The organism is Kribbella amoyensis, assembly GCF_007828865.1.
Lineage (GTDB): Bacteria > Actinomycetota > Actinomycetes > Propionibacteriales > Kribbellaceae > Kribbella > Kribbella amoyensis.
The window spans coordinates 3677758-3734698 of record NZ_VIVK01000001.1 but is presented as its reverse complement, the minus strand read 5'-3'; the positions used below and the strand labels follow the sequence as shown (position 1 = coordinate 3734698).

Genomic DNA, 56941 nt, shown 5'->3' with positions numbered 1-56941 from the left:
ACGTCACCGTGCAGGCGCAGGTACTGGCGGTGATGCGGCGGCTCCAGGAGGAGTTCGGGACCGCGATCATCCTGATCACGCACGACCTCGGCGTGGTCGCGGAGATGTCCGACGAGGTGATCGTGATGTACGCGGGCGCGGTGATGGAACGCGCCCCGCGCCGAGAGGTCTTCTACCGCAACCACCACCCGTACACGCGCGGGTTGCTGGCCTCGCTGCCGGCCCAGAGCGGGCACCGGCTGACCCCGATCCCGGGCAGTCCGCCGAGCCTGATCGACCCGCCGGCCGGCTGTCCGTTCGCGGCCCGGTGCCCGCACGTCTTCGACCGGTGCCGCGCGGAGACACCGCCGCTGACCGACGTGTACGGCGATCTTCGGCACCAGTCGGCGTGCTGGCTGGACCACAGCGGACGAGAGGCGGTGGCGTCATGACCGAACCGTTGCTCCGGATCGAGAACGTCCGCAAGGAGTTCCCGACCCAGCGCCGCGAGGTGATCCACGCGGTCGACGGGGTGTCGCTGGAGGTCGGCCGCGGCGAGACGCTCGGCCTGGTCGGCGAGACCGGCTGCGGCAAGTCCACGCTGGCCCGTTGCGTCGCCCGGTTGTACGACGTGACGTCGGGCTCGGTCTGGTTCGACGGCCGGGACATCACCGGCTTGTCGCGGCGGGAGCTGCGGCCGGTCCGCCGGGAGATCCAGGTGATCTTCCAGGACCCGTACAGCTCGCTGAACCCACGCCGCCGGGTCGGGTCGATCATCGGGGACCCGTTCGCGATCCACGGCATCGCCGGCGGGTCCGAGCGGAAGCAGAAGGTCCAGGAGCTGATGGAGCTGGTCGGGCTGAATCCCGAGCACTACAACCGGTTCCCGGCCGAGTTCTCCGGCGGACAGCGGCAACGGATCGGCGTGGCCCGGGCGCTCGCGCTCCGGCCGAAGCTGGTGATCTGCGACGAGCCGGTGTCCGCGCTGGACGTGTCGATCCAGGCCCAGATCATCAACCTGCTCGCCGACCTGCAACGCGAGTTCGACCTGACGTACGTGTTCATCACCCACGACCTGTCCGTCGTTCGGCACGTCAGCGACCGGATCGCGGTGATGTACCTGGGCAAGATCGTCGAGCTCGCTCCGACCGCGGACCTGTTCGGCGAGACCCGGCACCCGTACACGCGAGCGCTGCTGTCCGCCTTGCCGGTGGCCGATCCGGACACCGCCGACAGCCGCGAGCAGATCATCCTGGCGGGCGACATCCCCTCGGCCACGGCGCCGCCGTCGGGATGCCGGTTCCACACCCGGTGCCCGAAGGCGCGGCCCGACTGCGCCGCCGAGGAGCCGCCGCTCGAACCGGTCCTGGCCGACGGGCCGGAGCATCGGACCGCGTGCTTCTTCCCATTGACCGTCGGCGAGGACCTCGCGTCCGCCGTACCGGAGCCGGCGTCATGACCGCGGTCGCCGAAGCGGTGGAACCGGCCTCCCCGGCGATCCAGGGCCGCAGCCCGTTGATGCTGGCGCTGCGCCGGTTGCGTCGGGACAAGGTCGCGATGGTATCGCTCGGGGTGATCCTGCTGATCGTGTTGATGGCGGTGTTCGCGCCGGTCTTCGCGCACATCACCGGGCACCCGCCGAACGAGCAGTACCGCGACATCGGCCTCACCGCCGACGGGTTGCCGAAGGGCCCGAACAGTACGTTCTGGCTGGGCACCGACGACCTCGGCCGGGACATCCTGGTCCGGATCGCCTACGGCGCCAGGATCTCGCTGCTCGTCGGGGTGGTGGCGACCGCGATCACGGTGGCCATCGGCGTCGTCCTCGGGCTGGCGGCCGGCTTCCTCGGGGGTCTGGTGGACACCGTGCTGGCCCGGTTGGTCGACGTGGTGCTGTCGGTGCCGTTCCTGCTGGTCGCGATCGCGCTGGTGTCGGTGACCGGGCCGAGCCTGAGCATCACGGTGCTGGTGATCGGGTTCTTCAGCTGGGCCTCGGTGGCCCGGATCGTCCGCGGCCAGGTGCTGTCGCTGCGCGAACGCGAGTTCGTCGAGGCGGCCCGGTCGCTGGGGTCGAGCGACACCCGGATCATGTTCGTCGACATCCTGCCGAACGTGCTGGCGCCGGTGATCGTCTACACCACGCTGCTGGTCCCGGTGGTGATCGTGACCCAGGCGACGCTGTCGTTCCTCGGTCTCGGGCTGCCGCCGCCGACCGCGGACTGGGGCGGCATGATCAGCGCGTCGCAGAACTACTACACCACCGCCTGGTGGTTCATCTTCTTCCCCGGGCTGGCGCTGCTGGTGACCACGCTCGCGTTCAACCTCTTCGGCGACGGGGTCCGGGACGCCTTCGACCCGCGCGCCGACCGGCTCTGAGGAGGGTGACCGATGCTTGTCTTCCTGCTCCGCCGGCTCGGCCACGGGCTGCTGGTGCTCTGGCTGATCACGATGGCGGTGTTCGCCCTGTTCTTCGTCGCGCCCCGCAACGTCGCGCAGACGCTGGCCGGCCGGCAGGCGACCCCGGAGACCATCGCGCTGATCGAACACCGGCTCGGCCTCGACCTGCCGGTCTGGAAGCAGTACCTGAAGTTCGTCGAGAACGCCCTGCACGGCAACCTCGGCTACGACTACTACCACCAGGTGCCGGTCACGACGATCATCGGCCAGGCCCTGCCGATCACGCTCTCGCTCGCTCTCGGTGCCGCGGTCCTGTGGTTGCTGCTCGGCGTGTTCAACGGCGTGGTCTCGGCGATCCGGCCGCGCTCGCTGGCGGATCGCGGGCTGACGCTGTTCTCGTTGTTCTTCTACTCGTTCCCGTCGTTCCTGCTCGGCTTGTTGCTGCTGTACTTCTTGTACTTCCGGCTGACTCTGGCGGGGTACCAGTGGTTCCCGGCCGGTGGGTACTCGCCGCTCGCGCAAGGGTTCGGGCCGTGGTTCCAGCACTTGGTGTTGCCGTGGATCGCGCTCGCGTTGTTGCTTGCGGCAACGTATACGCGGTTGACGCGGGGGTCGATGCTGGACGTTCTCGGGGAGGACTACATCAGGACGGCGCGTTCCAAGGGGCTGCGGGAGAGCCGGGTGATCGTGCGACACGGTCTGCGGAGTGCGTTGACGCCGGTGGTGACGCAGTTCGGGATCGATCTGGGCCAGCTGATCGGTGGGGTGGTGGTGACCGAAACGGTCTTCAGCCTGCCGGGTCTGGGCCAGACCGCGGTCACCGCGATCAACCAGCAGGACCTCCCGGTCATCATCGGCATCGTCCTCTTCGCCTCGGCCGCGGTAGTCGTCGCCAACATCGCCGTCGACATCGTCTACGCCGTCCTAGACCCCCGAGTCCGCCTCCACTGACCCCAACCACCCCACCACCCACAACCACCACCCCACCTCCACGGCCAACCGCAGCCGCTGCCGGCCGGACCCGCTGTCGGCCGCACCCGCTGCCGCATCGTGGCCGACCGACTTTGAGCACCAACCAGCCATCTATGGCGCGGGCACCTGACCGGTACAGGCACAAGGTCAGCCTGGCCGAGGCAGGGGCAGTGGGCGAGGTGGCGATACGCCGTCGCTGGCGGGTTGTTTCGTCGCTGACGGGTTCTTTCACCGATGACGCGCTGCAACACGCCATTCATCGAACAACCCGCCAGCGACCCCAGGGACGAGGCGACTTTGAGCACCAGCCAGCCTGCTCCAGCGCGGGCAACTGACTGGTACGTGCACAAAGTCAGCCGGCCAAGCAGGCGCGGTGGGCGAGCACGGTGGGCGAGCGCGGAGGGCGAGCGCGGAGGGCGAGCGCGGAGGGCGAGCGCGGAGGGCGAGCGCGGAGGGCGAGCGCGGAGGGCGAGCGCGGAGGGCGAGCGCGGAGGGCGAGCGCGGAGGGCGGGCGCGGAGGGCGGGCGCGGAGGGCGAGCGCGGGGGGCGCGCCGTCGCTGGCGGGTTCATCGCTGACGGGGTTTCTTCATCGATGACGCGTTACAACGCGCTACTCATCAAACAACCCGCCAGCGGCCCCGAGATCGGCCGACTTTGGGCGCCGACCAGCCAGCTCCGACACGGCGACACGGCTGGTGCGTGCCCAAAGTCGGCTGGGGTGGGGTGCGGGATGTGCTGGGGTGCGGGATGTGCTGGGGTGCGGGATGTGCTGGGGTGGGCTGGGGGCGCGCGTAGGGTACGGGTGGTTGGGAGGTGGGTCGTGGCGGTGGTGGTTTATGGGGCCGGGGGGATCGGGTGTTATGTCGGGGGGCGGCTGGTTGCTTCCGGCATGGAGGTTGGGTTCGTCGGGCGGCCGCGGCTGGCTGGTGAGGTTGCGGAGTACGGGCTGACGCTGACCGACTACCTCGGTACCGAGTGGCGCGTGGACGACGTGCGGTACGCGACGACGCCGGATGCGGCTGCTTCGGCGGAGCTGGTGCTCGTCACGGTGAAGTCGGCGGCGACCGCGAGTGCGGCGGAGGAGCTGGCCGGCGTACTGCGGCCCGGGGTGGTCGTGGTGAGCTTTCAGAACGGGGTTCGCAACGCGGAGGTACTCCGGGAGCGGTTGCCGGAGCAGGTGGTGATCACCGGGATGGTGCCGTTCAACGTGCTGAATCGGGGCGGCGGCGTGTTCCACCAGGGCACGCAGGGTGGGCTCGACGTCGAGGATCACCCCGCGCTGGACGAGTACGAGGACGCGTTTCGCCGTGCTGGGCTGCCGCTCACCCGGCACGCGGACATGGTGGCCGTGCAGTGGGCGAAGCTGCTGCTCAATCTGAACAACCCGATCAACGCGTTGTCGGACCTGCCGTTGCGCGACGAGTTGTCCCAGCGGGCGTACCGGCGGTGCGTCGCGGCGGCGCAGGCGGAGGCGATCGACGTGCTCGCCGCGGCCGGGATCGAGCCCGCGCAACTGATGGCGGTCCCGGCCCGGCGGTTGCCGACGGTGCTGCGGTTGCCGGACTTCCTGTTCCGGCGGCTGGCTAGCAAGATGCTGGCGATCGATCCGCACGCGCGCAGTTCGCTGTGGGAGGACCTGCGGGCCAGGCGCCGCACCGAGATCGACTATCTGAACGGCGAGATCGTCCAGCTCGCGGCGACCGTCGGGCGGGAGGCCCCGGTGAACGCGAAGCTGGTCGAGCTGATCCGCGCGGCCGAATCAGGCTCCCGCAGACCGTGGACGGGCGACGCGTTGTACGCCGAACTGACCGGCCGCCGCGCCTGACTGCCGACAGCCGACCGCAACGGCCGCCGCAGCTGCTCAACCGAAAGCAACTGCCGACGCTGCTGATGAGCTGACCGCATCGGCCGCCGCGTCTGATCAGCTGCGGTCAGAGGCCGACTCGGGCAGCGGGCGGGAGCAGCGCGGGATCGGCTGTCGGCCAGTCGAGCGGGTCGGGGCCGAGGCGATCCAGTTCGGCCAGTTGCAGGAGGCACCACGGCGACAGGCCCGGCCGCCCCGCGACGTCCGCCCAGTCGACCCACTCGTACGCGGCGACCTCGGCCGGGTCCGGGACCGGATCGCCCGAGGTGCGTACCCGGTACACCGGGCACAGCTCGTTCTCGACGATCCCCTCCGGCATCTCGGCGCGGTAGCGGAACTCCGGAAGCACCAGGTCGACCTCCTCGGCGACCAGGCCGAGCTCGTCCGCCAACCGGCGACGGACCGCGGCCGCGACCGGTTCGCCCGGGAGTGGATGCCCACAGCAACTGTTGGTCCAGACGCCCGGCCAGGTGGACTTCGAGTGCGCGCGCTGGGTCAGCAGGACGCGGCCGCCCGGGTCGAGGACGTAGCTGGAGAAGGCCAGGTGCAACGGGGTGGCGGCGTGGTGCACGACCGCCTTGTCCTCGCTGCCGACCACCTGCCCGGTCTCGTCGAGCAGGACGACCTTCTCCGTGTTCATCGCTCAAGGTTAGTGCGGGGCACCAGATCCGCGCGCGAGCGGCGTCCGATCGCGGTGCTGGTAGCCTGATCCCGTGACCAAGCGTTGCGTGGTGTATCGACCGGCTCTGGGCGGAGCCGGGGTCTTGTAGTCCCCACGAACGCTGCACACCCAGAGCCTCCGAGGCGGGAACCAATCCGGTTCCTGCCTCTTTTGTTTGCCGGGAGGCTGCCGTGGGTGGGTGCCTCTCGCCCCTGTTGACGAGAGGAAGAGATGATCCAAGACGCCCAGGCCGTGATCGACCGGTTACGCCGCACCATCGACACCGTCATCGGGGCCGAGGACCTGCTCGACCGGCTGAGATCCGGCCGGCCGCTGCGGATCAAGTACGGCGTGGACTGCACCGCGCCCGAACTCCACCTCGGTCACGCGGTGAACCTGTGGATGATGCGCGGGCTGCAGGATCTCGGCCACAAGGTGGTGTTCCTGCTCGGCGACCTGACCACCCGGATCGGCGACCCGACCGGGCGCAGCGAGACCCGGCCGACGCTGTCGCCGGAGGAGATCGAGGTGAACGCGGCCGCGTTCCTGGACCAGGTGGCGCTGGTACTGCGGACCGACCCGGCCGTGTTCGAGGTCCGGCGCAACTCCGAGTGGTACGGCGGGATGGACGTGGCCACGTTGCTCGGGCTGTTCAGCCAGGTGACGCACGCGCAGCTGGTCGCGCGGGACATGTTCCGGGCCCGGATCGCGGCCGGGCGGGAGATCGCGCTGCACGAACTGACCTACCCGGTGCTGCAGGGGTACGACAGTTTCGCGATGAAGAGCGACCTCACCATCGTCGGGTCGGACCAGCTGTTCAACGAGCAACTCGGCCGGCACTTCCAGCAACGCCTGGGCGCCGCGCCGCAGGTCGTCGTCACCAGCACGATCACGCCCGGAATCGACGGTGGCCCGAAACAGTCGAAGTCGCTGCGGAACTACATCGCGCTGACGGACTCGCCGAAGGACAAGTTCGGCAAGCTGATGAGCCTGCCCGACGACCTGGTGGAGACGTACGCGCGGGTCTACACCGAGCTGCCGCTGTCCACGGTCGCCGCCCTTGGTGGTTCGGCGGCTGTCGGTGGTCCCGCGGCCCGGGACGCCAAGCTGCAGCTCGCGGCCGCGGTCGTCACGAGGTACCACGGCGCCGGTGCCGCCCGGGCCGAGCTGGACGCGTTCACCCGCGTCTTCTCGGAACGCGCCGAGCCGGAGGACATCCCGGCGGTCGTGGTGAGCACGGCGTCCCCGACCACGCTGCAACTCCTCCAAGCGGCGCGGCCGGACGACAGCAACTCCGAACTCCGTCGCCTGATCCGCCAAGGCGCCGTCACGATCGACGGCACCAAGTCCACCGACCCCGACGAGAAGCCCACTCTGCAACCCGACACCATCCTCCGCTCCGGCCGCCGCACCTGGCACCGCATTCGACTGAGGTGAAACGCCCGGACCTCCAGCACTCACGAACCGACCCCGATCTCCGCATCAACGGCCAGGCTGAGCGTGCAGTCGTGCGCGGAAGCCGGTGTCCGCGGAGTTGGTGAGTGCTGGAGGTCCGCTGACCAACGGTCTGGCAGGGTGGCGGTATGGGCCGGGTGCTGAAGGTTTGTCTGAACGGGGATCGCCGGCGGGCCGACCACGCGGCGGTGCCGATCACGCCGGTGGAGCTGGCCGACGACGCCTTTGCCGCCGTGGCTGCCGGGGCGCAGGTGATCCACCTACATCCGCGGGGAGCTGACGAGCGCGAGAGCCTGAGGTGGGACGACGTTCGCGCGGCCGTGGCCGCGGTGCGTACTCGGTGTCCCGGGTTCCCGGTCGGCGTTTCGACGCGGGAGGAGATCGTGTCCGCCCTGGCTGACCGGCTCGCCCTCTTGACCGACTGGCGTGGACCCGACGACGACGGACCCGACTTCGCCAGCGTGAACTGGCACGAGGACGGAGCCGAGCAGGTCGCCGAGGCCCTGCTCGGCCGCGGAATCGGTATCGAGGCCGGCCTGTTCACGCCTGCCAGTGCGCGCAAGTTCCGGGCGTGGGCCGGGCCGGTCGTCCGGGTCCTGGTCGAGGCGTTGCCCGGGATCTCACCGGGAACCGACGGGGTCACCGCGGCCCGCGACATCCTGGCCGAGGTCGACACCGTCCACGAGCTCGTCGTCCACGGCGAGAACGAGTGGACCTGGGACGTGCTGGACTGGGCACGGACCGAGGGGTACGGGCTGCGGGTGGGGCTCGAGGACGTACTCACGGCGCCGGGCGGAGCCACGGTCACGGGCAACGCCGAACTGGTCGAACTGATGAGGGGGCAACGATGACGGTACTGGTGACGGGCGCGACCGGGAACGCCGGCAGCGCGGTGGTCCGGGCACTCGCGGCGGCGGGGATCCCCGGTCGCGCGCTGGTCCGCAAGGAAGTGGAGCTGCCGACCGGGATCGAGCCGGTCATCGGTGACCTCAATCGGCCGGACACGTTCGCGTCCGGGCTCGCCGGGGTGACGGGGATGTTCCTGCTCAGCGGGTACGAGCGGGCCGAGGAGTTGCTGAAGAACGCGGCCGACGCCGGAGTCCGCCGGATCGCGCTGCTGTCCAGCAGTTCGGTGGTCGGGACGCGGACGGACAACGCGATCGCGGCGTACCACCTCGCGGCCGAGCAGGCGGTGACGAGTTCGGGGATGGCCTGGACCTTCCTCCGGCCGAACAGCTTCATGACGAACACGCTGCGCTGGCTCGACCAGCTCCGCGCCGGCGACGAGATCCGGGTCCAGTGGCCCGACGTCGCGGTCGCCACGATCCACCCGGACGACCTCGCGGAAGTCGCGGTCCGCGCCCTGACCGAGGACGGCCACGAGCGCACGGCGTACCGCCTGACCGGGCCGGTCGCGCTTCGTCCGGCCGAGCAGGTCCGCATCCTCGGCGAGGCACTCGGCCGGCCCCTGCGCGCGTACGAAATGGAGGACGCCGAGACGATCGCCGAGCTGCGCGCCACGATGCCCGAGCAGTACGCGTCCGCCTTCGAGAGCTTCTACGCCGACGGCATCATCGACGAAACCAGCGTCACCGACGACGTCCAACGCGTCACCGGCCACCCACCCCGGACCCTCGAGGCCTGGACCCAGGAGAACAAGGCGCTGTTCTCCTAGACCGAGATCACGCAGAACTCGTTGCCTTCGGTGTCCCGCAGGACGATGAAGTCGTGCTCGTCCGGATAGTCCCAGGAGTCCGGCCGGGTCGCGCCGAGGGCGACGAGGCGGTCGACGTGGCGATCACGGTCGCCGGTGTAGAGGTCGAGGTGGACCGGCGCGGGATCGTCCGGGATACGCCCGGCCCGCTGGAGCAGGACGTCGGGTCCGGTCCCGGCCGGGTCGCTCAGTTTGGCGAACTGGTCCCCGGCTCCGATCGGCCCCGGCCCGTCGTACCCGAGCGCCGCGGACCAGAACGCGGCGGCCCGGTCCATGTCGGTCGCGTTCACACAGATCGTGGCCAGGCGCAGATCCCCGACCTCGGCAGGACGAGCGGTCATGGTTTCCTCCAGAAGCCCAGGCGTGGGCCGGTGTGGTCGAAGGTGGCCGGCATCGGACCTGCCAAGGCCTGCCGGGTGGCGGGATCGAGGTCGAGGTCGTACTGCGCGATCAGGTGGCTGACCGCCGCGCTCGTGCTGAGCAGGACGACGTTGCGGCCCGGACAGACCGCCGGTCCGGCGCTGAACGGGATCAACGGCCAGTCGCCGTCCGAGCGACCGTCCAGCCAGATCCCCGGCTCGAACGAGTTCGCGTAGCCGAGGGCCTCGTCGTCGCGATGGAACACCGAACTGACGATCGCGAACTGCGTCCCGGCCGGCGCGGTCCCGCCGCTCCACCGCGTCTCGGCCCTGCTCTCGCGCAGGATCACCAGCGTCGTCGGCCAGAGCCGGAGCGACTCCTCGACCGCGGCACCCGCCTGCGCGAGCAAGGGCGACTCGTCCGGATGACGTGCCTCGGCGGCGATCCGCTCGCGGTCGTCGGGCCTCACCGCGAGGACGGCGAGCAACCGCCACACCGCGATCCCGGCGGCGTCGAACGCGAACAACCAGTGCGGCACCTGCCCGACCGGGTCGAGCCCGTCGGACGGGCCCTGCCGCAGCGCCTCGACGAGCGAGCCCGGCTCCGCCTTCTCGACGTACTCCGTGAGTCGTCCCTCGAACCGTCGGCGGGACGCCTGGTTCCGCGGCCGGAAGCCGGCCCAGTTCGCGCCACCGCGGAGCGAGTCGAGCAGGTCGGTGAGTTCGGTGTCGTCGCGAGCCGAGTCACCGAGCACGATCCGCCGGACCACCCGCGACCACACCGCCCGGAAGTCCTCCCAGCCCAGCGTTCCGCGGAGATCGCCGAGCTCCTCGGTGACGATCTCCTGCATCCGCTGCCCGTACCGGTGCACGGGTCGGTGGGCGTCCAGGACGTCCTCGTTGAGCTTGCGCCGAGGTGCGCGCAACGGCGGATCGGTGACGAGTACCGCGTGCGGCTGGAAGTGGCGGAGTGCGGCGACCTTCTCGGTGGTCGCGGCCGAGAACGGCTCCGGCGTCTCGTCGAGCAACCGCCAGACGTCCTTCGGCGCCAGCACCAACGCCAACGTCCGCCCCGGCACCCGCAGCACCAACGGGCCCGCGCCGTACCGAGCCCGCAGCTTGCGAATCCGGCGCAACGACCGATCGTCCGCCTGAACCCGATCAGCCAGCCGACTCCACGCCGGCCGCCGCAAGACGGCCCCCTGAGCCACCACGGGCAGCAGCACATCCCGCAGCACCCGACCGGTGTCGAGCAAGGAAGCAGTAGCCAAAGACCCCGACATCCCGCCCCGGTGCCCCTCGCCTCTGGCGAGCAAACAGGCCTTACGTGTTCGGGCCGAGGGCGGCTATGTATTCGGCGCCGGTGGTGACCGTGCCGAAGCGGGGGAAGATGCGGGTGACGGCGAAGTCGTGGGACGGGGCGTCGAGGCCGGTCATGGCGTCGGCCAGGTAGAGGGTGGCGTAGCCGTGGTCGTCGGCGCTGCGGCCGGTGGACTCGACGCCGAAGTTGGTGGCGATGCCGGCGAGGGCGACGGTGGTGATGTCGCGGGATCTGAGGGCGTCGTCGAGGCCGGTGTTGTGGAAGGCGCCGACGGTGCGCTTGACGATCTCCAGGTCCGCGGGTTGCGGGTCCAGCTCCGGGGCGAGTTCGCTGCCGTCGGGCTGGACGCCGACGCCGGGGCGTTCGACCCGGACATGGACGACCAGGCCACCCACCGACCGGGTCGCCTTGGCCAGGGCCACCGAGCGTTCGAGCACCTCACGACCGGTGAGCGGGGCGGTGTCGAGCGCGATGATCCGCGGCATCAGGTCGATCAGTACCAGCGCCGTCCGCCGCGGCTCCAAACTCAAAGTCGTCACTCATCGACCCTAGTTGGTCCGGGCCGCGCCCCGGCAAGGGGCGCGGCCCGGATGATCAGCCGAGGGACGCTGCCAACTGGTCGGCGAAGGCGGTGTCCCGGGCTTCGGCCGAGAAGCCGAGCCGGTACGTACCCCCGGCGTAGGTCCCCACGGGGAGAGGCCGGCCGCCGGGTTGCCAGAGCGGTTGCCACGCGACGGCGCCGTTGGGTGGGTCGTACCAGTGGTTGTCCTCCGACCAGGCCGAGCTCTTCCGGTACGCCGTGACGACGCTCAGCCCTGGACCGCTCGCCATCGACCATGTCGGCAGGCCCGCGACGTCCCCGTTCCGGTCGAATCCACCGGGATCGCCCTGGTCGGGCAGCGCCGAGTCGACGTTGAGCGCGGCCTCCCAGACCGACGCCGTGGTCTCGCCGTGAACCGTCCACGTCAGCCGCATGTCGAACGTCCGCGGACCGAACGCGAACGACCAGTCCGCCGTCACCGGTTCGTCGTTGAAGCTGATGCCCTTCAACGCCAGCGACTCCCGCCCCGCATCCACCCGGGCAGCCGGACCCGACGTGTCCGTTGCGCCGAAGGCACCGACCGCGAGGTACGGCGCCGTCGCACGGGACGACGAGTCGAGCGCCGGCCGGTACTGCGAGCGCCCGGCCGGATCCACGTCGAGCTGGGTCAGCGCGCTCCGTGGTGTGGTCTGGACGGTCGCGCGGTAGTACGGCGTACTGACGACGCGCCCCCTCGTCACCTGGAGCTTGCTGAAGTCCAACGGCGCGACGTACAGCCCGCCCTTGCCCCAACCGGCACCCGTGACCCACCAGTCCGCGCCGTCCTGCACGACCTCGGCAGCGTGCGCGGGGATCGTCCCGGCGAGCTGGTCGATCGTGAACCGCAGCGGGTCCTTGCTCTTGTAGACCTTCGTCACCTCGTACCCGCCGTCGCAACAGACGAACAGGTACCAGTCACTCCCGCGCTGCACCACGAACGGCGACTCCGTCGGACCACCGAACGTCCCCGTCGCCGGGTGCTCGAACGCGGTCCGCCGCTCGCTCCAGTGCCGCAGATCGGTACTGGTGCGGTAGGCAACGATGTGGTTGCCACCGGCCGGGGCCGAGTTCGCGGTGTAGTACATCACCCACTGGTCACCGACCCGGCGCACCATCGGGTCCCGCCCGTCGAACCCGTCGGTGAACAGTGGGTTCGCCCCGTCCCGGGTCCAGTGCACGAGGTCCGTCGACGTCGCCAGGTGCATCCGGTACGCCGTGTGGTCGGGCGTCCCGGCCGCGTAGTACATGTAGTACGTGCCCGCCTCGTACAGCACGTACGGCGCCCAGATGTGGTTCTCCCCCGCGGCCGGATCGGCGACCAGTGCGGGTGGTTGCTTGGTCCACGGCCCGTTCGGCGTCGGCGCGGTCGCGTGGCCGAAACTCTTCTCGTCGAGCGGGTTCGCCGGCTCTGCGTGGGTGATCGCGTACACGTGCCAGGTGCCGGTCCTGCGGTCCTGGACCAGCGTGTGGTCGTTGTAGTACCAGCGCTCCGTCTCGCCCACGCTCGGGTCGTACACCTTGACGAAGGGGCCTGCAGCAACCACCTTGCCGACCTGGACGAAGGGGACGCTCCGGACCCGGTCACCGGGACCGGTCGCCGTGGCCGGCAGGGCCGCCGTGCTCAGCACGGCGGCACCCACCAGGACGGCGAGGATTCGCCGCCAGCCCATCAGGTCAGCTCCAGGTCCAGCAGGTCGACGCCGACCAGGTAGTTGGTCGCCGCCGCGTTCTTGCCGGTCAAGGTGATCGTCAGCTGGTGCTTGCCGGCGGCGAGGTTCGCGGTACCGAGCTCGGCCCGCTGCGTACTCACCCCGGACGCCAGGTATCCGTCGAAGCTGGTCTTGTTGTTGCCGTCGACACTCAGCTCGGCGATCCCGTAGTCGGCCGCCTTGGTCAGCACCGAGGACAGCTTGTACGTCCCTGTCGTCGGCACGGCGAACTCCAGCACCACCTTGTCGCCGGCTTTCGACCCGTGGATCCACAGCTGGCTACCGCCGGACCAGCTCACCCCGCAGCAACTCCCCTGCGGATCCACCGGCACCGTCGCCGACACCGCCGGCAACAGCGACTCCGCCTCGACCCGCAACGTGCTGCCCGAGGTGCCGTCGGCCGCCGCCGACCGCGTGCTCTCCCGACCGGCCAGGTCGACCGCGGTGACCCGGTACTTCCAGGCCTCCTTCAACCCGAGCCCCTTGTGCAGGAACCCCGGGACCGTGCTGCTGCCGACCAGCTTCTCGGCCGCCCCGGCCTTGCTCCCGTACACGTTGTACTTGGCCACGCCGCTCTCGTCGGACGCCTCCGACCAGGTCAGCCCGATCGCGTTGTCGGTCCGGCCGGCGGCCTTCACGTTCTGCACCGTCGCGGGCGCCTTGTTGTCGGCGTATGGGCGCACCAGCGACTGGACGGCGTAAGCGGCGGCGGTCCAGGCCGGGCCGCTCGGCCGGAGTTCGACGGTGAGCTTCGTCCGGCCGGCGGACAACGCGGCCGGGACCTGGAAGTTGTCGTCCAGCCAGCGCTGCTTGTCGTTGCCGAGCGGCTGCAGCCAGGTCCCCGCGTCCTTGCCGTTGACAACCACCTTCGCGGACTGCCAGGCGGTCTTCTGGTCACTCGTCCGGCGCAACGTCACGCCCTGGTTGGCCGGATCGACCTTCACGGTGAACCGGATCGGGCTCGTCGCCGACCGGACCTGGTCGGTCAGCCCGGTGTCGTCGTGGTCGCCCTCGTAGACCGAGGTGAGGTCGGCCGTCTGCGCGTTGCTGTCGGTGTACCCGTGCGCCGACCGGCTCGCCGCGTCGCCCGTGTCGATCCGGTCGGTCTCCTTCGCCCCGAACCTGTCGGTGCTGTAGAGGTACGCGGTCGAGCCGTACATCGCGGCGTGGTCGTTCTGCTGGCCGTGCTCGATCCCGAAGGTGAGCTGGTTCTGGAAGTCGATCGCGTCGGTGATGTGCAACCGCCAGGCGCCGTCGCACTCGACCTTGCACGCCCCCGTCTTCACCTCGTGCCCGGAGTTCCCGTGGAACGGCGTCGAGTACGTGCCCTGGTTGAAGTACCAGCCGGACTCGTAGTAGTCCTCGGTGCCGGTGCCGTAGATCGCCGGGGTGCGTTCGCCGTCGACGTACACGCGCTCGTCACCCTCCAGGTACCCGCGGGTGTTGCCGTCCGGCTGCAGTCCCTCCATGGTCTGCGTCACGCCGACGAACTTGCCCCGCCCGGTGGTGTCGGCGATGGTCCAGTCCTGCCCCATCACCGGCTCGGCCCGGTGCGAGATCGCGGTGAAGTACCCGCTCTTCCCGGTGACCAGGTCGACCGCCTTGCTCGCGTCCCGGGCCGCCGTCACCTCGGCGGTCCCACCGCGCAGCGCGTACTGCGAGGTGTTCACCAGGGTGACCGTGGCCTTCGCGAGGTGCGGCATCGGCCACCACGAGGAGTACCAGCCGTCCGGGTCCATCCCGAAGAACAGGCTGCGAACCGGGTACTCGCCGAGGCCGGAGCCGAAGTACTCGCCGATCGGCGCGTCCACCCGCTTCTTGCCGTCCACGGTGACCTGGACCCGAACACCGGCCAGCAGCGCGTCGGACGGCTTCACCCGCTCGGCGTCCTCGGGCGTCGCGGCGTACGGCATCGAGTTGCGGCCGCTCCAGTTCTGCTGGGTGATCGCGTACCCGTGCGCCTGCTCGTCGGCCAGGTGCTCCGGGCCGAGGTCGAAGGTGTCGGTGCGCTTCGCGGTGCCGCCGACGATCGAGTCGGCCCAGTAGGTGAACTCGTTGAAGTCGAGGTCGGAGGAGACGAACTCGTTGCGGATCCGCAGCTCGGACCTGCCCGCGGTGACCGACGCCGGCAGCTCGACGACCTGGTCGTACCACTGCGCGCCCTCGGCCTTCAACGGCGCCCACTCACCGGCCTCGACCCCGTCGACGAGCACCTTGGCCCGCTGGTTGCCGATCTTCAGGTCCATCCGCCGGATCAGCTTCACCCCGGTGTTGGCCGGGTCGACCTTGACGGTGAACTCGCTGGTACCGACGTGCGCGCGGCCGTCGTCCGAGACCGACTTCAGGTCGAGCCCCTGGATGCTCGGCAGCTTGAGCCGCAACCCGCTGAGCTCGCCGGGTCCGTTCAGATCGGCCACCTTCACCTGCTGACCAGGGGCCAGGTCGACCGCCTTGCTGGTGGTCTTCGCGGCCGGGTTGGCCGGCTTCGGGTCTCTGGTCCCGGCTGCCTTGAGCAGGTCCACCACGTCCTGGGCCTTGTCGGCCGGATCGAAGGTGGTGACCCCGTTCGCGTCCGGGAACTCGCGGTACCCGACGTGGTAGAAGTACGGGTTCTTCTCGACCGTGACGCGCATCGACCGGCGGTACGGCATCGGGACGCGGATGTACACGCCGCCGCTGGTCTCCAGGGCGTTCGCGACCAGCGGGAACGTGAACGGCGCACCGAGCTTGCCGTCGACGACGTCCTGCAGGGAAGCGTCGACGACCTTGCGGCCGTCCAGCTCGACAGTGATCCTGCCGGTCGCGCGGACGTCGCCGCCGTCCCGGGTGAACCAGATGGTGCCGACCTCACCAGGGCCGGCGTCCTCGGCGATCACGCAGCCGGCCGAGGTGGTCTTCAGGCACGAGTACGTGCCCTCGAACCCGTCGTTGTTGGTGCCGTCGCGGCCGAAGCTGGAGAACTGCTTGGTCCGGACGCCGGTCTGGAGTTCGGGCAGCCGGTCGAGGTGGCGGTACACGTCCCACCCGACCGGTCCGTTGCTCCCCGAGGCCGTCGCGGCGGACCCGGAACCCGGGGTCGCGGAGGCCTGGGCCGGGGAGACGAGGGGAAGACAGAGCAGGGCACCGAGGGCCAGCGCGGCGAGTCGGCGGGTTCTGGTCATGGGCGGCCTTCCGATTCCGGGAAATCGATTTCTCCGGTTTCTACCATCGGGCCGTCGTGCTTGAGAAGAGTTCGAAGCCGTTTACTTCCTGCGCACGATCTGCTAATTCGCGCGGGCGTGCGCAGCAGGTGGAGAACCCGGCCGAGAAAGCGCTGTCCAAAGGCTGGCCCGGTGCGCCGGACCGGGCCGTCGCGGGACAGACTGGTCTGGCAATCCGACGTTCAGCACTCACCCGCAGGAGACTTTTCATGAGCTCTGCCCCAGCCCAGATCGGCGTCACCGGCCTCGCGGTGATGGGCCGCAACCTGGCCCGGAACCTGGCGCGCAACGGGTTCCGTGTCGCCGTTCACAACCGGTCCAAGGGCCGCACGGACGCCCTGGTCGAGGAGTTCGGCCACGAGGGTGAGTTCGTGCCCGCCGACGACCTGCCCGCGCTCGTCCAGGCGCTCGAGCAGCCGCGCAAGATCATCATCATGGTCAAGGCCGGCGAGCCGACCGACGCCGTCATCGACGAACTGGTCCCGCTGCTGGACCAGGGCGACATCGTCGTCGACGCCGGCAACGCGCACTTCGCCGACACCCGGCGCCGGGAGAACGCGCTGAAGGAGAAGGGCCTGCACTTCGTCGGCAGCGGCGTGTCCGGTGGCGAGGAGGGCGCGCTGAACGGCCCGAGCATCATGCCGGGCGGTTCGCCGGAGTCGTACGCCGCGCTCGAGCCGATGCTGACCAAGATCTCCGCGCACGTGAACGGCGAACCGTGTTGCGTGCACGTCGGCCCGGACGGCGCCGGCCACTTCGTCAAGATGCTGCACAACGGCATCGAGTACGCCGACATGCAGCTGATCGCGGAGTCGTACGACCTGCTCCGGCACGTCCTCGGCCTGAGTGCCGCCGAGACGGCCGACGTGTTCCGGGACTGGAACAGCGGCGACCTGGAGTCGTTCCTGATCGAGATCACCGCGGAGGTGCTGAGCCAGGTCGACGAGTCCACCGGGCAGCCGTTCGTCGACGTGGTGCTGGACCAGGCCGAGCAGAAGGGCACCGGCCGCTGGACCGTCCAGGTCGCGCTCGACCTCGGGATCCCGGTCAGCGGCATGGCCGAGGCCGTGTTCGGCCGTTCGCTGTCGGGTGACGTGGTCCGGCGCGAGGCGGCGGCCGGGGTACTGCCGGGGCCGGCCGACACGAAGGCCGATGTGGACCGGGCCGCGTTCATCGAGGACGTGCGGCACGCGCTGTACGCGTCGAAGCTGGTCGCGTACGCGCAGGGGTTCGACGCGATCCGGGCGGCCAGCGAGCAGTACGGCTGGGACATCGACCTCGGCGCGATGGCGAAGATCTGGCGCGGCGGCTGCATCATCCGGGCCGTCTTCCTGGACCGGATCAAGGAGGCGTACGACCGCGACCCGAACCTGCCGTCGCTGCTCGTCGACGACTACTTCAAGGAAGCCGTCGCGAACGGCCAGGAGGCCTGGCGCCGGGTCGTCGCCACCGCGGCCTCGGTCGGCGTCCCGGCCCCGGGCTTCTCGGCGGCGCTCTCGTACTACGACGGCCTGCGCGCCGAGCGGTTGCCGGCGGCCCTGATCCAGGGTCTGCGCGACCTCTTCGGGGCGCACACCTACCGGCGGGTGGACCGCGACGGCGCGTTCCACCTCGACTGGTCCGGCGATCGCAAGGAGCACAGCGCCTGACACGCTGAGCGACCACCGCGGTGGTCTTCGAGGCGCCGGCCGGGTTGGCGCTGGGGTCGAACGTATGTTCCAATAGACTCTCAGCGCCAGCCCGCTCCGGCGGGCTAAGTCACTTCGAAGGAGATCGCCGCACCGATGACCGTAGACACTCTGGCAGTAGAACCGCAGACCGACGGCACCGACACTCCCGAAGGCGCGATCACCAGTTCTCCGGCGACCGCCGAGACCACCGCGAGCGCGACCACCGCCGCGGCCGGTTCGGTGGCCGACGACGCCGCCGACTCCGCGCCGGCCGAGACGAAGCCGAAGAAGGCACCGGCCAAGAAGGCCGCCGCGAAGAAGACCAAGACCCTCGAGCTGACCCTCACCGTGACCGGCACCGCCGACGGCGAGTGGCATGCCGAGCTGAAGCAGGGCAGCAGCTATCTGGCCCGCAACCTCGCCGTCGCCGCGGCCGCCGTCTCCCGCGCCGCCAAGGAACTGCACGAGGATCTCTCCACCCCGATCGACGAGGTCATCGAAGCCGCCCGCGAACAGCAGGCCGCCAAGGTCGCCGCCCTCGAGGCCGAGCTGGAAGCCGCCCGCAAGGCGCTGGCCGACCTCGAAGACTGAAACCCCCACAATCCCCGCAGCCGGCGAGCGGCCTTCCCCCGCAACCCGGCGGCGGCGTCCTCGGGAAGCCAGGCGTCCGGCAACCCCAGGACCCCTGAGGAGCGCGCCGGGCCGACCATGTCGGCCCGGCGCGTCAGCATCCGCACCACCCCGGAAACCCCCAGCCCGGCGCCCCGCTCACCCGACCTCTCGCAGGAACAGCATGAGGCTGTGGGTTCGGTGGATTGGTGAGTTGGCGGGTGGGTTTGTTGTTACCTGGGTTCGCGGCGATCGGTCTTCCTGTGGTGCCTGGGAAAGAGCTGTGACGTATTCGGCACGCCGTTTTCGTGGGCAGGGGTGTGCAGACCGTCGTACGGTATTTGCTCTGGGCCGTCCTGGCGCGCCCTGGCCGCTCCGAGCCGAAGGGGTCAGATGAGCACCTTCCAAGACCTGGGATCTCTGTTGCTGGTTCGCGGTGCGGACGAGCTCGACCATGCGGGCGGCACGTTGTACGTGCACCTGCACCGCGTCGCCAAGCGGCTCACCACGCTCGGTGCCTCCGACCAGCTCGTCATCGCGGGGCTCGCGCACGCGGCGTACGGGACGGACGGGTTCCCGACGCACCTGTTCGACTGGCAGCAGGAGCGCCCGGTGCTGGAGGCCGTGATCGGGGCCGACGCCGAGCTGCTCGTCTACCGGTACGGGTCCTGCGAGCGGGAGACCACCTGGCGCGATCTCGCCGAGCACCGGACCGTGACGGACCGGTTCACCGGGACCTCCGAGGAGCTGTCCACCGAGGACCTGCGCGACTTCGTCGACCTCACCATCGTCAACGAGCTCGACGTCCTCGACCACGCCCCGGCGATGGCGCCGAAGCTCCGCCCGTTCCTCCAGGAACAGGTCCCGCGCTGGCAGTCGCTCGCCTCGCCGCAGGTCCTTGCCGACGCCCACCGCGTCCTCCAGCTCTGAGCTGCCCGGTCAGTCGGGTTCTTCGGCGAGTTCGCGCATCGTCGTGACGAGCAGGCCGAACAGCAAGGCCGTGAGCGCGACCGCGGTACACAACCAGATCGGCAGGCCGCTCACGAGGATCACCACGGCCCACACCACCGGACCCACGTGTGCGCCGGCCAGCCGGCGATGGCGGCGGAGCAGGCGCAGCAACCACGGGATCGGCATCCCCAGCGGCGCCAGCACCACGAACGTGACGACGGCGAGCTCCCAGCCGCGGACGTTCAGGACGAGCCCGGTGATCAGCAGCCAGCCGAACGGGGCAAAGACGAGCAGCCACCACGGTGGTTGCCAGGTGTCGAGCTGAGCGGCTTCGTCCGACACGGCAACTGCGCCTCCTCTGGAGTCGTCCCCGTGCATTACGAGTCTGGCAGGTCCGGGGTGCATTCCTGGAAAACGCCGTGCGGACGACGCATGATCGACCCATGGCCCAGTACGAAGTCATCGCCCGCGCCCGGCTCGACCGGCGGCTGACCTCCGCCGCCTACCTCGAACTCGCCCTCGACTCCCAGTCCCTCGACAAAGGCATGCGCTTCCAGCGGATCGACGAGCTGCCCGACGGCCGGGTCGCGATCGTCCTGCAGCGCAAGCTCAGTCCGCGCAAGCACGACGAGGCCGCGCTGATGGTGAACCGCAGCCTGGCCCAGCTCGGGATCCCGGCCGCCCGGGTGCAGCAGATCGACCTGATCCGGATGTCCCGCAAACGCGGCCGCACCCTGGTCCGTTCCTGGGTCGGCCCGGACGGATCAGGCGGCCCTGGTACCGCGGGCGATCGCGAACCGCGCTCTCCCAAGCCGGGCCCGCCGCACCTGTCCGAGTCGCTCGACCTCCCCACGGACTGACCACCCGGACCAAGCACGTCGTACCAGCCACCCGCCGCGCCGAAAGGGGTTACGGGGTGAAGACCTCGAACGGGGCGGCGAGCTTGGTGCCGAGCCGGGTGCCGGTGGCTCGGGCCAGGCCTTCGAGGAACTCCTCCGGGTCGAAGTCTGGCCAGTTCAGCCCGCGGATGTAGGCGTCGTGGGCCTTCAGCGACGCCACGCCCTGCGCGAACGTGTCGGTCGTGTCCGCGGCGTGCTTGCTGTTCGGTGATCCGGCCGCCCAGACCTCGCGGACACCGTTCCAGCGCTCGCCGGTCTCGGCGAAGATCCACCGATTCGCGGCGTCCCGGGTGGCGTCCAGGGTGGCCCGGCCGGTGTTGATGTGGTCGGCCTGGTTGAGCAGCACGTCACCGTCCCAGGTATCGCGGAAGTTGTTCGTGATGACGATCTCCGGCTGATGCCGGCGGATCACTTCGGCGATCACCTGGCGCAGCGCCACGCCGTACTCGATCGTGCCGTCCGGCTGGCCGAGGAACTCAACCTGCGAGACCCCGACGATCCGGGCCGACTCGATCTGCTCGGCCTCCCGCAGCGGGCCGCACTCGGCCGGCGCGAGGCCGTCGATCCCTGCCTCGCCCGAGGTGAGCAGGCAGTAGACGATCTCCTTGCCCTGCCCGGTCCAGCGGGCGATCGCGGCCGCGGCGCCGAACTCCAGGTCGTCCGGGTGTGCGACCACGGCGAGCGCCTTCTGCCAGTCCTCGGCGAGTGGTTCCAGCGGTGTGACAGTCATCTTCGCAGGCTAATCGGAACCGTCCCGGCTGGCGACGGTGAACCGGCAAGGTGCCTCAGGCGCCGAAGACCTGGCGGGTGTAGGCGTTCTCGAACGCGCGGTGCGGGTCGAGCCGGTGCCGGACCGCGAGGAAGTCGTCGAACCGCGGGTACCGCTCGCGCAACCGGTCCGCGGTGAGCGTGTGCAGCTTGCCCCAGTGCGGCCGCCCGCCCACCGCCGCGACGATCTGCTCGAACGCGGCGAAGTACCGGCTGTGGTCGAGCCGGTGGTACTGGTGGATCGCCACGTAGGCCGTGTCCCGCCCGTACGCCGTGGACAGCCAGATGTCGTCGGCAGCGGCCACCCGCACCTCGATCGGGAACGGGATCCGCTCCCCCGACCGGTCGATCCAGGCCCGCAACTGGTGCAGGACATCGACCACGCGCTCCCGCGGCAGGGCGTACTCGGACTCGCGGAACACCACGTTGCGCTCCGAGCAGAAGACCCGGTACGACGCGTCGACGTACTCGCGGGCCGACAACGCCCGGGACGCCACCTGGTTGATCCGCGGGACCAGGCCGGGCCGGCGGGCGGCGAGCCGGTTGGTCAGCTCGAACACCTTGTTCGACAGCAACTCGTCGTCGATCCAGCCGCGGACCGGGCCGACCGGGGACGCGCCGACGCCGGGCGCGACCCGGTTGTTCCGCTTCGTCAGCGCCAGGTCGGTGTGCGGGAACCAGTAGAACTCGAAGTGATCGTTGCTCTCGGCAAGCGCATCGAAGGTGCCGAGCACCTCGGCCAGCGGCAGCGGCATCTCCTGGGCCCGGAGCAGGAACGCCGGCACGCACTGCAGCGTGACCGAGGTGATCACGCCGAGCGCGCCGACCCCGACCCGGGCCGCGTGGAACACGTCCGCGTTCTCCTCGGCCGAACAGGTCAGTACCGACCCGTCGGCCGTGACCAGCTCCAGCCCGGCCACCTGGGTCGCGAGCCCGCCGAGCTTGGCGCCGGTGCCGTGGGTCCCGGTCGAGATGGCGCCGGAGATCGTCTGCTTGTCGATGTCGCCGAGGTTGGCCAGCGCGAGATCGAACGACGCGAGGCCTTCGTTCAGCTTGCGCAAGCCGGTCCCGGCGCCGACCGTGACCCGGCCGGTCGCCTGGTCCGCGGACACGATCGAGGCCAGCCCGTCGAGCCGGACCATCACCTGGTCAGGAACCGAGCAACCGGTGAACGAGTGGCCGGAGCCGACCGCCTTGAGCTTGCGGCCCCGCTCGGCCGCGCTCTTCACCAGGGCCGCGGTCTCGTCGGTGGACGTCGGGCGCAGCACCTCGACGCCGGTCGCGGACTCGGTACCGGCCCAGTTCCGCCAGGTGCTCATCCGAAGTTCTTCCCCTCGCCTCGGTAGCTGACCAGCTCGGTCACGGTCCCGCCGTCGATCGCGTGCAGCCGGTCGAACCGTTCCAGCATCTCGCCCGCCTTGGCGTACCGCATCCAGACGCGGTCCCCGATCTTCAGCCCGCGCGCGTGCTCACCCTGGACCGGCGTCTGCACCTCCCCCGCGCCTTCGGTCCCGAGCAGCTTGAGCCCGAGCGGCCAGCTCGGCAAGGGCAACCGCGACTTCTTCGCCGGCCCGGACGCGACATACCCGCCGCCGAACAGCGTCGCGATCCCCTGAGCCGGACGGCGGACCACGCCGAGCGCGAACGCGACCGCGGGCTCGGGCCGGAACACGTCGTACCGGTCGAAGAGCGTCGGCCCGTACAGGCCGGAGCCGGCGGTGACCTCGGTGACCGCGGGGTCGGCGCTGCTGACTTCGAGGCTGCCCGTCCCGCCGCTGTTCACGAGGCGGAGTGGGGCGAGTTGCTTCACCGCGTCCGCCACCGCGCCACGGCGCTCGGCCAGCTCGGCGGCCGAGCGGCGCTTGACCCAGCGGACCGCCGGCGAGGTGTCCGGCAGACCCGCGATCTGCGCTTCGTAGAACATCAGCCCGGCCAGGTCGAACGCGCCGTCGGCCGTGACCCGGCGAGCCAGGTCGACCACTTCCGCCGGAGTACGCAGCGGGGAACGCCGGACACCGAGATGGCGGCCGAGGACGCGGAGGGAGGCGTCCACGTCCAGGCAGACGCGGAGCCGCTCGCCCCCGCCGGTCACCGTCTTGAGGAACGCGAGGTGCTCGACGTCGTCGATCATCAGCGTGATCCGCGCGGCCGCCTCGGCGTCCTGGCTCAGCTCGCGGAGTGCGGCCCGGTGCACGGTCGGGTAGCCCATCAGGATGTCGTCGACACCGTTCCGCGCGAGCCACAGGGCCTCGGGCAACGAGTAGCTCATCACCCCGTGGAACCCGGGCACGGCCAGCGCCTCCGCGAGCAGGGCCCGGCACCGGACCGACTTGGACGCCACCCGGACCGGCGTACCGGCCGCGCGCCGGACCAGGTCGGCCGCGTTCCGCCGGAACGCGGCGAGGTCGACTACGGCGTACGGCGGATCCAGGTCCGCGGTGAGGCGCTCGTAGGTGGCGAAGTCACCCATGTCAGGAGTTTAAGCCGAACAAAAACTGAAAAGTAGTACATCTTTTATGCCGAATCGATCACAGCTTCCAGCTCTGGAGTCACGCTCCTTGTCCAGTCGGTGTCCGGCTCGGCTAATTGGGCCGCGACCAGCGCGATGGTGGATCCACGCACCACTGAGACCTCGGTGAACGACTCGGCGCCCGCGTACCGGCGTACGGCAGCCGCGGCCGACTTCTCCGACCACAGCTCCTCGACACCGAGCTGCGCGTCCTCAGGAGAACCGCACGCAGCCATGCGGGCCTGGTACCCGCTGTAATACGCCGATGCCTTCCCCGCATCACCGAAGCGCAGCAGCAACGCAGTAGCCGGCCCGTCATTCCCCGTCCGATACGAGGCTTGCAGTGCGTACTGCGGTACCGGCAGCGCCCCGGTCGGCAGCTTGTTCGCGCATCCCACGGGCAGCGCCTCGTACGCCGCCTGGTGCGCCTCCCGTTGCCGCGTCCACGTGTCGTTGCCGAGGAACCCGGCCTCGGCACCCCCGGGATCCGTGTACGTCTTCCAGCCGTTGCCGAGCTTGTCCGCGGGCGGGAGGTTCTTGCTGGAGACAGGTCCCGCCTCGGCCGGCGGCGGGACCGTCGCCTGCTCGGGCAATGCGGGCGGTACCGCGGCGTCGGTCGGCTTGGCCGTGTTCGGCGTCACTGTGGGCACGGGCACCGTCCCGCCCACCACACTCGGGATCGGCGTGGTGGGCTTGGTCGGCGCAGCGGCGGCCGGCTCGTCACCGGTGGCGGAGCTGCACCCCACCAGCAGTCCCGCCACGGCCGCGCTCGCCAGTACAGCTCTCCCCGTAGCGATGATCGGCCTGCTCACTTGGGCTCGAAGTGCTGGTAGTCGGGCTTGCTCCAGCGCGCGCCCCAGAAGTACCCCTGGGCGATCAGCGCCTTCGTCGGCGTGCTGCCGGTGAACAGCATGCCGGGGCGCACGGTCGACCGGTCGCGGTAAGCCAGGCCGTTCTTCGGGTACCAGACGTTGTTCGCCGCCAGGTACGGGTTCTCGACGGTGTTGATGTCGATCGCGTACCCGTAGGAGTGCGGCGAGAGCGCGTACGGGTTGCCGGTGACCTGGCGGCAGTTGAACACCGAGGTGTTGTCCGCCTCCATCGCGGTGACGTCGTTCCCGCCGTAGACGTCGACCCGCCACATCCGGCGGATCGGGAACTTCGCGCTGAACGACTGGGACCAGACGCTGATCATCTTCTGCACGGCCGCGTCCCGGACGATCAGTTCACCCTTGTGGACCAGGCCGTCGAGGCCCCAGTGGTTCATCGTCAGCAGGCGCAGCGACCCGGGCGCGACCGGGCAGCCGGCCCGGTACGTCTTCGGCACCATGCTCGGGGCGACCGCGTAGACCTTCGCGTTCAGGCCGGCCTTGATCACGATCCAGGCGGTCGGTGAGACCTCGACCTCGGGTGCCGGGACGCCCCGGCTGACCACCCGGACGGTCCGGCTGGACGGGAAGTTGTCCGGGACCGGCAGCCGGAAGTTGCCCTTGGCGTCCGCCTTGACGCTGGTCAGCCAGCGCCACTGGCCGCTGCCGAGCAGGTCCTGGAGGACCACCTCGCGGCCCGGTTCGGCCGGGACCGTGGCGCCGGTGACAGCGACGCCGGTGAGGGTGACGTACGACGCGGCCGGCTTGTTGACCACGATCCGCCGGTCCTGCGCGGTACCGATCCGGGCCGGCGAGATCGCGGGCGCACCGTAGAACTTCGGGCCGATCACGGTCCGGAACGTGGTGTGGATCGCGGTGGTCGGCGTGTACGTGATCCGGTACGCCCCGCCCGCCGTGGACTGCGTCGCGCCGCGCAGCACCCACCCGCTCGGCAAGGCCTGCCACAGCGAGATGTACCAGTTGGTGGCGCCGTTGCTCAGCTGACCGGTGAAGGTGAGCGGCCGGTCCTCCCACGTCGTCGCCGGCTGATCCAGCGAGATCGCCAAAGCAGCCGCGGTAGTCGGCTGCGCCGGCGTCGTCGGCCCGGGCGTCGTCGTCGACGGCTCCGTAGGCGTCGTCGGTTCCGCAGGGGTCGTCGGGTCCGCCGAGTCCGTCGGGTCAGCACCAGGCCGATCGGCCGAGGCGGACGCAGTCGGGTCGGAAGGACCGGCCGGGTCGGTGGGGCGGACCGGCGGCGTCGCACTCGACTCGGGCGTCGGTGACTGCGCACCTACCGGCGCGGTCGCGGTGTACGGAGCACTCGCCGGCGGTGTCGCGGTGTTCGGTGGTTGGTCGGCGGCGGCCGCACTGGGTTGGAGTGCGGCGGCCGTGGCCAGTAGTGCGGTGATCGCGAGTGCGCGTCGAAGCATCGTCTTCCTCCCCAGCAGAGCCCAAGCGGCTCCCTTCACCCCTTATAGAGGTCCCTCGCCCAGCAAGACGTCACACACGCACGAAAGGTTTGCTCATTCGTGCAACCTTTTCACGGCGGCGTCGACCCGCTCGTCGGTCCCGGTCAGCGCGACCCGGATGTTCCGCTCGCCCGCGGCGCCGTAGAACGCGCCCGGCGCGACCAGGATGCCGCGGTCCGCCAGCGCGCCGACCGACCCGTACGCGTCGTACTCTGGGTGCTCGGCCCACAGGTACAGTCCGCCCTCGGAGTGGGTGATCCGCCAGCCGGCCGCGGTGAGCGCGTCACGCAGGACGGTCCGGCGCCGGATGTACCGCTCGCGCTGCGCGTCCACGTGCGCGTCGTCCGCGAACGCGACCGCCATCGCGGCCTGGATCGGCGCCGGCACCATCAGCCCGGCGTGCTTGCGGACGGCAAGCAGTTCGGCGACGACCCGCTCGTCCCCGGCGACGAACCCGGCCCGGTACCCGGCCAGGTTGGACCGCTTGGACAGCGAGTGCACGGCCAGCAGGTTGTCGAACGAGGCACCGCACACGTCCGGGTGCAGGACCGACACCGGCTGCGCGTCCCAGCCGAACTCGAGGTAGCACTCGTCGTTCACCAGCAGGACGTCGTTCGCCCGGGCCCACTCGACCGCGGCGCGCAGGTCCTCGGCCGAGGTGATCTGCCCGGACGGGTTGCGCGGGGAGTTCAGGTAGGCGACCCGCACCGGCCCGTCGTACTGCGTGACGTCGGCGACCGGCACGCTCGTCGCCCGGGCGAGCGCGGCACCCGCCTCGTACGTCGGGTAGGCGAGGTCGGGGATGAGCACCGTGTCCCCCGCGCCGATGCCGAGCAGCGTCGGCAGCAGCATGATCAGCTCCTTGGTACCGATCACCGGCAGCACGCCGCTCTGCGGGTCCACCCCGGTCACGCCGAACCGCCGGGCCAGCCACTCGGCGGAGGCCTGCCGTGCCGTCGTCGTCCCGATCGTGGTCGGGTACGCCGGGGCGTCGGCCGCGTCCGCGAGCGCCCGCTGCACCAGGTCGGGGATCGGATCCACCGGGCTGCCGATGGACAGGTCCACGATCCCGTCCGGATGCGCACCCGCCTTCTGCTTGAACGGGGCGAGCTTGTCCCAGGGGAAGTCCGGCAGGCGACTGGAGGTGGAGTAGATCACCCCAGCATTCTCTCCTGCGGCTCCGGCGGCTCGCTGGCGGCCGCCCGATCGGCGGACAGGTGCCGATGCGCCGCCTCCGCCACCGCGGCGTCCCGCAGGATCCGCCGATGCCCGAGCCCGTCGGTCAGCTCGACCACGGCCCCCGGCCACACGGACGCCACCCGGACGCTGCCCTCGTAGTGCGTCTCGCGGTCGGAGCGGTCGTGGATCGCGAGCAGCGCCGGGAGCTCCCGCCGCCCGGCCAGGTCGCCGATCACCCCGGCCACCTCGAAGCTCTCCATCGGCCCGAACCGCCGGCTGAACCGGTACAAGAAGCTCGACCTGGTCCGCGGCCCGAACCGGAACACCCCCTGCAACTGGTCGAGCGTCTCGGCGAAATCGACCGCGGCCGCGACGAACACCACCCGCTCCGCCTGGCTCCCGCACTTCAGCGCATGCGTGATCGCGGCCGCACCGAGCGAATGCGCGATCACCCCGTACGCCGGTCCCTCGGCGTCGACCACAGCCTGGAAGGCGTCCGCGATCTCCAGCAGCGTGCTCCGGCCGGGTCCCTCCGGGCCGGGAGCGGAGTCACCGTGGCTGGGCGCGTCGTACGCGACCACGCGGAATCGGTCCGCGACCAGCGCCGGGACGAACGCGGCCAGCTGCAGTCCCCAGCCACCCCAGCCGTGTACGAGGTACACCGCCGGCCCTTCCCCGAACACCTGGCCGCGGATGGTGCCGCCGGCGAACTCCACCTCGATCGGGCGGCCGGGCGGCAGCTCGATCCGCGCCTGCCGGAGCTTCGCCGGGACCGCCGGCAGCCGGAACCAGGTCCGTGCAGCAACCGTGCGCCGAGCGGCGGCGCGACCTTCTCCAGCGTCGCGAACAGCACGATCAACGACCGAACGGTCGTGCTTTTCTTCACCGCCACAACCCCCACTTCGACAGACTTGCGAGCATCAGACGCGAGCCGCCCGGACGAGCGACTCGAAGGCCGCGCGGGCCCGTTGCTCGGCGTGCTCGTCACCGAGCAGCCGGCTGGCATGGTGGAACGACATCAGCACGCCCTGGATGTCGAACGCGTACTGCTCCGGATCGGCGTCCGGGCGGAACTGCCCCTCGGAGATCCCGGTCCGGAACACGGTCGCGATCGTCTCGACGTAGTCCTGGTACGCCTGCAGGAACCGGTCCCGGACCGGACCGGCGGGAGCGTCGTCCAGCTCCGCGGAGACGCTGTAGAAGAAGCAGCCTCCGGGCAGCGCGAGATCGCCGTGGTCCCAGCGCAGCTTGCGGTCGAACAGCACCCGCAACCGCTCCTCGCCGCGCGGCGCCTTGAGCGCCGGCCGGACCACCCGCTCGGCGAACAGCTCCGCGGTCCAGTCGATCACCGCGAGCTGCAACTGCTCCTTGGACCGGAAGTGGGCGAACAGGCCGGACTTCGACAGCTTCGCCTGGTCGGCGAGCAGCCCGATGGTCAGCCCACTCAGCCCGATCAGGCTGACCTGGCGCGCGGCAATGTCCAACACCGCCGCCCTGGTCGCCTCACCCTTGCTCACCCGCCCATAACAGCACGACCGTGCACTTCCGGGCAAGCCGGCCGAATGTGCTCGCCCAGGGAGCCGGGCGTGTGCTCAGATGTTCGGCATGAGCGGGGCTAGGGGGCGGGTGGTGTCGCCGGAGCTGGTCGGGCGGGACGACGAGCTGGCTCGGCTGGTTGCGGTGGTGTCCACCTCGCCGGCGGTGGCGGTGATCGAGGGTGAGGCCGGGATCGGCAAGACCCGGCTGGTGGCCGAGCTGGCGACGCGATCGACCGGCCAGGTTTTCGTGACCGGCTCCTGCCGTCAGATCCACGAGCCGTTCCCGCTCGGCCCCGTACTGGAGGCGCTCCGCGACGTCAGCACGAATCTGCGAAAGACGTCCCTCTCCCCGGTCGCCGGCGCCGTCCGGCCGTTCCTGCCCGAGCTGGCCACCGTATTACCCGCGCTCCCGGAGCCGCTGGACGACCGTGGCGCCGAGACGCATCGGCTGTTCCGCGGTCTCGCGGAGATCCTGGCCGCGCTCGGCCCGGCAGTCCTGGCGCTCGAAGACCTGCACTGGGCGGATGCGCAGACTCTGGAGTTCATCGACTACCTGGCCTCGGTTCGGCCCGCGGCGCTGTCGGTGGTCCTGACCTATCGGCGTGAGGATGCGTCGCCGCGACTGATGGCGGCGGCCGGTCGATGGTCCGGTGGACCCGGTCAGCTGGTCCTTCGGCTGACCCCACTGGATGCCGTCGCCACCGCGACGCTGGCGGCGACCATGCTCGATGCGGCCGAGGTCTCCGCCGAGTTCGGCCGGTACCTGTGTGAACGGACCTCTGGGCTGCCGTTCGCGATCGAGGAGCTGCTCGCGCTGTTGCAAGCCCGGGGATCGCTGGTCCGTCGTGCCGGTGGCTGGGAACGCCGGACGCTCGACGAGCTCGACGTGCCGGCCCGGATCCGCGACGCCGTACTGGAGCGGCTCGGGCGGCTCTCCCCCGCGGCTCGTGGTGTAGCGGACGCCGCCGCTGTCCTCCAAGTACCGGTGGCCGAGCAGGTGCTCACGGCAACCACACGGCTCGATCCCACCGAGGCCGTGAACGGGCTGATCGAGGCACTCGGGTCCGGGCTGCTCGGCGAGCAGCGGGACGCCAGGATCGGGTTCCGGCATCAGCTGGCGGCCCAGGCCGTCTACGAGGATCTTGCGGGACCAGCTCGGCGTGCCTTGCACGATCGTGCCGCCGACGCCCTTGCTGCGCTGGCCCCGCCGCCCCTCGGGCAGCTGGCCCACCACCTGCACGAGGCGGGCCGCCGGGACGAATGGGTGATTGCCGCGGAGCAGGCAGCGGACCAGGCCGTTGCCCTGCGCCACGATGTGGAGGCCGCCCGGCTGTACGAACAGGTCCTGCGGGAGACCAAGGGCGACGCCGTACTCCGCGGCCGGCTGGCCGTGAAACTCGGTCAGGCGGCCGTCGAGATGCTGCACGTCGCCCCGACCGTGGCGGCGCTGCTCACCGAGGTGCTGGAGGACGAGCTGCCGCCGGTCGTTCGCGGTGAGCTGCGGCTCCGGCTCGGCCTGCTGGCGCACGTGTCCGACGACAGTGACCCGGCGCGCGCGTCCGCGCTCTACCTGGCCGCGATCGACGACCTGGCGGAGCGGCCCGACCTCCAGGCCTGGGCGATGGTCGGACTCGGGCTGCCCGCGCCGGGCGACGATCCTGCCGAGCGGCGCGGCTGGCTCGAGCGGGCCCTGGTCACGCTGGAACGGGTGACCGATCCGGACTTCCCGGTCTTCCTGCTCGGCAAGATCGCGATGGTGATGCTGGCGCTCGGCGATCCGCTCTGGCGCCAGGTGACCGCGCAGATGATCGACCGGACGACCCCGGCCTCGTCGCACCGGATGGTGGCCAACGCCTATACGTCCGTCGGGCTGGAAGCCGTTTACGTCGGCCATTACCCCGATGCGGCCGCTCTGCTCGTGGAGGCCGAGCAGCGGGCGACCGCGGCGGGGAGCCCTCAGCTGGGACTGCGGGTGCGTGCCGCCGGGGCAGTCCTCGACTACTACCGCGGCCGGTGGGACGGACTCGGCGAACGCCTCCGCGCGCTGACCGACGAGTTGCACGAGTCTCCCAACTTCGGGATCGACGTCCAAGCGGTCGCGGCCTGCCTCGAAGCGGTGACCGGCGGGACCCAGGACGCCCTCGATCGGCTGGCCGCGGTCCTCGTCGATGCCGAGCAACGGCACGTCGTCGACCTGCTCGGGCGCCCGACGGCTGTCCTGGTGCGCTCGGCGCTCGACCGCCAGGCCGTGACAACAGCGACCAGGCTGGCCGATCACCTGATCGACCTGTACTCCTCCCACGAGCTGTGGTCGCTGCTGCCCGACGCGCTCCCCGCCCTGGTCCAGGCCTTGGCAGCCGACGCCCGCACCGACGACGCCGCCGAACTCGTGGACCGTTGCGAGCAGGAGTTCGAGCGGCTCGACCTGCCTCTCGCGAGTGCTGCGCTGGTACGGGCACGGGCCGAGCTCACTGGCTCTGTCAGCTTCCTTCTTGAGGCAGCAGAGGGGTACGCGCGGAGGTCGGCGCCGTACGACGAGGCGCTGGCTCGGGAGGCGCTTGCAGCTGTGCAACTGGAGTCCGGGGAGCCTGGTGGTGCGGAGAACCTGCTGGCCGCGCTGAGCTGTTACCGCGAGTTGGGTACCCGGCGGGACGACGACAGGGCCACCACGCTCGCTCGGAAACACGGGGTGGCGGTGCCGGGTCGGCATCGCGGCGGGCGGCGTGGGTACGGCGCCGCTCTGTCGCCGCGGGAGCAGCAGGTCGCGGAACTGGCCGCTACCGGCCGGACGAACAAGGAGATCGGGGCGGAGCTGTTCCTGTCCCACAAGACGGTCGACAAGCACCTCCGCAGCGCCCTGGCGAAGCTCGGTCTCCGCTCCCGCACAGCGCTCGCCCACCGGCTGACCGAAGCCGGCCCATAGCAAGGATGGGGCATTCGCCCACTGGTTACGGTTCGCGGCCTCGCCCACCCTGAACCGATGAACCACCCGCCCGAACCCCCCACCGAGCCCCGCTATCGGCCCGGACCGCGTCTCGGTGACGAACGCCTGGCCGAGGAACGCGCCACGCCAGAACTTCCCACCGACGCAGCGGAGACCACCACCGCTGCCGACTCGGAGGAGGCGGCTGCAGCCGCTGACCTCGCGACCGGCGAACCGGAATCCGTGCCGCACCCTCCGCGCCCTCTGCCCGGCCACGGCGGCTGGGTCCAGGTCTGAGTCGCACCCTGAGGAGACCTTGATGAGATCTGTCGAACCGCCCTCTCGGCACCGAGCGAACCGCTGGCTGACCGCCGGCGCCGGCCTGGCCCTGCTGGCCGGCCTCGTCACCCCGGCCGCCGCGTCCGCTTCCACCGGACCGCCGTCGGCCGCCGGGCCCGCCCCCGCCACCGCCGTACCATCCACCGCCGCGCCATCCACCGCCGCACCGTCCGCCCCCGGGGTCGTACCGGACGGTGAGCCGATCACGCTGATCACCGGGGACGTCGTCTCGACCGACGGTGGCGCGGTGACAGTGACGGCGGCGAAGCGCCGCGACGGGCGGGAGCCGAACTTCGCGATCAGCAGCCCGCCGGAGAAGGACCCGGCGAAGCGGCGCATTCTGGTGGTCCCCGACGACGCCGCCCCGCTGATCGCCTCCGGTGCGGTCGACGAGGGGCTGTTCGACATCACCCGCCTCCGCGCCGCCGGGTACGGAACCAAGGCCGCCCCGATTCAGGTCATCTCGACGTTCGCGAAGTCGGTTGCTAAGAGCAACCTTCGCGGCCAGGCGGACCAGCTGCGGGGCGCGGACGTGGTCCGGCCGCTCGCCTCGGTCCACGGCACCGCGTTGTCGGTACCGGTCGCGCAGGCGTCCTCGTTCTGGCAGGACCTGCGGAGCGGCGTCGCCACGACTCCGGCAAGGACGTTGAACCGAGGTGTCACCCGGCTGGTCCTGGACCGTCCGGTGAAGGCCCTGCTCGACAGGTCCGTGCCGCAGGTGCACGCGCCCGAGGCCTGGGCCGCCGGGTTCGACGGTACCGGCGTGAAGGTCGCCGTCCTGGACACCGGGATCGACGCGGACCACCCGGAACTGGCCGGCCAGGTGATCGACTCGAAGAGCTTCGTCGCCGGCCAGACCGTTGCCGACGGCCACGGCCACGGGACCCACGTCGCCTCGACCATCGCGGGTACGGGTGCGGGCCGCAACGGTCAGTACAAGGGCGTCGCCCCGGGCGCGAAACTGCTGGTCGGGAAGGTGCTCTCCGACCAGGGCAACGGCTCGGACTCCGAGGTGATCGCCGGGATCGAGTGGGCGGCCGCACAGGGCGCCCGGGTGATCAGCATGAGCCTGGGCGGCCCGGCGCCGGCTTCGGAAGCGCAGGACCTGCTCTCGCAGACGGTCGACCAGCTGAGCGCGAGCGGGACGTTGTTCGTGATCGCCGCCGGTAACTCGGGTCCGGACCAGAGCACGATCGGCAGTCCGGGTGTCGCCGCCTCCGCACTGACCGTCGCCGCCGTGGACGACGAAGACCAGGCTGCCGACTTCTCCTCGCGCGGCCCGCTTCCGCAGACGTACCAGCGCGTGCTCAAGCCCGACCTGGCCGCGCCGGGTGTCGACATCGCCGCGGCCCGCGCCGGCGGTACCACGATGGGTACACCGATCGACGACCTCTACACGCGGGCGTCCGGTACGTCGATGGCCACTCCGCACGTCGCCGGGGCCGCTGCGATCCTCGCTCAGCGGCATCCCGACTGGACCGGTGCCCAGTTGAAGGACGCCCTGGTCTCGACGACCGACGAGACCGACGGCAACCCGTTCGTCCGCGGCACCGGCCGGCTCAACGTCGCCACCGCGATCCAGGCCACGGTCACCACCAGGGGATCACTCGACCTCGGCCGGTCCGTCGAGACCGCGGCCGCGCCGATCACGAAGACCCTGACGTACGCCAACTCCGGCACCGTCCCGGTCGAGCTGACCCTGACTGCCGAGCTGAAGCAGGCGGGCGGCGCCGCGATTCCGGACGGCGTCCTGACGGCTCCCACCAAGGTGACCGTCCCGGCCGGTGGCCAGTACGACGCCGCGTTCACCCTCGACATCGGCAAGCTCGCGGTCGGCCAGTACGCCGGTTCGCTGGTGGCCACGGATGCCGCCGGCCACCAGGTACGGACCTCGATCGGCCACGTCCGCGCGTACGAGACCATGAAGCTGCTGCCGATGATCACCGGCCGCAACGGCGAGAAGTGCACCCCCGACGCGAGTATCCAGAGCTGCTCCTACACCGGCGTGACGGCGATGAACCTCGACGATCCGACCCTGTCGGTGAGTGTGCGGGACGCCAGTGAGCCGCTGCTGGTCAAGCCCGGCCGGTACTCGGTCTCGGCCAACGTGCACTTCACCGCCAACGGCACGACGAACGTTGCGGTCCTCACGGTGCCGGAACTGGTGGTCGCCAAGAACCTCGGCGGCTTCCAGATGGTGAACCTGAGCGTGGCCAAGGCCAAGCAGGTCAAGGTCAGTACCGAGCGGCCGCAGCACCTGTACGGCGGCACCCAGCTCTACCAGCGCCAGTCGGGCGAGTACTACTACCTCAACGGCTGGATCACCGGCTACAACGAGAGCGGGCTGTGGTCCATCCCGGCCGGCCAGGTGACGACCGGCTCGATGCTGCTCACCACCCAACTGGAGCTCGGTGCGGTCCCCGTCCAGGGCAAGACCACCGGCACCGACTCGCTGGCCCTGCACCCGCGCTACACGACGCACTCCGCGGCCGAGCCGAAGTTCGCCGCGACGGTGAAGAACGCGCCGCTGGTCGACGTCGGTCCCACCCTCGAACCGGAGGAGGCGGCGAAACTCCGCGGTGCGATCGCGCTCGCGATGCCGCCGTTCAACGTGTACACCGGGCAGTACGCGCCGGATCTGGAAGAGGAGCAGGAGGCCGCGCTCGCGGCAGCCGGGGCGATCGGCGTCCTGGTCTGGAACCCGGACCTGGCCTATCGCGTGCCGTACGCCGGCGGTTCCTTCGAGAGTCGCAAGCTCCCGGTCGCGGGGCTGCCCTGGGAAGAAGGTGACGAGCTCAGCCGGCGATCGAAGGCCGGCCCGGTCGGCGTGAACCTGACCAGCGTCACCCAGACCCCCTACCAGTACAGCCTCAAGTTCTACGAGCGCGACAGCATCGGGTCGCTGCAGTACTCGGTGAAGGATTCGCAGCTCGCTCAGCTGCCGCAGGAGTACCACACCAACGGTGCCGTGCAGGAGTACCAGTGGCGCTACACCCTCGGTAAGTGGGGACAGGCCGGCGAACTGCCGGACACGGCCGGGTCGGCCCTGCTCACGCTGGCACCTTCTGTCCTGCAGATCGCCCCGGCGAAGCTCACCCTGCTGGTCGGTCCGCTCCAGCCCGGACAGACCTGGACCCGCTGGAACCGGACCGACCACACCTGGCCGCCGGCAACGGGCGAGGACAGCAGCTTCTGGACCCAGGGCTACCGCAGTTCGACGCTGAAGCCCGGGACGAACCCGGTGGAGGCGTCCTTCGACGGACCGCAGGTACCGGGGGCGGCCGTGGACCACCCGCTGGTGAACCGGCTCTGCTCGACCTGCCGGCAAGGCGACACCTTGCTGGTCCGGCCGACGCTCACCCTGGCGGACCCGGCGGCCCTGACCGATCCGGACGCCGGGATCCTGCCGGGCACGTACCAGGACGGGACCCTGCCGTTCGCGGCCTGGCTCGACCCGCGGGACTCACTGAAGCTCTATGCCGGGAGCAACGAACTGCCGATGTACCAGACGAGCAGCCTGCGCTACGGCCTTTTCGACGTGCCGTCGACACCGGCGACCCTGAAGCTCGTCTACGAGCGGGACGGCTCCGATCGGCCGGAGTTCATGCGGTACGGCCGGGCGATCCGGACGGAGTGGACCTTCACCACCCGGCGGGCGACCACGGACACCACTGCCGGTACCTCGTGCCCGAAGCTCACCCCGGCGCCGGCCGGAGCCTGCGGGGTGCAGCCGCTGCTGCAGGTGCGGGTCAAGGCTGCCCTGAACCAGCGGAACCAGGCACCGCGCGCGGGGTCGGTGGTCGACCTGACCGCGTACCACGAGAGCAGCACCGTCACCGAGAAGCCGCTGACCTCGCTGACCGCGTGGTACAGCTTCGACGACGGCACCACCTGGAAGGCGGCCAAGGTCACCGGTCAGGGCAACGCCCGCAAGGCCTCGATCCCGCGGGCACCGGCCGGCGCGACCGCGGTGTCGCTGCGGATCGACGCCGTCGACCGAGCCGGCAGCCGTGTGTACCACGAGCTGCCGAGGGCGTTCGGCCTGACCGGCTGAGCGATCGCGCCGGCCGCGGACTCCCCCCGACCGCGGCCGGCGCACCCTGGTCGGGGTTCAGTGCAGAGACATCGGCCCGACCTCAGCCAGCCGCCCGGCTCAGCCGTCGGCGCGGCTCAGCCGTCGGCGCGGCTCAGCCGTCGGGCGCGGCTCAGAGGTAGAGGCCGGTCTGGCCGTCTTCGAGGCGGTTGGCGGCGACGGCGTGCAGGTCGCGTTCGCGGAGCAGGACGTAGTCGTCGCCGCGGACCTCGACCTCGGCGCGGTCCTCGGGGTCGAACAGCACCCGGTCGTCGACCTCGACGGTGCGGACGTTGGCGCCGATCGCGACCACCTTGGCCCAGGCGAGCCGGCGGCCCATCTGCGCGGTGGCCGGGATCAGGATGCCGGCCGAGGACTTCCGCTCGCCGGACTCCCGGTCGAGCTGGACCAGCACCCGGTCGTGCAGCATCCGGATCGGCAGCTTGTCGTCCGAGAGGCGTTTGCGAGGAGTCACTTGCGTCCCACCAGCCGGCGGATCAGCAGCAGGACGGTGACGACCCCGACGACGGCGCCGCCGATCGCGGCCAGCTTCTGCGTCCGGAGCTGCCCGGTCTCGTCGAAGACCTGCGACTTCGCCTGCTCGACCTGCCGCTTGGCGACGTTCTTCGGGTGCGCGCGGTCGACCAGCTCGTCCACGGTCGAGGCCAACCGCGCCCTGGTGGCGGCGATGTCCGCCTCGATCTGCTCGGCCGTCCGAGCCTGCGTGTCCGACACCTGTCGACGCTCCTTACCTCGTGTCACCTCGTGCTGCCCCGGGATGGCCGGGGCTGCCCTGGTCCCATCCTCGCAGGTCAGGCCCGCAGGTCCACGACCACCTTGATGTCGTCGGGCTCCTTGGTGAGCGCCGACGTCCAGTCCGACAGCGGGACCGTCCGGGTGATCAGCTGGTCCAGCCAGGCGGGGTCGGCGGCCAGGAGCACGCCCACCGCGTCCGCGTAATGCCGCTTCGCCGCGTTGACCGAACCGACGAGGGCCGCGTTCCGGGTCACCAGGTGCCGGTTCACCGCGTCCATCGGGACGTCGATCGGGTCCGGGCTCGGCGAGATCCCGGTCAGGCACATCACCCCGGCGGGCGCGAGCAGTTGCGCACTCTGCGCCACCACCCGGCCGGACCCGGTCGCCTCGATCACGACGTCGGGCTGGACCCCGAGCTGACCGAGATCGGTGATGAACTCGCCGCCGAGTGCGCGGACCAGCTTCGGCTTCGGTCCCTCGTCGCGCCGGTCCAGCAGATGCACGGTGTACCCGCGCTGCGCCGCGATCAGCGCGGCCAGCAGCCCGATCGGCCCGCCGCCGGTGACCAGGACGTGCTCGGGTGCGTACCAGGACCGCTCGCCGACCTGGTCGACCAGGTCCCACGCCTTCGCGAGGATGCTGGCCGGCTCCACCAGGACGCCGTACCGGCCGAGCTCCGGCGGTACCGGCACCGCGAAGTACGGGTCGATCCGCCAGCGCTCGGCGCCGTACCCGTGGGCTTCCTTGATGCCGCGTTCGGTGTAGCGGCCGTTGCGGCAGAAGTCCCACTCGCCGCGAGCACAGGCGGGGCACGGCTCGGGGTCGGGCCGGCGGACGATGCCCGCGACCAGGTCGCCCGGCGTCAACCCCGATCCGGGCGGCGCCTCGATCACCTGTCCGAGCGACTCGTGCCCCAGGACGAGCCGGTCGGACCCGGGCGGCCCGCTGCCGAATCCGCCGGAGACCAGCTCCACGTCCGTACCGCAGATCCCGGCCAGTACGCCCTCGACCAGGACCGCCCCGTCGGACGGCGGCGGCTCCTCCACCTCGCCGACCGCGGCGGAGTCCGCCCGGCCCGGCACGATCGTCATAGCCCGCATGGGTTCACTCCACTCCGCTCACCCACCGCAGGCAAGTCACCGCGCGGCGAACACCCCGGCGTACGGCAGAATGGCGAGCGACTGTCCGAGTCTTTCCGGGAGGGACCGCACCATGTCCGAGCGCCTGTCCGTCGGCGATGCCGCACCCGACTTCACCCTGCCCGACGCCGACGGCAACGAGGTGGCGCTGAAGGACCTGCGCGGCAAGAACGTCATCGTCTACTTCTACCCGGCCGCGATGACGCCGGGCTGCACCAAGCAGGCCTGCGACTTCCGCGACTCGCTCGACTCGCTGGCCGCCGCCGGGTACGCCGTGCTCGGCATCTCGCCGGACAAGCCGGCCAAGCTGCAGAAGTTCCGCGACCGCGACGGCGTCACCTTCCCGCTGCTCAGCGACCCGGACAAGGAGGTCCTGGGCGCGTACGGGGCGTTCGGCGAGAAGATGATGTACGGCAAGAAGGTGACCGGCGTGATCCGGTCCACCTTCGTGGTCGACCCGGACGGCCGGATCGCGGTCGCGCAGTACAACGTGAAGGCGACCGGTCACGTCGCCAAGTTGCGCCGCGACCTCGGGCTGTAAGGCTTTGTGCTGACCTGACCCGCAGGGAAACCCTCGACCGTTTCATGGCAGTGGTCCATCCAACGGTCGTTTGAGCAGTGGTTCGGCGTGATTTGGATCACACGCCAATCTCAGCGCATCGCAGCGGCCCGGCTACGGACGGTCAGATTTCACCCTTCCGCACGGATGCGGAGTCCTGGATAAGCATTCATCGTTGCGGTAACGGGCGGTTCCGGAACGAGGAACGGGCTCGTCGACCTTCGCTCTGACCAGTGCAAACCGGGTAATCTGCGCGCGCAGTCTGCCTCTGGGAGGGAGGGACCTGCCGCGATGGGAAAACATTCCTCTGCGGTGACACGAAGTAACAGCAACCGCCGGGCGGTCTATCTGACCGCAGTCGGTCTCCTGGTCATCTCGTTGGGCGCGTTCTTCGTGGTCCGCTCCTTCGGATCCGAAGCCGGCGCCGACGGGTTGCTCGGTGGTGGCTCGTGCGACGACCCCGTCCAGGTCAAGCTGAGCACCACGCCGGATCTCCAGCCGCAACTCGAGTCGGCGGCCAAGTCGCTGGCCGCGAAGGGCGGCGAGGACGGCACTCCGTGTCTGCAGTTCACCATCACCGGCGCGTCCTCCGCGAAGGTGGCCCAGGACCTGGCGTCCGGGTCCGACCAGCGTCCCGACCTGTGGGTCCCGGACTCCTCGCTGTGGGTGGCCCGCGCGGACGACGGGGAGTCGATCCCGTCGATCGCGGTGCCGTCCGTCGCGACGTCGCCGCTGGTCCTGGTCGGCCGCAGCGAGAACTTCGCGAACACCTCGTCGTGGCTCGGTTCCTTCGGCGGTACCCAGCCCGCGCTGCTCGACCCGCTCGGTACGTCCGAGGGCGCGCTGCCGCTGCTCGCGATCCAGGCGGAGCGGGCGAAGACCTCGGCCTCGAACACGCAGGTCGCGAGCGTGCTGGTCCCCCTCGCACAGCGGCTCGGCTCGATGGCCAAGCAGTACACCGAGGTGGACGGTCCGCTCAGCAAGGCGTCCGCCGACGGCAGCAACATCGTCGTCCCGGTCTCCGAGCACAGCTTCGTCAAGTACCAGGAGGACCACCCGGAGGCGCAGCTGAAGGCGATCGTGCCGGGCACCGGGACCCTGGTCCTGGACTACCCGGTCGTGGTCACCGCCCGGTCGAACGCCGAAGCCGTCAGCGAGGCCGGGAAGGCGCTGGCCCAGGAGATGCTGGGCGACGCGGGCGCACAGGCCCGCGACGACGCCGGCTTCCGGGACCACCTGATCAGCCCGCTCGGCGCCGGCCGCGGGGTCGGCGACATCAGCCAGCTGACCAAGCCGACCGCGGCCTCGGTCGACAAGACCCTGCAGAGCTGGGCGACGCTGTCGCTGTCGGCGCACTCGCTGGCCGTCATCGACGTGTCCGGCTCGATGGCCGAGAAGGTGGCCGGCAGCGCCAAGACGCGGATGCAGCTCACCATCGAGGCGGCCGAGAGCGGCCTCAAGCTGTTCCCGGACACCGCCGCGCTGGGCCTGTGGACCTTCTCCACCAAGATCGGCGACGACAGCGCCGACTACCGCAAGCTCGTCGGCATCAGCAAGCTGACCCCGGCGCACCGCGGCCAGATGTTGAGCCAGCTGAAGTCGCAGACCGCCCGCGTGGGCGGCGGCACCGGCCTGTACGACACCGCGATCGCGGCGGTCCGGGAGGTCCGGTCCAACTACGACTCCAGTGCGGTCAACACCGTGCTGCTGTTCACCGACGGCAAGAACGACGACCCGGGTTCGCCGAGTCTGGACAGCGCGATCCAGGCCCTGGGGCGCCTGCGTGACCCGGCCCGCCCGGTCCGGATCATCGCCCTGGGCATCGGTCCGGACGCGGACGCCACCGAGCTCAACCGGCTGGCCCAGGCCACCGGCGGCCGCAGCTACGTGGCCCGCAACCCCACCGACCTGCAGCAGGTCTTCATCGACGCCCTGCAGAGCCGCTGAGCGGACGTGCTCCCTAAGATGTTGGGGAGCACGTCCCCAGGCCAGAGTGGTGGAATGGCAGACACGCCGGCTTTAGGTGCCGGTGCCTTCGGGTGTGAGGGTTCGAGTCCCTCCTCTGGCACCCTTCGCCGAGTCATCGGCCGCGCTTGCGCGCGAGCAACCGGATCGGCCGCTCGAACCACTGGTACGACAGGTAGGCCGCCCCGGCAACCAACGGCACCGTGACCGCGAAGACGTCGACGCCGAAGCGGTGCCCGAGGACGGGGCGGACCAGGTTCGCGGCCAGCATGTGCATCAGGTAGACGCCGTACGAGATCGTGCCGAGCACGACCAGCGGACGCCAGGTGAGCAGTCGATGCAGGCCGGTGTCTTCGCGGACCACGCACGCCACCAACAGGTACGCGAGCAGCAGGAACACGAAGGCGTCCGGCAGCTCGACCTGGATCGCGGCGAGGGTGACTGCGGCGAGGACGGGTGCGGTCCACGGCGCGCCGAAGACTTCGGCCGAGCGTCGGTACCCGATCGGGTGGTGCAGGATCACGGCGGCCGCGGCGCCGAGGAGGATCGGGGCGGCGAGCGAGGCGAGGACGGTCCAGCCGTTCAGGTGGGCAGCGATGTCGAGCGCGAGGAGGCCGGCGAGGCTGATCAGCGGGAGATGCGCCCAGCTGGCCCACCGACCGCGCCCGAAAACCCAACCCAGCAACAGGATCAGCAGCGGTGGCCAGAAGAGATAGAACTGCTCCTCGGTGGCGAGCGACCAGGCGAAGTAGAACGTGACCGAGTCACCGCGCCCGACGAACCAGTTCGACGTGTACGTGGCGAACGCGGGCAGGTTGTGCAGGAACTCCTGCCCACTCCGCGTGTGCCGGGTCATGGCGAGCACCAGCACCGCGTACACCGCGAGCACGGCGTAGTAGATCGGGAAGATCCGCAGTGCCCGCCGCAGGTAGAAGTCGCGTAACGAGATCCGCCCGGTGGCCGCACGTTCGCGGAGCAGCAACGTGGTGATCAGGAATCCGCTGATCACGAAGAAGCAGTCCACCCCGAGGTACCCCCGGGCCGGCAGCCCGCGTCCGTCGTTGAACCCGGCCGTGTGTTGCCAGATCACCGCCAGCACGCTCACCGCCCGCAGACCGTCCAATGCGGAGAAGTGCTTCGTTGCTCGGTAGGTCTCGTAGTTCAGCTCGCCGGTCGTTTCCGGGCGTGCGTCAACCATGCGGTCGTCCCCCTCGATCCCCGAGCCCCCTCGGGATTGCCCCTACTGGGGACGATGCCGACGACGCGACGAAGGTTGCGAAGACCCTAGGCCTGGGTGGTGATGGTGAGTTCGTTGCCTTCGGGGTCGGCGAGCGTGCAGTTGCTGGGCGTACGGTCCAGGATGCTGCCGCCGGCGGCCACGGCTGCGTCGATGCGTACCTGGGCCTGGTCGGACGGGACGGCGAGACTGCAGTGGATGCGGTTGCGCTGCTTCCGCCGTTCTTCGTCCGCTGCGTCCAGGCTCTGGAACATGATGACGGGCCCGAGGCGGCGCGGGTCGTAGATGTCGGTCAGGTCCTGGCGGGGGTCGCGCTCGTAGCCGAGGACGGTCAGCCAGAACGCCTGGACCTCGGCAGTGTCGACCGCGTCGAAGCCCAGCTGGACGAACCGCAAGTTCGCGGGGTCGGCACGAAGCCCGAGTTCGCGAGCGGCCGCCTGGATCCGCCCGGCCAACTCGGCGAACGGGATAACGGCCTCGTACACGCCGTCCTCCCACCGGTCCTTGCCGCTGTCGATCGTCACGCCGGTCGGTCGAATGTCCACCAACAACGGCCACCCAGCGTCCTCGGCCAACTGGGCGACGGCCGTCGCGAGCCGGCTGGCCTGGATCGGCGAGGAGGTCGGGTAGAAGGTCATCGCACCGAACAGCGCCCGCCAGTCCTCGGTCAGCGCCTCCCCCGGAACCACGTCGGCCTCGTTGCCCTCGGCATCAGCCAGCGTGAGCTGGTACGCGCCGTACGGCTCCTGCCCGACCGCGGTCCGGGCCGCCTCCACCGCCTCGGCCGGGCGACCGATGTCGACGTGGATCCGATTGCGCAAAGGCCGCGGCTCGTCCAGCTGCTGGATGGCGAACACGGGATCGCGGCCTGCCGGATCCGCTAGTTCGGTGTCGCCGACCAGGTCGTACCCGAGCGCGGTCCGCCAGAACCCCAGCACCGGAGGTACGTCGCGGGCATCGATCACCACCCGAAACCCCTGCAGTACCGAGGGATCCGCCACCAGCCCAAGCTCCCGAGCCACCTCTGAGATCAGGCGGGCAAGCTCCACCTCATCGCGTTCGAGCACGCCGGGGCGGATCCGCAATCGGACCCCGCCGGCCCGCAGGTCGACGTCCGGAAGAGCCTCGCCCAGCTCCACGATCCGCGCAACCAACTTCGCCCCGGCTGCCAGGGACGGCGCCTCGAACCAGGCATAAGCCCCGCCCTCCAGCACCCGCCAGTCCTCATCGCCTGTCTCCACCCTCCGAGGATAGAGCGCAGGTGCCCCCTAGTGTCGCGTGTAGTTTGTTGATGTGCGCCAGGATGGGATGGCGAATCGACCTGCTGCAGCGTTGGCATTCGTGTGGGTGCTCGGGGCGGGCTGGTGCGGATGTCGCGGTCGTCGTCGAGTCGGGCAGGTCTGGCGCAGCCTGCGCGGATCGTGCTCTTGACGGGCGAGCGAGCGTCCGGCGCTGCAGGTAGTTGCAGTTTGGGAGGGTTGACATGAAGGAGCTTCCACCCGACGAGCAGGCGACAGTGGCGATAGACCTACCCATAGTCAAGGCTTGGATTGAACAGCACCCGGGCGCCAGGGCGCTCGTTCATGTCGACCGGGCGCCCTACGAATCCACCATGGGGCATGTACTTATCGTGGTGACGGTTCCGCGACGACAGGACGTCCGCTGGATTCAGGACGAGCTAACGCCCCTGCTGGAGCGAGCCGACAGACTAAGAGTCCGGCGTTTCCAGCGTTCGCTGGAGGACGCCGAGCGAGTCCAGGAATGGCTACATGCCACACAGCCGGAACCAGGAGGGGCAAGAACGGGGATCTCCTGGTCATACCCGGATCCGGAAAGCGGCCGGCTGCTAGTCGCCCTGGACCGTCGAGACCCTATCTATGCCGCCGAGTTGGAGGCAGCCTCCGGTGGCGTCATAGAAGTCAGACCAGATCCTGAGCAGGTCCATCCGCTGTAGCCATTTGGGCAGCAGTCAGCCAGGTATGGATTTCGGGGAGTTTGTTTGCCATCACCAGGTGCAACCGGTTGTCGGGGTAGGACTTGGCGATATCCGCACCAGGCGCTCCCGATCACCCACATGAAAGCCAACGCAGCTGCAGGTCCACTCGCCATCCCCATCCTGACGCTAACCAACTAACTTCAGGCGACACTAGAACGGGTCGATCGCCAAAGCTATGAAGCGCTGGGCGAGATCGTCGACCCAGGCCGGCGGCGTCCGATGATCCGGCAGCGGTACGCCGGCCTCGCTCCGCCAGAGCGCATCGCCGAGCATGGTGCGCAGATGCCAGGCCATCACCCGCTCGATCACCAGTTCACGGCCGGTGAGCTGCCGATAGTGGTGCAGAGTCGAAGTCAGCAGTTCGACGCCCGGCCCGGTCCCGGGAAACGCCCGCAGGTCGTACTCCGCCTCGGCAAGCCCCGCCGTCTCGAAATCGACAACCACCTGGAGCTTGCCGTCCGCCCAGACCTGGTTGCCACCATGAAGGTCGGCGTGCACCAACACCTGCGTACTCGGCGTCGCGAGCACCTCGTCGGCCCAGTCGCACCATCGCAGGACCGCAGGACGCTGATCGGGACGAACCCACCGAGGGAACTGGTCCCGCAGGACGTCGGTGGTCGCCGGTTGCAGCGACGCCGGGGGCAACTCACCGAGTACGGCCTCGGCCTGGCGCCTGGCCGCCGGAGCGTGCAAATCCCCCAGGAACCGAGCGAGCTGCCGTCCGACCAGGTCACGATCAAGCGAGTCCACGACCTCGAACAACGCCTCACCGGGAACCAGCCGCGTGACGAGGAGTACGGGATCGATGCTGCTAGCAACTACCTCCGGCAGATACGGAACGCCTCCGTCGGCCAAAGCATCCAGCACAGCAATCTCATGCACCACCCGCAAGGCCGCAGCACGAGACCACGCGAACTTCGCCACGTACCGCCCGCCGACCACCGCACTCCCCGCCCACCACAGCGGATCATCCTCACTTAAGCCCGCCCGAACCGAGATCGGCAAACCGGCCAACTCAGGAGCAACCACCCCCAAAGCCTCAGCCACCGCAGCAGGCGACCCCTCCTCGAGCCACCTCACCACAAGCCCGCCGGGAGGCACTGCGGCCTCCGCAGTAGATCGTCCATCCGAGAAGCCCTCATGCCCGCCGAGGCTACTAGTCGTCCAGCCACTCGGCATCCGAACCGTCGCGGTGGTACCCGGTGTTTCCCTTCGGGCCATCTGACGTCGGGCAACTTTGTGCGCGCACTAGTCGCGCTGGCTCGAATTTGTGCACGATTCAGTCGTTTGTGGTGAGTTGGGGTGGCGGATTCGTGCTCAAAGTCGGTGGTGGCGGGGCGGCGGTAGCCGCGTTGGTGGGGCTTGCTAAAGAGTGCTCAGGTACGCGATGCCGCGTGGGCTCAGTTGGTAGCCGACTTCGAGGCTTTGGGTCAGGCCCAGGTTCTTCAGTTTGCGGACGTCGATCTTGAAGCCGGCGGTGTCGCGGCCCAGGTCGGCGGCGAGGTCGGCGGCTCGGGTGGCGGGCTTGGATTCGATCAGGCGCAGGGTTTTCGTGGTCCACGGGCCGGTGCGGCTGAACTCGTCCAGGCGGGCCAGTTTCGCCTGGAGTTCGTCGAGATCCTCACCGCTGAGATCGGCGGTGGCAGCGAGCTCCTCGCGAGGGTCAGCGCCTTCGACCAGGTGGAAGCGGATCAGGAACGTCGGCAGGGATTCGTCACCGCGCAGCCGGCGCCGGACGTCCTTGGCGTTGCGGCGGTCGGCCAGGGTGAGATCGTCGTCGGTGTCGGCGATGAGGTCGGGGTTCACCTCTTTGATGCTCTCGATCTCGATCCGCCCGGCGTTGGTCCGGTACACCCGGCCCGCCACCACGCGCGGCTCGGCCCAGCGGCGGTACGCGACCGTGATCCGGCCCGCGGCGACGCCTTCCGTGTCGGTCCCGGCGAACAGCATCAGGCCCCCAATGCCTTCGCCACGATCGGCGCGATCGCGCGCAGCGCCTTGCCCCGGTGGCTGATCGCGTCCTTCTCCTCCACGGACAGCTCCGCCGTCGTCCGGTCGTACCCCTCGGCGACGAAGAGCACGTCGTACCCGAACCCGTTGCTGCCGCGGAGCTCGCGGCCGACCGAGCCGGGCATCTCGCCCACGACGATCTCGTCCTGGGCGCCGGGACGGCAGAACGCGACGGCGGCGACGAACGACGCCCCGCGGCGCTCGTCCGGGACGTCCTCGAGCTGGCCGAGCAGGAGCACGTTGTTCGCGTGGTTGTCCTTGGCCGGGCCGGACCAGCGGGCCGACAGGACGCCGGGCATCCCGTTCAGCGCCTCGACGCAGATCCCGCTGTCGTCCGCGATCGACGGCAGCCCGGTCGCCGCGACGGCCGCGCGGGCCTTCAGCAGCGCGTTGCCCTCGAACGTCGGCTCGGTCTCGGCCGGTTCCGGGTACGGCGCGACGTCGGCCAGGCCGAGCACCTCGATCCCGGGCACGATCGGGGCGAGGATGCGGCGCAGTTCGTCGAGCTTCTTCTGGTTGTTCGAGGCGAGCAGCACCTTGGTCATGCCAGCGCCTCCTGCTGCAGCCGGGTCAGCTCGGCGCAGCCCGCGGAGCCGAGCTCGAGCAGGCTGTCCAGCTCGCTCCGGTCGAACGGCGCGCCCTCGGCGGTGCCCTGGACCTCGATGAACTTGCCGTCGCCGGTGAGCACCAGGTTCATGTCGGTCTCGGCCCGGACGTCCTCCTCGTAGCAGAGGTCGAGCATCGGGGCGCCGTCGATGATGCCGACCGACACCGCGGCGACCGACCCGGTCAGCGGCTCGCCCTTCAGCGCCTTCTGGCCGCGCAGGTACGACACCGCGTCCGCCAGCGCGACGTACGCGCCGGTGATCGCGGCGGTCCGGGTGCCGCCGTCGGCCTGGAGGACGTCGCAGTCGAGCAGGATGGTGTTCTCGCCGAGCGCCTTGTAGTCGATCACGGCGCGCAGCGAGCGGCCGATCAGCCGGGAGATCTCGTGCGTCCGGCCGCCGATCCGGCCCTTCACCGACTCCCGGTCCGACCGGGTGTTGGTGGACCGCGGCAGCATCGCGTACTCCGCGCTAACCCAGCCGAGGCCGGACCCCTTTCGCCACCGCGGCACGCCCTCGGTGACGCTGGCCGCGCACAGCACCCGGGTCCGGCCGAACTCGACCAGGACCGACCCTTCGGCGTGGTCCAGCCACTTGCGGGTCAGGGTCACCGGCCGGAGCTGATCGGGTTGACGTCCATCGATACGTGCCATGGAGCCGACCCTATGCCTCGATCCGCCGGACCTCCGCATTGGCCGGGCCCCGGTACTGGGTCAGGATCATCCGGGCCGCCCACGGGGTGAGGTCGCCCGCCCGCCGACCGAGCCACGGAACGCCCTCCTTGACCAGCCAGACCGCGCCGAGCGCGGGCAGTTGGTCGGCGGCGACGATCGGGACGGTCGCGCCGCTGGTCGCGTGGTTGGAGAACGTCACACGGTGGGAGCTGCCCAGCGCGTCGGCGAGCAGGCTGGCCCAGCCTCGCCAGCCGTCGCCCGGGCGTGCACCGGCACCGGAAAGTTCGGTCGTGCTGCCGTTCAGCGGGTCCCCGACCCCTACCGTGGTCGAGTCGCCGAGTGCCACATAGTGGAGGCTCACGTTCCGTCATGGTGACGCCACCGAGCGAGTAGGCGGTGAGGTCCAGGTGACCGATCGGGCAGTTCCACGGATCAGACCGATGTTGAAGGCCGCAACTGTTCGGACATAGGCTTTTGCAAACATCTACGTGCAGGAGTAGCCAACGATGACAGATCTTCGGTTCGGTGTGGTCGGACTCGGCGCGCGCAGCTCGCTGGCGCAGCACGCGCACAAGCCGGGCGAGGGCGCCGAGATCGTCGCCGTCTGCGACCCGGTCGGCAAGCAGCGGCAGCAGGCGCTGGAGACGTACCCGGACGCCACCGCGTACGCCGACCACCGGGAACTGCTGGACCTCAAGCTGGACGGGGTCTTCCTGACCACGCCGGACGACCTGCACGAGGACCCCGCGATCGACTTCCTTCGCGCCGGAGTCGCGGTGTTCGTGGAGAAGCCGCTCGCGATCACGACCGAGGGCTGCGACCGGGTGCTGCAGGCGGCGTACGAGACCGGGACCCGGTTGTACGTCGGCCACAACATGCGGCACATGCCGGTGATCCAGCAGATGCGCGAGCTGATCCAGGCCGGCGCGATCGGCGAGGTGAAGGCGATCTGGTGCCGGCACTTCGTCGGGCACGGCGGCGACTTCTACTTCAAGGACTGGCACGCCGACCGCAGCCGGACCACCAGTCTCCTGCTGCAGAAGGGCGCGCACGACATCGACGTGATGCACTGGCTCGCCGGTGGGTACACCACCCGCGCGAACGCGATGGGCGGCCTGGTGCTGTACGGCGGGATCGAGGACCGCGAGGACCGGACCGGGCAGCGGTTCTCCGAGTTCGTCTCGAACGACAACTGGCCGCCGCTGGAGCAGAAGGGCCTGGCCCCGGTGATGGACGTCGAGGACCTCTCGATGGCCAATCTCAAGCTGGACAACGGGGTCTTCCTCACCTACGAGCAGTGCCACTTCACCCCGGACTACTGGCGCAACTACACCGTGATCGGCACGCACGGCCGGCTGGAGAACTTCGGTGACACGGCCGGCAGCGTGATCAAGGTCTGGAACAGCGGCCGCTCCGGGTACCGCGCGGACGCCGACCAGACCGTCGAGGTCAAGAGCGAGGACCGCTGGCACGGCGGCGCCGACCCGCTCCTCGTCGCGGAGTTCACCACCTTCGTCCGTGACGGCGGCGCGACCCTCACCTCCCCGGTCGCGGCCCGCGCCGCGGTCGCCGCAGGGCACGCGGCCACCACGTCGCTGCGCAACGACGGCGCCGCGGTCGACATCCCGGCCCTCCACCCCGAACTGGTCGCGTACTTCGACCGCGGCCAGACGCGAGCCTGAGCCCGACGCCGACCCGCGCCCGAACCCCGCGTCCGACCCACGCCTGACCCGCGCGCCCGAACCCCGCGCCTTAACCCGCGCGCCCGAACCCCGCCGCCGAGATCCCTGGTCGGGCGCGCCCCATTTGAGGGGTTAACCCCCGAAGTGGATGGTTGGCCCACCGAAATTCGGTGGGCCAACCCGTCAGCCGAGAGGTTAACCCCTCAAATGGGGACCAGGGCACGCCCAGGTTGAGCACCTCCGCTGCCGCGGGTCAGGCGAGGAGGCCACGGGTCAGGGGCTCGGGTCAGGGGCTCGGGTCAGGCGGTGCGGGCTCGGACCACCGGCGGCCGCGCGCTCGGCGTACCGGTCGTCCAGGTCTGTAGCCGGACGCTGTCGGACAGCCGGGTCACACCTCGAAGACGGCGCCCGGAGTGGCCGTGGAGACCTGGCCGGGGAACGTGCGGCGGGCGTGGTCGGTCTGGGTGTCGCGGTCGAACCACGGCGGCACGTGGGTGATGACGAGGTGCTTGACGCCGGCCCGTTTCGCCTGCGCACCCGCGTCGGCCGGGGTGAGGTGCAGGTCGGGCGGATTGCGCTGATCGTCGTCCTGCAAGGCCGCTTCGGACAACAGCAGGTCGGCACCGCGGGCCAGCTCGACCAGCGCGTCGGTCGGCCCGGTGTCGCCGGTGTAGACGAGCGACTTGCTGCCGTGCTCGACCCGGATCGCGTATGCCGGGACCGGGTGCACCATCTTCGCGGTACGGACCGTGAAGGGGCCGATCGTCTGGACGCCCAGCCAGGCGTGGAACTCCAGCTCCTCCTCCATCCCCGGGTCGAACGGCAGGTCGTACGCGGACGCCATCCGGGCCGCGGTCCCGGGCGGGCCGTAGACCGGGATCCGGGGAAACGGCGCGGCGGGCGAGTACTTGAGCGCGACGTACAGCCCGCACAGGTCCATGCAGTGGTCGGGATGCAGGTGCGACAACCCGATCGCGCCGATCTCCGGTACGTCGAGCGCCCGCTGCAGGGCACCGAGCGCACCGCTGCCGAGGTCCAGGACCAGGTGGAACCCGTCGGCGCTGACCAGATAGCTCGAGGCGGGCGAGTCGGGCCCGGGGACGGACCCGGAACAGCCGATCACGGTGAGCTTCATGCCGTGAACCATACCGGCGGGTTCGCCCGTCCGCAGGGCACGTTGGGGCGTCGGCGAGGCCTGGATCGGGTTACCTGCCGAGGATTCGCAGCAGTTCAGGGGCCGCCGACAACATCCACCGAGAGACCCGCCACCCGTGCGCTGCCCCGATCAGGCGACCACCCGTCAGCGGATCCAGGCGAACTGGTCGACCGTGTCGATCACCGGGCCGAGGAATCGGGACCCGATCGCGGCGAACTCGCCCGGGTTGCCGGTGGTGACGAAGCGGTGCCCTGGCTCCGGCAGGCTGTCGTCGCGCAGTACGCCGGCCTTGGTGAGCACGCCGTACACGTCCTTGGCGCCCTCCTCCGCGCTGCTCACCAGGGTGACCTCGTCGCCCATCACGTACGAGATCACGCCGGTCAGCAACGGGTAGTGCGTGCAGCCGAGGATCAACGTGTCCACGCCGGCGTCGACCAGGGGGTCCAGGTACTCGTGGGCCGCGGCGAGCAGCTCCGGGCCGGACGTGACACCGGATTCGACGAAGTCGACGAACTTCGGGCAGGCCTGCGTGGTCAGCTGGACCTGCGGGGCGGCGGCGAACGCGTCGTCGTACGCGAGCGAGGCCGCCGTCGAGCGGGTGCAGATCACGCCGACCCGCTGGTTCCTGGTGGCCGCGACGGCGCGGCGGGCGGCCGGCATGATCACCTCGACCACGGGCACGTCGTACCGTTCGCGGGCGTCGCGGAGCATCGCGGCGCTGGCCGAGTTGCAGGCAATGACGAGCGCCTTCACCCCGGCGTCGACGAGGTGGTCGAGACACTCCAGCGCGTACTCGCGGACCTCGGCGATCGTCTTCGACCCGTACGGCTGACGCGCGGTGTCGCCGAGGTACAGGATCGGCTCGTGCGGGAGCTGGTCGAGCACCGCCCGCGCCACGGTGAGTCCGCCGAAGCCGGAGTCGAAGATGCCGATCGGTGCGTCTGCCACGGATCGAACCCTAACCGCTGACGCCGACAGCGGGCTCGGCGCATCCACCGCCGGACCGCCGGACCGGGAACGGGCAGATGCCGAGGTGAGGGCTCCCTGAGCCCGGGGAACGACACGCCGGAGTTATCCACATCTTTACTCTCAGGAATTGCATTGTCACGTGACGCAGGCCACTCTGGAGCGATGTATTTGCAACCGCCCCTCGTGAAGCCATGAATCTGGCACACCATTTCGCGGTGGCACTCAGCGCCACCGCCGCACCGAATCCGCAGGACCCCACGGCCGCTGGGCACGCCGTGAACCAGGCTGCGGACACAAGCACGAACAGCACCGCCGCGGACCTCGCGACGGCCCTCGGGCCGACCGGGATGCTGCTGCTGTTCGCGCTCGCCGTCTTCGCCGGCTACGTCCTCTCGCTGTCGTTGCACCCGAACGCGAAGTGCAACCGCTGCAAGGGGATGGGCCGGCACCGCGGCTCCCTGTTCAACTACGCGACGCGTCCCTGCACCAGTTGCAAGGGCCGCGGCACGCATCCCCGGATGGGACGGAAAGTGCTCTTCAAGCAACCATGACCTGATCGGACAACGGCCGCCGGTCCGATCACCGGCCCCGGCTCGTCGCGCCCGCCCGCGGCGGCGACGCCGGCGTACCCGCGGAGACCGCGTCGAACGGTCCCCGCGGAACGCACTGCCTTCCGTCCGGACCCCTGGTGAGGCCAGGACGGAAGGCGCGGGCGCACATTGTCGCGCAGTCGTCAGATCCTCGCGACTCGACCGCTCAGCAGCTACTACAAGTGGTACGGCACCACGTACGCGTGGCTCATGTCGGACGAGTGCGTGGTCGTCGAACCGCGCGAGTCCTCCAGCGGAGTGGCCACACCCTGCACGGCGCCGGTCTCCCCCGAGACCCAGTCGACCTTGACGTAGGCGTTGAACTTCGGCGCACACCCGTTCGCGGTCTCGACCGTGACGTTGGGTAGGTGGAGAGGGATGTAGTGGTGGTGGACCCAGTACGACATCGTCTTGGTGAGCGGCTCGGAGGCCACGGTTGGGCGGCAGGGGGTTACGCCGTCCTCCTTCCACTGGTTCACGTACAACCTGAACGTGGCCGTGGTCTGGGTCTGTCCGCAGGTCTTGCTGTGACAAACCATGAACTCCGTGTCGCCGAAGACACTCAGCCCGTCGAATCCGGGCGCGACCTCGAACAGGTCGATGGCCGGCACCCGGGCGGTCGGCGTCGTCGCGTCCACCTTGACCAGACCGTTCGGAACGCTGGCCTGGATCGGCTTGCCCGCGATGTCGTTGTCCACCGACGAGTCAGCGAACGCGAGCGATCCGCTGGCCAACTGCACTGTGGTGTCCAACAGACTCTGTGAGGCCACTCGGGCGTAGCCGGTGCAGGTGACCGTCCCGGCGGTCGGTGCCTGGACCAGGAACCTGGTCGTGAGTGCCCGCTGCTCCCAGTCAGGGTGCCCCGATCCCGACTTGTAGACGTTCTCACCGATCACCATGTTCTTGCTGGTGCCGTCGGGCAGGGAACACCTGACCTCGTTGTCGAACAGCGAGGTCTCGGTCGCTCCGTTCGCGATCATGACGGACACGACGTAAGCCGTCTGGCCCGCCGCCATCGACAGGCTCACCGACTTCAATTGGAGCACGTTGTGATCCGGCGCACCGGAGGGCGGCGTCCGGGCCCCGGCCCTCGGTCCCCAGATCTGGACCGGGTCATAGGTCACCGAGGTCGCGGCCTCGGCAGTCGGCGGCACCGCGGCCAACGCGGCGCCCAGCAGGACCACCGCTGTCGCGGCCGACCTGAACTTGCGGTTCATCGTTCTCCCCTGGCTGTGGTCAGATTTTTCGGACCTGGCCAGTTTTCACCCACGCATCGTGGCTGAACAGCGACAACCCGTACAGTTCAAGCGATTGCTCCAGCTCAGGCCCAGAGCTGGCCTTCGAGCCGGTCCTCGGCCTCGTCGATGGTGCCCTCGTAGGCGCCGGTCGACAGGTACTTCCAGCCGCCGTCGGCGACGATGAACGCGATGTCGGCGGACTGTCCCTCGCGGACGCACTTGGCGGCCTGGCCGAGCGCGGCGTGCAGGATCGCGCCGGTCGAGATACCGGCGAAGATGCCCTCGTTGTCGAGCAGCTCGCGGACCCGGCGGACGGCGTCCCGCGGCCCGACCGAGAAGCGGGCGTCGATCAGCGTCTCGTCGTACAGCTCCGGGACGAAACCCTCGTCCAGGTTGCGCAGGCCGTACACCAGTTCGCCGTACCGCGGCTCGGCGGCGACGATCCGGACCTCGGGCTTCTCCGCACGGAAGAACCGGCCGACGCCCATCAACGTGCCGGTGGTCCCGAGCCCGGCGACGAAATGGGTCACCGACGGCAGGTCGGCGAGGATCTCCCGGGCCGTGCCGTCGTGGTGCGCGGCCGCGTTCGACGGGTTGCCGTACTGGTAGAGCATCACCCAGTCCGGGTGCTCCTCGGCGACCTGCTTGGCCACCCGGACCGCTTCGTTCGAACCGCCCGCGGCCGGCGAGGAGATGATCTCGACGCCCCACATCCGCAGGATCTGCCGGCGCTCCTCGGAGGTGTTCTCCGGCATCACGCAGACCATCCGGTACCCGCGCAGCTTGGCCGCCATCGCGAGCGAGATGCCGGTGTTGCCCGACGTCGGCTCGAGGATGGTGTTGCCCGGCCGGAGCCGGCCGTCCTTCTCCGCGTCGGTCAGCATCCGCAGCGCGGCCCGGTCCTTGATCGACCCGGTCGGGTTGCGGTCCTCCAGCTTCGCCCACAACCGGACGTCCGGCGACGGCGAGAGCCGCGGCAACCCGACCAGCGGGGTACCGCCGACCGAGTCGAGCAGGTTGTCGAAGCGCACGGTCAGCCGCCGGCGACGGCGGGCAGTACGACGACGACGTCGCCGTCCTTGAGGCCGGTCTTCAGCCCGCCGGTGAAGCGGACGTCCTCGTCGTTCACGTACACGTTGACGAACCGGCGCAGCTCCTCCGGCTCGCCCTCGATGATCCGCGACTTGAGGCCGGGGTGGTTGGTCTCCAGGTCGTCGATCAGCTCGGCGAGCGTGCCGCCGGCGCCGGTCACCGCCTTCTCGCCCGCCGTGTAGGTGCGCAGGATGGTCGGCACGCGCAGCTCGATCGCCATATCAGTTGTCTCCTAGGTTGTTGCCGTAGTCCGCCACGACCTTGACTTCCTCTTCCGTCACCACGCCGTCGACGATCCGGTACGACCGGAACTCCACCGGCCCGTCGTACGCCGGCGAGTCGGCGCCGTCGCGGGTCGACACCAGCACGTAGTGCGCGCCCGGCTCCTGGGCCAGCGTGATGTCGGTCCGGGACGGGTACGCCTCGGTCGCGGTGTGCGAGTGGTAGATCACCACCGGCTCCTCGTCGCGGGCGTCCATGTCCTTGTAGAGCTTGAGCAGGTCGCCGGAGTCGAACTCGTAGAACGTGGGCGACATCGCCGCGTTCAGCATCGGCACGAACCGCTCGGGCCGATCCGACCCGGCCGGCCCGGCCACCACTCCACAGGCCTCGTCCGGATGATCCCGCCGGGCATGCGCCACGATCGCGTCGTAAGTCGCCGAGTCGATGATGAGCACACCCCCAAGGTAGTCGGCCCACCCCACCGACCCCGCCACACCGATGCTCTGTCCGAATGCTGGATGTTTGCTTAGAGTAGTCATCTGACTCTAGGGGGTGTCCGTGAAAGGTCTCCGCAAATACTGGGGCTGGCTGCTGTTCCTCGGGCTGATGACCACGGCTTGGACCTGGAAACTCGGTCCAGGCGTGCTGCTGGCGGGATGGCTCCTGGTGACCGCCTACTTCCTCTTCCAGACACCGGTCTGGTGTGGGGCAGAGGGGCGCCAGGGCCCCTGCAGGAACAACTCGTCCGGCATCTTGATGGGCTGCAGCCTCCGTCAGCACAAATGGCAGAAGCTGAAACTTGCGGTCGTGCCCAAGCGGTGGCGTGAGCTGAACAAGGGCCTCTGGGTGAACGGGACCAAGAGCCTCGCCACCGTCAGCACGATGGTGGGCATCGTGTCCACCGTGGTGAGTACAACTCTCGCCATCGTCGCGGCTTAAGGCCTACCAGCGGGAGTGGAGCTGGGGGCGGATCAGCTCGTCGTAGGTTTGCTGGATCGCGGCGAGCTGGTCCTCGGACAGGGGTGGGAGGTTTGCGGCGGCGAGGTTGCCGGTGACCTGGGCCGGGTTGCGGGCGCCTGGGATGACGACGGAGACGCCTGGCTGGTCGAGGATCCAGCGGAGGGCGAACTGGGCCGTCGTGGTGCCGGCTGGGATCGACGGCCGGAGACGGCGGACTGCTTCGAGGCCGGTGCTGAAGTCGACCCCGGAGAAGGTCTCGCCGACGTCGAAGGCCTCGCCCTGCCGGTTGTACGTGCGGTGGTCGTCGGCGCCGAAGACGGTGTTCTCGTCGTACTTGCCGGACAGCAGGCCGCTGGCGAGCGGGACCCGGGCGATGATGCCGACCCCGGCCTCTCGAGCCGCCGGGAGGACCTGGTCGAGCGGCTTCAGCCGGAACGCGTTCAGGATGATCTGTACCGACGCCACCTGCGGCCGGGCGATCGCGGTGAGCGCCTCGGCGCAGGTCTCCACGCTCACCCCGTACGCCGCGATCCGGCCCTCGTCGACCATCGCGTCCAGCGCGTCGAACACCTCGTCCGCGGAGTACACCGGGGTCGGCGGGCAGTGCAGCTGGACCAGGTCGATCGTGTCCACGCCGAGGTTCGCGCGGGACCGGTCGTTCCAGGCGCGGAAGTTGGCGGCCGTGTAGTTCGCCGGGACCTGCTCGACCCGGCGGCCCATCTTCGTCGCCACCGTCAGCCCGTCGTACTCGCGCAGGATCCGACCGACCAGCTGCTCGCTGCGGCCGTCGCCGTACACGTCGGCCGTGTCGATGAACGTGACGCCACCCTCCACCGCGGCCCGCAGTACGCCGAGCGCGTCGTCCTCGCCGACCTCGCCCCAGTCCGCGCCCAGCTGCCAGGCCCCGAGCCCGACCACGCCGACCTCACGCCCAGTACGCCCCAGCGTCCGCTTCTCCATGCGGCTCACCCTAGTGTTCCGGCCCGGAGCGCCAGGTCGTGGTCAGGGACGCATGTTGTGCAGCAGGGCGGACTGGAGGTAGCCGAGCCAGTCGTACAGGTCGTAGGTGAGGCGGCGCGGGTCGTCGTCGGGGAGCTTCTCCCAGGTCGCGTAGTCGTCCTCGTCCTCGATGCCGAGCCGGGTGCCGATCGCGAGCCGCAGGTCGTTCAGCGCGCGCAACCAGGCGAGCTGCTCGTCGTGTTCGAGCGCGATCTCGTCCGCGTCGGTGTCCTCCAGCGCCGCCAGCACCCGCTTGGCGTCGCTCGCCTTGCCGTCGCGGAGCCCGCGCTCGGTGAACCGGCGGAACTCGGCGGACGCCTGGTCGTCACCGGAGTACGCGTTCGGCAGCAGCCGTTGCAGCACCACGTCCTCCGGGGGCGCGGTCGGCCCGTCGGAGTCGAGCAACGCGGCCAGCGGGTCGGACGACTCGGTGGCGCGCGGCGGCATCCCGTCGTACAGGAGCTCGACCAGGTTGCGGAGCAGGTTCGCCAGGATGTCCGCCTCGTGCTCGGCGAAACTGACGACGACGGTTTTGCGGCGCTTCCGGAACCGGGTCACGACTTCTCGCAGGTGGCCCACAGGCCGTAGGAGTGCATCGCCTCGACGTCGCGTTCCATCGCCTCGCGGTTGCCGTTCGAGACCGCCGACTTGCCGTCGGAGTGAACCTGCATCATCAGCTTCTCCGCCTTCTGCTTGGAGTAGCCGAAGTAGGTCTGGAAGACGAAGGTGACGTAGTCCATCAAATTGACCGGATCGTTCCAGACGATCGTCACCCACGGTGGGCTGAGCTCGATCGCCTCGTCGATCTCGGGGCTCTCGAGTTCGCTGGGTGCGGTGGTCACCTGTCCATTCTCTCCATCATCGGTTCTCGGTTCGCAATAGGCTGCCCTCTGTGAACACAGTGGCACCTTCCACAGCCCTGCTGACCGACCACTACGAGCTGACCATGCTCCAGGCCAGCCTCGCCGACGGTACCGCGCACCGGCGTTCGGTGTTCGAACTGTTCGCGCGCCGCCTGCCGGACGGCCGCCGGTACGGCGTGGTCGCGGGCGTGAACCGGCTCCTCGACGCGCTCGAGCGGTTCCG

The 56941-nt window shown here is 70.1% G+C and carries 55 protein-coding genes and 1 tRNA gene (2 of these 56 running past the window's edge); 22 read left to right on the top strand and 34 right to left on the bottom strand.

The window, feature by feature from the left end; all coding sequences use genetic code 11:
* The 5 genes from FB561_RS17670 to FB561_RS17650 form a co-directional block, all read left to right on the top strand.
* A protein-coding gene (locus FB561_RS17670) for an ABC transporter ATP-binding protein (protein ID WP_145808005.1) crosses the window boundary here: on the top strand, positions 1 to 431 show its final stretch. Its footprint begins 550 nt before the window's first position; the window shows 431 of its 981 coding nt (coding positions 551-981); the start codon falls outside the window, past its left edge; its stop codon occupies positions 429 to 431.
* Complete coding sequence (locus FB561_RS17665) at positions 428 to 1438, top strand: ABC transporter ATP-binding protein (RefSeq protein WP_145808003.1); 1011 nt, start codon at positions 428 to 430, stop codon at positions 1436 to 1438. Before FB561_RS17670 ends, FB561_RS17665 begins: the two co-directional genes overlap by 4 nt.
* Positions 1435 to 2355, top strand: a complete 921-nt coding sequence (locus tag FB561_RS17660; protein WP_145808001.1) for an ABC transporter permease — start codon at positions 1435 to 1437, stop codon at positions 2353 to 2355. Before FB561_RS17665 ends, FB561_RS17660 begins: the two co-directional genes overlap by 4 nt.
* Positions 2356 to 2367: 12 nt before the next feature.
* Positions 2368 to 3327 (top strand): ABC transporter permease, encoded by a 960-nt coding sequence (locus FB561_RS17655; protein WP_145807999.1) that lies wholly within the window; start codon positions 2368 to 2370, stop codon positions 3325 to 3327.
* Positions 3328 to 4114: 787 nt separating this feature from the next.
* A complete protein-coding gene (locus tag FB561_RS17650) occupies positions 4115 to 5173 on the top strand; it encodes a 2-dehydropantoate 2-reductase (protein WP_337692329.1) in 1059 nt (352 codons plus the stop codon).
* Between the two features lie 106 nt (positions 5174 to 5279).
* Here FB561_RS17650 and idi read toward each other — a convergent pair whose 3' ends face one another.
* Positions 5280 to 5852: an isopentenyl-diphosphate Delta-isomerase gene (gene idi / locus FB561_RS17645; protein ID WP_145807995.1), complete on the bottom strand. Its 573-nt coding sequence runs from the start codon at positions 5850 to 5852 to the stop codon at positions 5280 to 5282.
* Positions 5853 to 6104: 252 nt separating this feature from the next.
* Between idi and tyrS the strand changes: the two genes are divergently transcribed.
* From tyrS to FB561_RS17630, 3 genes are all read left to right on the top strand, one after another.
* On the top strand, positions 6105 to 7310 hold the full coding sequence (gene tyrS, locus FB561_RS17640) for a tyrosine--tRNA ligase (RefSeq protein WP_238334883.1): 1206 nt from the start codon (positions 6105 to 6107) through the stop codon (positions 7308 to 7310).
* Between the two features lie 146 nt (positions 7311 to 7456).
* Positions 7457 to 8179 carry a 3-keto-5-aminohexanoate cleavage protein gene (locus tag FB561_RS17635; protein WP_145807993.1) on the top strand — a complete coding sequence of 241 codons (723 nt, stop codon included), beginning with the start codon at positions 7457 to 7459 and terminating at the stop codon, positions 8177 to 8179.
* Positions 8176 to 9003 carry an NAD(P)H-binding protein gene (locus FB561_RS17630; protein WP_145807991.1) on the top strand — a complete coding sequence of 276 codons (828 nt, stop codon included), beginning with the start codon at positions 8176 to 8178 and terminating at the stop codon, positions 9001 to 9003. The genes FB561_RS17635 and FB561_RS17630 overlap by 4 nt, the downstream gene beginning before the upstream one ends.
* Here the strand turns inward: FB561_RS17630 and FB561_RS17625 are convergent.
* The 5 genes from FB561_RS17625 to FB561_RS17605 form a co-directional block, all read right to left on the bottom strand.
* Complete coding sequence (locus FB561_RS17625; RefSeq protein ID WP_145807989.1) at positions 9000 to 9383, bottom strand: VOC family protein; 384 nt, start codon at positions 9381 to 9383, stop codon at positions 9000 to 9002. The genes FB561_RS17630 and FB561_RS17625 overlap by 4 nt on opposite strands.
* Complete coding sequence (locus FB561_RS17620; protein WP_170284690.1) at positions 9380 to 10537, bottom strand: cytochrome P450; 1158 nt, start codon at positions 10535 to 10537, stop codon at positions 9380 to 9382. The genes FB561_RS17625 and FB561_RS17620 overlap by 4 nt, the downstream gene beginning before the upstream one ends.
* Before the next feature lie 187 nt (positions 10538 to 10724).
* Entirely contained in the window at positions 10725 to 11261 is a 537-nt protein-coding gene (locus tag FB561_RS17615) for an isochorismatase family protein (RefSeq protein ID WP_238334882.1), read from the bottom strand.
* 55 nt (positions 11262 to 11316) lie between these two features.
* Positions 11317 to 12972, bottom strand: coding sequence for a family 43 glycosylhydrolase (locus FB561_RS17610; protein WP_145807985.1), 1656 nt, complete (start codon positions 12970 to 12972; stop codon positions 11317 to 11319).
* Positions 12972 to 16172 carry a DUF2961 domain-containing protein gene (locus tag FB561_RS17605; protein WP_145807983.1) on the bottom strand — a complete coding sequence of 1067 codons (3201 nt, stop codon included), beginning with the start codon at positions 16170 to 16172 and terminating at the stop codon, positions 12972 to 12974. Before FB561_RS17605 ends, FB561_RS17610 begins: the two co-directional genes overlap by 1 nt.
* A 248-nt stretch (positions 16173 to 16420) precedes the next feature.
* On the opposite strand from FB561_RS17605, the gene gndA reads away from it, so the two are divergent.
* The 3 genes from gndA (at position 16421) to FB561_RS17590 (ending at position 19420) form a co-directional block, all read left to right on the top strand.
* The gene (gene gndA, locus FB561_RS17600; protein WP_145807980.1) at positions 16421 to 17860 is read left to right on the top strand and encodes an NADP-dependent phosphogluconate dehydrogenase; all 1440 of its coding nucleotides are present in this window, start codon (positions 16421 to 16423) and stop codon (positions 17858 to 17860) included.
* 135 nt (positions 17861 to 17995) lie between these two features.
* Positions 17996 to 18472 carry a DUF6319 family protein gene (locus tag FB561_RS17595; protein ID WP_145807978.1) on the top strand — a complete coding sequence of 159 codons (477 nt, stop codon included), beginning with the start codon at positions 17996 to 17998 and terminating at the stop codon, positions 18470 to 18472.
* 411 nt (positions 18473 to 18883) lie between these two features.
* A complete protein-coding gene (locus FB561_RS17590) occupies positions 18884 to 19420 on the top strand; it encodes a DUF6817 domain-containing protein (protein WP_145807976.1) in 537 nt (178 codons plus the stop codon).
* Between the two features lie 9 nt (positions 19421 to 19429).
* Here the strand turns inward: FB561_RS17590 and FB561_RS17585 are convergent, their stop codons facing one another.
* Entirely contained in the window at positions 19430 to 19783 is a 354-nt protein-coding gene (locus FB561_RS17585; protein WP_145807974.1) for a hypothetical protein, read from the bottom strand.
* A 101-nt stretch (positions 19784 to 19884) separates the two neighbouring features.
* Here FB561_RS17585 and FB561_RS17580 point away from each other — a divergent pair, with 101 nt between their 5' ends.
* Positions 19885 to 20301, top strand: a complete 417-nt coding sequence (locus FB561_RS17580) for a hypothetical protein (protein ID WP_145807972.1) — start codon at positions 19885 to 19887, stop codon at positions 20299 to 20301.
* Positions 20302 to 20350: 49 nt separating this feature from the next.
* On the opposite strand, the gene FB561_RS17575 is transcribed toward FB561_RS17580, so the two are convergent.
* The 8 genes from FB561_RS17575 to FB561_RS17540 all read right to left on the bottom strand — a co-directional run bounded on the left by FB561_RS17575 (position 20351) and on the right by FB561_RS17540 (position 28651).
* Complete coding sequence (locus FB561_RS17575) at positions 20351 to 21070, bottom strand: PIG-L deacetylase family protein (RefSeq protein WP_145807970.1); 720 nt, start codon at positions 21068 to 21070, stop codon at positions 20351 to 20353.
* A gap of 55 nt (positions 21071 to 21125) precedes the next feature.
* Positions 21126 to 22427 (bottom strand): D-arabinono-1,4-lactone oxidase, encoded by a 1302-nt coding sequence (locus tag FB561_RS17570; RefSeq protein WP_145807968.1) that lies wholly within the window; start codon positions 22425 to 22427, stop codon positions 21126 to 21128.
* Positions 22424 to 23578, bottom strand: a complete 1155-nt coding sequence (locus FB561_RS17565) for an amino acid deaminase/aldolase (RefSeq protein ID WP_145807966.1) — start codon at positions 23576 to 23578, stop codon at positions 22424 to 22426. The genes FB561_RS17570 and FB561_RS17565 overlap by 4 nt, the downstream gene beginning before the upstream one ends.
* Before the next feature lie 44 nt (positions 23579 to 23622).
* The gene (locus FB561_RS17560) at positions 23623 to 24378 is read right to left on the bottom strand and encodes a hypothetical protein (protein ID WP_145807964.1); all 756 of its coding nucleotides are present in this window, start codon (positions 24376 to 24378) and stop codon (positions 23623 to 23625) included.
* A 47-nt stretch (positions 24379 to 24425) separates the two neighbouring features.
* A complete protein-coding gene (locus FB561_RS17555; protein WP_238334881.1) occupies positions 24426 to 25916 on the bottom strand; it encodes a M15 family metallopeptidase in 1491 nt (496 codons plus the stop codon).
* A 93-nt stretch (positions 25917 to 26009) separates the two neighbouring features.
* Complete coding sequence (gene dapC / locus FB561_RS17550; RefSeq protein WP_145813133.1) at positions 26010 to 27110, bottom strand: succinyldiaminopimelate transaminase; 1101 nt, start codon at positions 27108 to 27110, stop codon at positions 26010 to 26012.
* Entirely contained in the window at positions 27110 to 27796 is a 687-nt protein-coding gene (locus FB561_RS17545; protein ID WP_238334880.1) for an alpha/beta fold hydrolase, read from the bottom strand. Before FB561_RS17545 ends, dapC begins: the two co-directional genes overlap by 1 nt.
* A gap of 258 nt (positions 27797 to 28054) precedes the next feature.
* Entirely contained in the window at positions 28055 to 28651 is a 597-nt protein-coding gene (locus FB561_RS17540) for a TetR/AcrR family transcriptional regulator (RefSeq protein WP_145807962.1), read from the bottom strand.
* 88 nt (positions 28652 to 28739) lie between these two features.
* Between FB561_RS17540 and FB561_RS17535 the strand changes: the two genes are divergently transcribed.
* Both FB561_RS17535 and FB561_RS17530 read left to right on the top strand, forming a co-directional pair.
* Positions 28740 to 31595: a helix-turn-helix transcriptional regulator gene (locus FB561_RS17535; protein ID WP_202880643.1), complete on the top strand. Its 2856-nt coding sequence runs from the start codon at positions 28740 to 28742 to the stop codon at positions 31593 to 31595.
* A 319-nt stretch (positions 31596 to 31914) separates the two neighbouring features.
* Entirely contained in the window at positions 31915 to 35988 is a 4074-nt protein-coding gene (locus FB561_RS17530; RefSeq protein ID WP_145807958.1) for a S8 family peptidase, read from the top strand.
* 151 nt (positions 35989 to 36139) lie between these two features.
* Here FB561_RS17530 and FB561_RS17525 read toward each other — a convergent pair whose 3' ends face one another.
* From FB561_RS17525 to FB561_RS17515, 3 genes are all read right to left on the bottom strand, one after another.
* The gene (locus FB561_RS17525; RefSeq protein ID WP_145807956.1) at positions 36140 to 36481 is read right to left on the bottom strand and encodes a GroES family chaperonin; all 342 of its coding nucleotides are present in this window, start codon (positions 36479 to 36481) and stop codon (positions 36140 to 36142) included.
* A complete protein-coding gene (locus tag FB561_RS17520; RefSeq protein WP_145807954.1) occupies positions 36478 to 36741 on the bottom strand; it encodes a DUF3618 domain-containing protein in 264 nt (87 codons plus the stop codon). The genes FB561_RS17525 and FB561_RS17520 overlap by 4 nt, the downstream gene beginning before the upstream one ends.
* A 77-nt stretch (positions 36742 to 36818) precedes the next feature.
* Positions 36819 to 37862, bottom strand: a complete 1044-nt coding sequence (locus tag FB561_RS17515) for a glucose 1-dehydrogenase (protein WP_145807952.1) — start codon at positions 37860 to 37862, stop codon at positions 36819 to 36821.
* A 112-nt stretch (positions 37863 to 37974) separates the two neighbouring features.
* Here FB561_RS17515 and bcp point away from each other — a divergent pair, with 112 nt between their 5' ends.
* From bcp to FB561_RS17500, 3 genes are all read left to right on the top strand, one after another.
* Positions 37975 to 38442: a thioredoxin-dependent thiol peroxidase gene (gene bcp / locus FB561_RS17510; RefSeq protein WP_145807950.1), complete on the top strand. Its 468-nt coding sequence runs from the start codon at positions 37975 to 37977 to the stop codon at positions 38440 to 38442.
* 330 nt (positions 38443 to 38772) lie between these two features.
* The gene (locus FB561_RS17505; protein ID WP_238334879.1) at positions 38773 to 40407 is read left to right on the top strand and encodes a substrate-binding domain-containing protein; all 1635 of its coding nucleotides are present in this window, start codon (positions 38773 to 38775) and stop codon (positions 40405 to 40407) included.
* 40 nt (positions 40408 to 40447) lie between these two features.
* Positions 40448 to 40528, top strand: a tRNA-Leu gene (locus FB561_RS17500).
* 12 nt (positions 40529 to 40540) lie between these two features.
* Here FB561_RS17500 and FB561_RS17495 read toward each other — a convergent pair.
* Both FB561_RS17495 and FB561_RS17490 read right to left on the bottom strand, forming a co-directional pair.
* The gene (locus FB561_RS17495; protein ID WP_145807946.1) at positions 40541 to 41623 is read right to left on the bottom strand and encodes an acyltransferase family protein; all 1083 of its coding nucleotides are present in this window, start codon (positions 41621 to 41623) and stop codon (positions 40541 to 40543) included.
* Positions 41624 to 41709: 86 nt separating this feature from the next.
* Positions 41710 to 42903, bottom strand: a complete 1194-nt coding sequence (locus FB561_RS17490; RefSeq protein WP_145807944.1) for a VOC family protein — start codon at positions 42901 to 42903, stop codon at positions 41710 to 41712.
* 242 nt (positions 42904 to 43145) lie between these two features.
* Here FB561_RS17490 and FB561_RS17485 point away from each other — a divergent pair, with 242 nt between their 5' ends.
* Positions 43146 to 43616, top strand: a complete 471-nt coding sequence (locus tag FB561_RS17485; RefSeq protein ID WP_145807942.1) for a hypothetical protein — start codon at positions 43146 to 43148, stop codon at positions 43614 to 43616.
* A gap of 192 nt (positions 43617 to 43808) precedes the next feature.
* On the opposite strand, the gene FB561_RS17480 is transcribed toward FB561_RS17485, so the two are convergent.
* The 5 genes from FB561_RS17480 to FB561_RS17460 all read right to left on the bottom strand — a co-directional run bounded on the left by FB561_RS17480 (position 43809) and on the right by FB561_RS17460 (position 47308).
* Positions 43809 to 44705, bottom strand: coding sequence for an aminoglycoside phosphotransferase family protein (locus FB561_RS17480; protein ID WP_202880642.1), 897 nt, complete (start codon positions 44703 to 44705; stop codon positions 43809 to 43811).
* 318 nt (positions 44706 to 45023) lie between these two features.
* On the bottom strand, positions 45024 to 45608 hold the full coding sequence (locus FB561_RS17475) for a hypothetical protein (RefSeq protein WP_145807938.1): 585 nt from the start codon (positions 45606 to 45608) through the stop codon (positions 45024 to 45026).
* Complete coding sequence (gene rdgB / locus FB561_RS17470; RefSeq protein WP_145807937.1) at positions 45608 to 46213, bottom strand: RdgB/HAM1 family non-canonical purine NTP pyrophosphatase; 606 nt, start codon at positions 46211 to 46213, stop codon at positions 45608 to 45610. Before rdgB ends, FB561_RS17475 begins: the two co-directional genes overlap by 1 nt.
* Positions 46210 to 46926, bottom strand: coding sequence for a ribonuclease PH (gene rph, locus FB561_RS17465; protein WP_145807936.1), 717 nt, complete (start codon positions 46924 to 46926; stop codon positions 46210 to 46212). The genes rdgB and rph overlap by 4 nt, the downstream gene beginning before the upstream one ends.
* A 10-nt stretch (positions 46927 to 46936) precedes the next feature.
* Entirely contained in the window at positions 46937 to 47308 is a 372-nt protein-coding gene (locus tag FB561_RS17460; protein WP_145807934.1) for an SGNH/GDSL hydrolase family protein, read from the bottom strand.
* Between the two features lie 145 nt (positions 47309 to 47453).
* Here FB561_RS17460 and FB561_RS17455 point away from each other — a divergent pair, with 145 nt between their 5' ends.
* Positions 47454 to 48629 carry a Gfo/Idh/MocA family protein gene (locus FB561_RS17455; protein WP_145807933.1) on the top strand — a complete coding sequence of 392 codons (1176 nt, stop codon included), beginning with the start codon at positions 47454 to 47456 and terminating at the stop codon, positions 48627 to 48629.
* Positions 48630 to 49017: 388 nt separating this feature from the next.
* Here the strand turns inward: FB561_RS17455 and FB561_RS17450 are convergent, their stop codons facing one another.
* Entirely contained in the window at positions 49018 to 49764 is a 747-nt protein-coding gene (locus FB561_RS17450) for an MBL fold metallo-hydrolase (protein WP_145807932.1), read from the bottom strand.
* Between the two features lie 165 nt (positions 49765 to 49929).
* Positions 49930 to 50733: a glutamate racemase gene (gene murI, locus FB561_RS17445; protein ID WP_145807931.1), complete on the bottom strand. Its 804-nt coding sequence runs from the start codon at positions 50731 to 50733 to the stop codon at positions 49930 to 49932.
* A gap of 236 nt (positions 50734 to 50969) precedes the next feature.
* Here murI and FB561_RS17440 point away from each other — a divergent pair, with 236 nt between their 5' ends.
* Complete coding sequence (locus FB561_RS17440) at positions 50970 to 51305, top strand: hypothetical protein (protein WP_238334878.1); 336 nt, start codon at positions 50970 to 50972, stop codon at positions 51303 to 51305.
* Positions 51306 to 51520: 215 nt separating this feature from the next.
* Here the strand turns inward: FB561_RS17440 and FB561_RS17435 are convergent, their stop codons facing one another.
* The 4 genes from FB561_RS17435 to FB561_RS17420 form a co-directional block, all read right to left on the bottom strand.
* Complete coding sequence (locus FB561_RS17435) at positions 51521 to 52561, bottom strand: hypothetical protein (RefSeq protein ID WP_145807928.1); 1041 nt, start codon at positions 52559 to 52561, stop codon at positions 51521 to 51523.
* A gap of 104 nt (positions 52562 to 52665) precedes the next feature.
* Complete coding sequence (locus tag FB561_RS17430; RefSeq protein WP_145807927.1) at positions 52666 to 53613, bottom strand: PLP-dependent cysteine synthase family protein; 948 nt, start codon at positions 53611 to 53613, stop codon at positions 52666 to 52668.
* A gap of 2 nt (positions 53614 to 53615) precedes the next feature.
* On the bottom strand, positions 53616 to 53894 hold the full coding sequence (locus FB561_RS17425) for a MoaD family protein (RefSeq protein ID WP_145807926.1): 279 nt from the start codon (positions 53892 to 53894) through the stop codon (positions 53616 to 53618).
* 1 nt (position 53895) lies between these two features.
* Positions 53896 to 54351, bottom strand: coding sequence for a M67 family metallopeptidase (locus FB561_RS17420; RefSeq protein WP_145807925.1), 456 nt, complete (start codon positions 54349 to 54351; stop codon positions 53896 to 53898).
* 103 nt (positions 54352 to 54454) lie between these two features.
* On the opposite strand from FB561_RS17420, the gene FB561_RS17415 reads away from it, so the two are divergent.
* On the top strand, positions 54455 to 54835 hold the full coding sequence (locus FB561_RS17415; protein WP_145807924.1) for a hypothetical protein: 381 nt from the start codon (positions 54455 to 54457) through the stop codon (positions 54833 to 54835).
* A gap of 3 nt (positions 54836 to 54838) precedes the next feature.
* Here the strand turns inward: FB561_RS17415 and FB561_RS17410 are convergent, their stop codons facing one another.
* The 3 genes from FB561_RS17410 to clpS are packed head-to-tail and all read right to left on the bottom strand — an operon-like array spanning position 54839 to position 56697.
* Entirely contained in the window at positions 54839 to 55816 is a 978-nt protein-coding gene (locus FB561_RS17410; protein ID WP_145807923.1) for an aldo/keto reductase, read from the bottom strand.
* Positions 55817 to 55858: 42 nt separating this feature from the next.
* Positions 55859 to 56413: a DUF2017 domain-containing protein gene (locus tag FB561_RS17405; RefSeq protein WP_145807921.1), complete on the bottom strand. Its 555-nt coding sequence runs from the start codon at positions 56411 to 56413 to the stop codon at positions 55859 to 55861.
* Positions 56410 to 56697, bottom strand: a complete 288-nt coding sequence (clpS, locus tag FB561_RS17400; protein WP_145807919.1) for an ATP-dependent Clp protease adapter ClpS — start codon at positions 56695 to 56697, stop codon at positions 56410 to 56412. Before clpS ends, FB561_RS17405 begins: the two co-directional genes overlap by 4 nt.
* 104 nt (positions 56698 to 56801) lie before the next feature.
* On the opposite strand from clpS, the gene FB561_RS17395 reads away from it, so the two are divergent.
* Positions 56802 to 56941: the beginning of a nicotinate phosphoribosyltransferase gene (locus FB561_RS17395; protein ID WP_238335176.1), read on the top strand. Its footprint extends 1150 nt past the window's final position; only the first 140 of its 1290 coding nucleotides appear in the window; the start codon lies at positions 56802 to 56804; its stop codon lies beyond the right edge, outside the window.

Bases quoted from the DNA above. Each gene is read 5' to 3' on its own strand.
- FB561_RS17665 (WP_145808003.1), top strand. From the start codon at position 428: ATGACCGAACCGTTGCTCCGGATCGAGAACGTCCGCAAGGAGTTCCCG.
- FB561_RS17660 (WP_145808001.1), top strand. From the start codon at position 1,435: ATGACCGCGGTCGCCGAAGCGGTGGAACCGGCCTCCCCGGCGATCCAG.
- FB561_RS17655 (WP_145807999.1), top strand. From the start codon at position 2,368: ATGCTTGTCTTCCTGCTCCGCCGGCTCGGCCACGGGCTGCTGGTGCTC.
- idi (WP_145807995.1), bottom strand. From the start codon at position 5,852: ATGAACACGGAGAAGGTCGTCCTGCTCGACGAGACCGGGCAGGTGGTC.
- tyrS (WP_238334883.1), top strand. From the start codon at position 6,105: ATGATCCAAGACGCCCAGGCCGTGATCGACCGGTTACGCCGCACCATC.
- FB561_RS17635 (WP_145807993.1), top strand. From the start codon at position 7,457: ATGGGCCGGGTGCTGAAGGTTTGTCTGAACGGGGATCGCCGGCGGGCC.
- FB561_RS17630 (WP_145807991.1), top strand. From the start codon at position 8,176: ATGACGGTACTGGTGACGGGCGCGACCGGGAACGCCGGCAGCGCGGTG.
- FB561_RS17625 (WP_145807989.1), bottom strand. From the start codon at position 9,383: ATGACCGCTCGTCCTGCCGAGGTCGGGGATCTGCGCCTGGCCACGATC.
- FB561_RS17610 (WP_145807985.1), bottom strand. From the start codon at position 12,972: ATGGGCTGGCGGCGAATCCTCGCCGTCCTGGTGGGTGCCGCCGTGCTG.
- FB561_RS17605 (WP_145807983.1), bottom strand. From the start codon at position 16,172: ATGACCAGAACCCGCCGACTCGCCGCGCTGGCCCTCGGTGCCCTGCTC.
- gndA (WP_145807980.1), top strand. From the start codon at position 16,421: ATGAGCTCTGCCCCAGCCCAGATCGGCGTCACCGGCCTCGCGGTGATG.
- FB561_RS17595 (WP_145807978.1), top strand. From the start codon at position 17,996: ATGACCGTAGACACTCTGGCAGTAGAACCGCAGACCGACGGCACCGAC.
- FB561_RS17590 (WP_145807976.1), top strand. From the start codon at position 18,884: ATGAGCACCTTCCAAGACCTGGGATCTCTGTTGCTGGTTCGCGGTGCG.
- FB561_RS17580 (WP_145807972.1), top strand. From the start codon at position 19,885: ATGGCCCAGTACGAAGTCATCGCCCGCGCCCGGCTCGACCGGCGGCTG.
- FB561_RS17575 (WP_145807970.1), bottom strand. From the start codon at position 21,070: ATGACTGTCACACCGCTGGAACCACTCGCCGAGGACTGGCAGAAGGCG.
- FB561_RS17570 (WP_145807968.1), bottom strand. From the start codon at position 22,427: ATGAGCACCTGGCGGAACTGGGCCGGTACCGAGTCCGCGACCGGCGTC.
- FB561_RS17565 (WP_145807966.1), bottom strand. From the start codon at position 23,578: ATGGGTGACTTCGCCACCTACGAGCGCCTCACCGCGGACCTGGATCCG.
- FB561_RS17555 (WP_238334881.1), bottom strand. From the start codon at position 25,916: ATGCTTCGACGCGCACTCGCGATCACCGCACTACTGGCCACGGCCGCC.
- FB561_RS17535 (WP_202880643.1), top strand. From the start codon at position 28,740: ATGAGCGGGGCTAGGGGGCGGGTGGTGTCGCCGGAGCTGGTCGGGCGG.
- FB561_RS17530 (WP_145807958.1), top strand. From the start codon at position 31,915: ATGAGATCTGTCGAACCGCCCTCTCGGCACCGAGCGAACCGCTGGCTG.
- FB561_RS17515 (WP_145807952.1), bottom strand. From the start codon at position 37,862: ATGCGGGCTATGACGATCGTGCCGGGCCGGGCGGACTCCGCCGCGGTC.
- bcp (WP_145807950.1), top strand. From the start codon at position 37,975: ATGTCCGAGCGCCTGTCCGTCGGCGATGCCGCACCCGACTTCACCCTG.
- FB561_RS17495 (WP_145807946.1), bottom strand. From the start codon at position 41,623: ATGGTTGACGCACGCCCGGAAACGACCGGCGAGCTGAACTACGAGACC.
- FB561_RS17485 (WP_145807942.1), top strand. From the start codon at position 43,146: ATGAAGGAGCTTCCACCCGACGAGCAGGCGACAGTGGCGATAGACCTA.
- FB561_RS17475 (WP_145807938.1), bottom strand. From the start codon at position 45,608: ATGCTGTTCGCCGGGACCGACACGGAAGGCGTCGCCGCGGGCCGGATC.
- rdgB (WP_145807937.1), bottom strand. From the start codon at position 46,213: ATGACCAAGGTGCTGCTCGCCTCGAACAACCAGAAGAAGCTCGACGAA.
- rph (WP_145807936.1), bottom strand. From the start codon at position 46,926: ATGGCACGTATCGATGGACGTCAACCCGATCAGCTCCGGCCGGTGACC.
- FB561_RS17455 (WP_145807933.1), top strand. From the start codon at position 47,454: ATGACAGATCTTCGGTTCGGTGTGGTCGGACTCGGCGCGCGCAGCTCG.
- FB561_RS17450 (WP_145807932.1), bottom strand. From the start codon at position 49,764: ATGAAGCTCACCGTGATCGGCTGTTCCGGGTCCGTCCCCGGGCCCGAC.
- FB561_RS17435 (WP_145807928.1), bottom strand. From the start codon at position 52,561: ATGAACCGCAAGTTCAGGTCGGCCGCGACAGCGGTGGTCCTGCTGGGC.
- FB561_RS17425 (WP_145807926.1), bottom strand. From the start codon at position 53,894: ATGGCGATCGAGCTGCGCGTGCCGACCATCCTGCGCACCTACACGGCG.
- FB561_RS17410 (WP_145807923.1), bottom strand. From the start codon at position 55,816: ATGGAGAAGCGGACGCTGGGGCGTACTGGGCGTGAGGTCGGCGTGGTC.